This window comes from Pseudoalteromonas sp. S4492 (genome assembly GCF_005886115.1).
In the GTDB taxonomy this organism is placed as follows: Bacteria; Pseudomonadota; Gammaproteobacteria; order Enterobacterales; family Alteromonadaceae; genus Pseudoalteromonas; species Pseudoalteromonas gelatinilytica.
On record NZ_PNCP01000011.1, the window covers coordinates 56847 to 114517 of the forward strand.

General features: G+C 42.5%; 58 protein-coding genes (2 of these 58 cut by a window edge). 15 read left to right on the forward strand and 43 right to left on the reverse strand.

Features of this window, described 5'->3' with window-relative positions:
- Together CWC28_RS04025 and CWC28_RS04030 are read left to right on the forward strand one after the other, a co-directional pair.
- Window positions 1-125, forward strand: the 3' portion of a protein-coding gene (locus CWC28_RS04025; protein WP_063702413.1) for a CBS domain-containing protein. The gene continues 457 nt to the left of window position 1, outside the view; 125 of the gene's 582 nt are visible here — the last part of the coding sequence; its start codon lies off the left edge, out of view; its stop codon occupies window positions 123-125.
- Between the two features lie 135 nt (window positions 126-260).
- On the forward strand, window positions 261-2576 hold the full coding sequence (locus CWC28_RS04030) for a Tex family protein (protein WP_063702415.1): 2316 nt from the start codon (window positions 261-263) through the stop codon (window positions 2574-2576).
- A 143-nt stretch (window positions 2577-2719) separates the two neighbouring features.
- On the opposite strand, the gene CWC28_RS04035 is transcribed toward CWC28_RS04030, so the two are convergent.
- The 5 genes from CWC28_RS04035 to bioH form a co-directional block, all read right to left on the reverse strand.
- Window positions 2720-7750, reverse strand: coding sequence for a S8 family serine peptidase (locus CWC28_RS04035; RefSeq protein WP_138624758.1), 5031 nt, complete (start codon window positions 7748-7750; stop codon window positions 2720-2722).
- A 282-nt stretch (window positions 7751-8032) separates the two neighbouring features.
- The gene (locus tag CWC28_RS04040) at window positions 8033-8764 is read right to left on the reverse strand and encodes an outer membrane beta-barrel protein (RefSeq protein WP_138624759.1); all 732 of its coding nucleotides are present in this window, start codon (window positions 8762-8764) and stop codon (window positions 8033-8035) included.
- Between the two features lie 218 nt (window positions 8765-8982).
- Window positions 8983-9849: a putative metalloprotease CJM1_0395 family protein gene (locus CWC28_RS04045; protein WP_063702421.1), complete on the reverse strand. Its 867-nt coding sequence runs from the start codon at window positions 9847-9849 to the stop codon at window positions 8983-8985.
- A gap of 5 nt (window positions 9850-9854) precedes the next feature.
- Window positions 9855-10163, reverse strand: a complete 309-nt coding sequence (locus tag CWC28_RS04050) for a hypothetical protein (RefSeq protein ID WP_054554434.1) — start codon at window positions 10161-10163, stop codon at window positions 9855-9857.
- Between the two features lie 101 nt (window positions 10164-10264).
- Complete coding sequence (gene bioH / locus CWC28_RS04055; RefSeq protein ID WP_105174373.1) at window positions 10265-11002, reverse strand: pimeloyl-ACP methyl ester esterase BioH; 738 nt, start codon at window positions 11000-11002, stop codon at window positions 10265-10267.
- A gap of 58 nt (window positions 11003-11060) precedes the next feature.
- On the opposite strand from bioH, the gene CWC28_RS04060 reads away from it, so the two are divergent.
- Entirely contained in the window at window positions 11061-11777 is a 717-nt protein-coding gene (locus CWC28_RS04060) for a ComF family protein (RefSeq protein WP_138624760.1), read from the forward strand.
- Between the two features lie 6 nt (window positions 11778-11783).
- On the opposite strand, the gene CWC28_RS04065 is transcribed toward CWC28_RS04060, so the two are convergent.
- Window positions 11784-14336, reverse strand: a complete 2553-nt coding sequence (locus CWC28_RS04065; protein ID WP_138624761.1) for a M14 metallopeptidase family protein — start codon at window positions 14334-14336, stop codon at window positions 11784-11786.
- Window positions 14337-14480: 144 nt separating this feature from the next.
- Between CWC28_RS04065 and nfuA the strand changes: the two genes are divergently transcribed.
- Entirely contained in the window at window positions 14481-15056 is a 576-nt protein-coding gene (nfuA, locus tag CWC28_RS04070; protein WP_063702428.1) for a Fe-S biogenesis protein NfuA, read from the forward strand.
- A gap of 12 nt (window positions 15057-15068) precedes the next feature.
- Window positions 15069-15338, forward strand: coding sequence for a hypothetical protein (locus CWC28_RS04075; RefSeq protein ID WP_063702430.1), 270 nt, complete (start codon window positions 15069-15071; stop codon window positions 15336-15338).
- A 15-nt stretch (window positions 15339-15353) separates the two neighbouring features.
- Here CWC28_RS04075 and dinF read toward each other — a convergent pair whose 3' ends face one another.
- The gene (gene dinF, locus CWC28_RS04080) at window positions 15354-16688 is read right to left on the reverse strand and encodes an MATE family efflux transporter DinF (protein WP_082874012.1); all 1335 of its coding nucleotides are present in this window, start codon (window positions 16686-16688) and stop codon (window positions 15354-15356) included.
- On the opposite strand from dinF, the gene CWC28_RS04085 reads away from it, so the two are divergent.
- Window positions 16665-17696, forward strand: coding sequence for a polysaccharide deacetylase family protein (locus CWC28_RS04085; protein WP_063702432.1), 1032 nt, complete (start codon window positions 16665-16667; stop codon window positions 17694-17696). The two genes, dinF and CWC28_RS04085, sit on opposite strands and share 24 nt — an antisense overlap.
- Here the strand turns inward: CWC28_RS04085 and CWC28_RS04090 are convergent.
- The 13 genes from CWC28_RS04090 to CWC28_RS04150 form a co-directional block, all read right to left on the reverse strand.
- A complete protein-coding gene (locus tag CWC28_RS04090) occupies window positions 17683-18717 on the reverse strand; it encodes a protein-glutamate methylesterase/protein-glutamine glutaminase (RefSeq protein WP_063702434.1) in 1035 nt (344 codons plus the stop codon). The genes CWC28_RS04085 and CWC28_RS04090 overlap by 14 nt on opposite strands.
- An 8-nt stretch (window positions 18718-18725) precedes the next feature.
- Window positions 18726-19343, reverse strand: coding sequence for a chemoreceptor glutamine deamidase CheD (gene cheD, locus CWC28_RS04095; RefSeq protein ID WP_063702436.1), 618 nt, complete (start codon window positions 19341-19343; stop codon window positions 18726-18728).
- Window positions 19340-20158: a CheR family methyltransferase gene (locus CWC28_RS04100; protein WP_063702438.1), complete on the reverse strand. Its 819-nt coding sequence runs from the start codon at window positions 20156-20158 to the stop codon at window positions 19340-19342. Before CWC28_RS04100 ends, cheD begins: the two co-directional genes overlap by 4 nt.
- Window positions 20159-20222: 64 nt before the next feature.
- Window positions 20223-22550, reverse strand: coding sequence for a methyl-accepting chemotaxis protein (locus tag CWC28_RS04105; RefSeq protein WP_063702440.1), 2328 nt, complete (start codon window positions 22548-22550; stop codon window positions 20223-20225).
- Window positions 22551-22579: 29 nt separating this feature from the next.
- Window positions 22580-23065, reverse strand: coding sequence for a chemotaxis protein CheW (locus CWC28_RS04110; protein ID WP_063702442.1), 486 nt, complete (start codon window positions 23063-23065; stop codon window positions 22580-22582).
- Entirely contained in the window at window positions 23062-25143 is a 2082-nt protein-coding gene (locus CWC28_RS04115) for a chemotaxis protein CheA (protein ID WP_063702444.1), read from the reverse strand. The genes CWC28_RS04110 and CWC28_RS04115 overlap by 4 nt, the downstream gene beginning before the upstream one ends.
- Window positions 25144-25158: 15 nt before the next feature.
- Entirely contained in the window at window positions 25159-25521 is a 363-nt protein-coding gene (locus CWC28_RS04120; protein WP_063702446.1) for a response regulator, read from the reverse strand.
- Between the two features lie 9 nt (window positions 25522-25530).
- Complete coding sequence (locus CWC28_RS04125) at window positions 25531-25803, reverse strand: STAS domain-containing protein (RefSeq protein ID WP_063702448.1); 273 nt, start codon at window positions 25801-25803, stop codon at window positions 25531-25533.
- Between the two features lie 169 nt (window positions 25804-25972).
- Window positions 25973-26590, reverse strand: a complete 618-nt coding sequence (locus CWC28_RS04130) for an SCO family protein (RefSeq protein WP_063702450.1) — start codon at window positions 26588-26590, stop codon at window positions 25973-25975.
- Window positions 26587-27495 (reverse strand): heme o synthase, encoded by a 909-nt coding sequence (gene cyoE, locus CWC28_RS04135; RefSeq protein ID WP_063702452.1) that lies wholly within the window; start codon window positions 27493-27495, stop codon window positions 26587-26589. Before cyoE ends, CWC28_RS04130 begins: the two co-directional genes overlap by 4 nt.
- A gap of 9 nt (window positions 27496-27504) precedes the next feature.
- A complete protein-coding gene (locus CWC28_RS04140) occupies window positions 27505-28494 on the reverse strand; it encodes a COX15/CtaA family protein (RefSeq protein ID WP_063702454.1) in 990 nt (329 codons plus the stop codon).
- A gap of 20 nt (window positions 28495-28514) precedes the next feature.
- Window positions 28515-29009: a redox-active disulfide-containing membrane protein gene (locus CWC28_RS04145; RefSeq protein WP_063702456.1), complete on the reverse strand. Its 495-nt coding sequence runs from the start codon at window positions 29007-29009 to the stop codon at window positions 28515-28517.
- Complete coding sequence (locus CWC28_RS04150; protein ID WP_063702458.1) at window positions 28990-29739, reverse strand: SURF1 family protein; 750 nt, start codon at window positions 29737-29739, stop codon at window positions 28990-28992. The genes CWC28_RS04145 and CWC28_RS04150 overlap by 20 nt, the downstream gene beginning before the upstream one ends.
- A 14-nt stretch (window positions 29740-29753) precedes the next feature.
- On the opposite strand from CWC28_RS04150, the gene CWC28_RS22700 reads away from it, so the two are divergent.
- On the forward strand, window positions 29754-30065 hold the full coding sequence (locus CWC28_RS22700; protein WP_082874013.1) for a DUF2909 domain-containing protein: 312 nt from the start codon (window positions 29754-29756) through the stop codon (window positions 30063-30065).
- On the opposite strand, the gene CWC28_RS04160 is transcribed toward CWC28_RS22700, so the two are convergent.
- From CWC28_RS04160 to lexA, 5 genes are all read right to left on the reverse strand, one after another.
- Window positions 29965-30840, reverse strand: a complete 876-nt coding sequence (locus tag CWC28_RS04160; protein WP_105174378.1) for a cytochrome c oxidase subunit 3 — start codon at window positions 30838-30840, stop codon at window positions 29965-29967. The genes CWC28_RS22700 and CWC28_RS04160 overlap by 101 nt on opposite strands.
- A 37-nt stretch (window positions 30841-30877) precedes the next feature.
- Window positions 30878-31408, reverse strand: a complete 531-nt coding sequence (locus CWC28_RS04165; RefSeq protein WP_063702462.1) for a cytochrome c oxidase assembly protein — start codon at window positions 31406-31408, stop codon at window positions 30878-30880.
- Window positions 31408-33003: a cytochrome c oxidase subunit I gene (ctaD, locus tag CWC28_RS04170; RefSeq protein ID WP_063702465.1), complete on the reverse strand. Its 1596-nt coding sequence runs from the start codon at window positions 33001-33003 to the stop codon at window positions 31408-31410. Before ctaD ends, CWC28_RS04165 begins: the two co-directional genes overlap by 1 nt.
- Window positions 33003-34145, reverse strand: coding sequence for a cytochrome c oxidase subunit II (gene coxB, locus CWC28_RS04175; RefSeq protein ID WP_063702467.1), 1143 nt, complete (start codon window positions 34143-34145; stop codon window positions 33003-33005). The genes ctaD and coxB overlap by 1 nt, the downstream gene beginning before the upstream one ends.
- A 441-nt stretch (window positions 34146-34586) precedes the next feature.
- Complete coding sequence (lexA, locus tag CWC28_RS04180) at window positions 34587-35204, reverse strand: transcriptional repressor LexA (RefSeq protein ID WP_063702469.1); 618 nt, start codon at window positions 35202-35204, stop codon at window positions 34587-34589.
- A gap of 160 nt (window positions 35205-35364) precedes the next feature.
- Here lexA and CWC28_RS04185 point away from each other — a divergent pair, with 160 nt between their 5' ends.
- Complete coding sequence (locus CWC28_RS04185) at window positions 35365-35802, forward strand: PaaI family thioesterase (RefSeq protein WP_063702471.1); 438 nt, start codon at window positions 35365-35367, stop codon at window positions 35800-35802.
- Window positions 35803-35809: 7 nt separating this feature from the next.
- Here CWC28_RS04185 and CWC28_RS04190 read toward each other — a convergent pair whose 3' ends face one another.
- Window positions 35810-36190 carry a hypothetical protein gene (locus CWC28_RS04190; protein WP_054554459.1) on the reverse strand — a complete coding sequence of 127 codons (381 nt, stop codon included), beginning with the start codon at window positions 36188-36190 and terminating at the stop codon, window positions 35810-35812.
- A 158-nt stretch (window positions 36191-36348) separates the two neighbouring features.
- On the opposite strand from CWC28_RS04190, the gene CWC28_RS04195 reads away from it, so the two are divergent.
- Entirely contained in the window at window positions 36349-37074 is a 726-nt protein-coding gene (locus CWC28_RS04195; protein WP_105174379.1) for a hypothetical protein, read from the forward strand.
- Here the strand turns inward: CWC28_RS04195 and CWC28_RS04200 are convergent.
- Window positions 37049-37402, reverse strand: coding sequence for a VOC family protein (locus CWC28_RS04200; protein ID WP_063702476.1), 354 nt, complete (start codon window positions 37400-37402; stop codon window positions 37049-37051). The two genes, CWC28_RS04195 and CWC28_RS04200, sit on opposite strands and share 26 nt — an antisense overlap.
- 110 nt (window positions 37403-37512) lie before the next feature.
- On the opposite strand from CWC28_RS04200, the gene CWC28_RS04205 reads away from it, so the two are divergent.
- The 3 genes from CWC28_RS04205 (at window position 37513) to CWC28_RS04215 (ending at window position 40262) form a co-directional block, all read left to right on the forward strand.
- Entirely contained in the window at window positions 37513-38172 is a 660-nt protein-coding gene (locus CWC28_RS04205) for an endonuclease (protein WP_138624762.1), read from the forward strand.
- A gap of 100 nt (window positions 38173-38272) precedes the next feature.
- Complete coding sequence (locus CWC28_RS04210; protein ID WP_138624763.1) at window positions 38273-39895, forward strand: S41 family peptidase; 1623 nt, start codon at window positions 38273-38275, stop codon at window positions 39893-39895.
- Entirely contained in the window at window positions 39888-40262 is a 375-nt protein-coding gene (locus CWC28_RS04215; RefSeq protein ID WP_063702480.1) for a hypothetical protein, read from the forward strand. The genes CWC28_RS04210 and CWC28_RS04215 overlap by 8 nt, the downstream gene beginning before the upstream one ends.
- 33 nt (window positions 40263-40295) lie before the next feature.
- On the opposite strand, the gene hmpA is transcribed toward CWC28_RS04215, so the two are convergent.
- Window positions 40296-41459, reverse strand: a complete 1164-nt coding sequence (hmpA, locus tag CWC28_RS04220; protein ID WP_063702482.1) for an NO-inducible flavohemoprotein — start codon at window positions 41457-41459, stop codon at window positions 40296-40298.
- A gap of 20 nt (window positions 41460-41479) precedes the next feature.
- Window positions 41480-42712 (reverse strand): NnrS family protein, encoded by a 1233-nt coding sequence (locus CWC28_RS04225; RefSeq protein ID WP_138624764.1) that lies wholly within the window; start codon window positions 42710-42712, stop codon window positions 41480-41482.
- Between the two features lie 156 nt (window positions 42713-42868).
- Between CWC28_RS04225 and norR the strand changes: the two genes are divergently transcribed.
- Complete coding sequence (gene norR / locus CWC28_RS04230) at window positions 42869-44431, forward strand: nitric oxide reductase transcriptional regulator NorR (RefSeq protein WP_138624765.1); 1563 nt, start codon at window positions 42869-42871, stop codon at window positions 44429-44431.
- On the opposite strand, the gene CWC28_RS04235 is transcribed toward norR, so the two are convergent.
- On the reverse strand, window positions 44428-45321 hold the full coding sequence (locus CWC28_RS04235) for a LysR family transcriptional regulator (RefSeq protein WP_105181944.1): 894 nt from the start codon (window positions 45319-45321) through the stop codon (window positions 44428-44430). The genes norR and CWC28_RS04235 overlap by 4 nt on opposite strands.
- A gap of 116 nt (window positions 45322-45437) precedes the next feature.
- Here CWC28_RS04235 and CWC28_RS04240 point away from each other — a divergent pair, with 116 nt between their 5' ends.
- Window positions 45438-46007, forward strand: a complete 570-nt coding sequence (locus CWC28_RS04240; protein ID WP_054554467.1) for an NADPH-dependent FMN reductase — start codon at window positions 45438-45440, stop codon at window positions 46005-46007.
- A gap of 268 nt (window positions 46008-46275) precedes the next feature.
- Here the strand turns inward: CWC28_RS04240 and CWC28_RS04250 are convergent, their stop codons facing one another.
- The gene (locus CWC28_RS04250) at window positions 46276-46722 is read right to left on the reverse strand and encodes a tellurite resistance TerB family protein (RefSeq protein ID WP_054554468.1); all 447 of its coding nucleotides are present in this window, start codon (window positions 46720-46722) and stop codon (window positions 46276-46278) included.
- Window positions 46723-46849: 127 nt separating this feature from the next.
- On the opposite strand from CWC28_RS04250, the gene CWC28_RS04255 reads away from it, so the two are divergent.
- Complete coding sequence (locus tag CWC28_RS04255; protein ID WP_063702492.1) at window positions 46850-47215, forward strand: hypothetical protein; 366 nt, start codon at window positions 46850-46852, stop codon at window positions 47213-47215.
- Between the two features lie 2 nt (window positions 47216-47217).
- On the opposite strand, the gene CWC28_RS04260 is transcribed toward CWC28_RS04255, so the two are convergent.
- The 12 genes from CWC28_RS04260 to CWC28_RS04315 all read right to left on the reverse strand — a co-directional run.
- On the reverse strand, window positions 47218-47811 hold the full coding sequence (locus CWC28_RS04260; protein WP_054562892.1) for a hypothetical protein: 594 nt from the start codon (window positions 47809-47811) through the stop codon (window positions 47218-47220).
- Window positions 47812-47901: 90 nt separating this feature from the next.
- A complete protein-coding gene (locus CWC28_RS04265) occupies window positions 47902-48828 on the reverse strand; it encodes an SRPBCC family protein (RefSeq protein ID WP_349304080.1) in 927 nt (308 codons plus the stop codon).
- Between the two features lie 169 nt (window positions 48829-48997).
- Window positions 48998-49597, reverse strand: a complete 600-nt coding sequence (gene leuD / locus CWC28_RS04270) for a 3-isopropylmalate dehydratase small subunit (protein WP_054562894.1) — start codon at window positions 49595-49597, stop codon at window positions 48998-49000.
- Entirely contained in the window at window positions 49597-50997 is a 1401-nt protein-coding gene (gene leuC, locus CWC28_RS04275; protein ID WP_138624767.1) for a 3-isopropylmalate dehydratase large subunit, read from the reverse strand. The genes leuD and leuC overlap by 1 nt, the downstream gene beginning before the upstream one ends.
- 58 nt (window positions 50998-51055) lie before the next feature.
- Complete coding sequence (gene leuB, locus CWC28_RS04280) at window positions 51056-52132, reverse strand: 3-isopropylmalate dehydrogenase (protein WP_063702500.1); 1077 nt, start codon at window positions 52130-52132, stop codon at window positions 51056-51058.
- Window positions 52129-53676, reverse strand: a complete 1548-nt coding sequence (gene leuA, locus CWC28_RS04285; RefSeq protein ID WP_063702502.1) for a 2-isopropylmalate synthase — start codon at window positions 53674-53676, stop codon at window positions 52129-52131. The genes leuB and leuA overlap by 4 nt, the downstream gene beginning before the upstream one ends.
- A gap of 451 nt (window positions 53677-54127) precedes the next feature.
- Entirely contained in the window at window positions 54128-54646 is a 519-nt protein-coding gene (locus tag CWC28_RS04290) for a DUF2931 family protein (RefSeq protein WP_105174391.1), read from the reverse strand.
- A gap of 17 nt (window positions 54647-54663) precedes the next feature.
- On the reverse strand, window positions 54664-55092 hold the full coding sequence (locus CWC28_RS04295) for a DUF2931 family protein (protein ID WP_171038283.1): 429 nt from the start codon (window positions 55090-55092) through the stop codon (window positions 54664-54666).
- A 92-nt stretch (window positions 55093-55184) separates the two neighbouring features.
- Window positions 55185-55718 (reverse strand): DUF2931 family protein, encoded by a 534-nt coding sequence (locus CWC28_RS04300; RefSeq protein ID WP_240494359.1) that lies wholly within the window; start codon window positions 55716-55718, stop codon window positions 55185-55187.
- Between the two features lie 2 nt (window positions 55719-55720).
- Window positions 55721-56233 (reverse strand): hypothetical protein, encoded by a 513-nt coding sequence (locus tag CWC28_RS04305; protein ID WP_063702508.1) that lies wholly within the window; start codon window positions 56231-56233, stop codon window positions 55721-55723.
- 9 nt (window positions 56234-56242) lie between these two features.
- Window positions 56243-56755 carry a hypothetical protein gene (locus CWC28_RS04310; protein WP_063702510.1) on the reverse strand — a complete coding sequence of 171 codons (513 nt, stop codon included), beginning with the start codon at window positions 56753-56755 and terminating at the stop codon, window positions 56243-56245.
- Window positions 56740-57671 carry the 3' portion of a T6SS phospholipase effector Tle1-like catalytic domain-containing protein gene (locus CWC28_RS04315; RefSeq protein ID WP_105174385.1) on the reverse strand. It continues 781 nt past the right edge of the window, so only the last 932 of its 1713 coding nucleotides appear in the window; the start codon falls outside the window, past its right edge — the gene reads right to left on this strand; the stop codon is at window positions 56740-56742. Before CWC28_RS04315 ends, CWC28_RS04310 begins: the two co-directional genes overlap by 16 nt.

The following is a 57671-nucleotide window of genomic DNA, read 5'->3' on the forward strand; positions in this document are numbered from 1 at the left end:
AACAAGAAATTTGTGGTTTGATTTCAGCCCGTGAAATCGCTAAAAAATTACATATCCCTGTTAATATCAACCCAATCGCTAATGGCTTTAGCGAAGTATTACAACAGGTAGATCACCCACACTAAGCGTTAAAAACTGCATTGTGTAAGACTATTTTTGCAGGCCTTAAAAGCAGTGCTTTTAAGGCCTTCTTATTGTGATATTATTCAGGCAATTAATCTTCAGTTTTACTGATTTTCTATTTTTAAAAAGGTTTATGCATGAGCAATATCTCTGCACGCTTAGCGACCGAGCTAAATGCCCAGCAATCACAAGTTGTTGCTGCAATCAAATTACTTGATGAAGGTGCCACAGTCCCTTTTATCGCCCGTTATCGTAAAGAAGTGACTGGTGGTCTAGACGACACCCAATTACGTTTACTTGAGCAGCGTCTATCTTATTTACGTGAATTAGAAGAACGCCGCAGCTTTATCCTTGCTACTATCGAAGAGCAAGGTAAGTTAACTGCCGAGCTAAGTGCTGACATTAATAGTGCTGACAGTAAAACTGAGCTTGAAGACTTATATCTGCCTTTCAAACCAAAACGCCGTACGAAAGGACAAGTAGCCATTGAAGCAGGTATTGAACCGCTTGCTGATGCACTATTTAACGACCCTAGCCTCGACCCAGAACAACACGCGACTGATTACATTAACGCAGAGGCAGGCTTTGCTGATACAAAAGCGGTACTCGATGGCGCTAAATTTATTTTGATGGAGCGTTTTGCAGAAGACGCCAAACTACTTGCTAAATTCCGCAGCCACATTGCTCAGCATGGTCAAATTGAAAGCACTGTAATCGCTGGCCAAGAAAATGAAGGGGCTAAGTACCGCGACTACTTTGAGCATCAAGAACCACTGAAAAAAGTACCATCACACCGTGCACTTGCTATGCTGCGTGCTCGTAATGAAGGCGTATTACAACTTAGTATCAACCCTGAGCCAAGTGCTGAAAATCCGGCACAAGTGTGTGCACAAATGATTGCCGATCATTACCGCTTAGATGTTAGCAACTCGGCAGCAAGCAGTTGGTTAATGGGCGTAGTGCAATGGGCATGGAAAATTAAGTTAAGTCTGCATCTTGAGAATGAATTTTTAGGTGCAATGCGTGAAAAAGCAGAAACCGGCGCCATTGATGTTTTTGCGAAGAACTTAAAAGATTTATTAATGGCTGCACCTGCAGGTCCACGCACTACGTTAGGCCTTGATCCTGGTTTACGTACTGGTTGTAAAATTGCCGTTGTTGACAGCACAGGTAAGCTATTAACAACACAAACTATTTTCCCGCATGCACCGCAAAACCACTGGGAAAAATCACTTCGTACTTTAGAACAACTATGCCGCCAGCATAAAGTTGAGCTAATCGCTATTGGTAATGGTACGGCTTCACGTGAATCTGACAAGTTAGTTGCAGAGCTGATCAAAGCGAACAGTGAGCTTAAGCTAAATAAAATTATGGTTAGTGAAGCCGGTGCATCTGTTTATTCAGCGTCTGAGTTTGCAGCTAATGAATTCCCAAACCTTGATGTTTCACTACGTGGCGCAGTATCTATTGCGCGTCGCCTTCAAGATCCACTTGCTGAGCTGGTAAAAATTGAGCCTAAATCAATCGGTGTAGGTCAGTATCAGCACGATGTATCGCAAAGCCAACTTGGTCAAACGCTAACATCAGTCGTTGAAGACTGTGTAAACTCAGTGGGTGTAGACTTAAATATGGCGTCGGTACCACTATTGACTCGCGTATCTGGCTTAAACAAAACATTAGCGCAAAATATTGTTAGCTACCGTGATGCAAATGGCTCATTTAGCAAACGCTCTGAACTTAAAAAAGTTGAACGCTTAGGTCCAAAAGCCTTTGAACAAGCGGCCGGTTTCTTACGTATCAGCACAGGCTCAGATCCTCTCGATAACTCGTCAGTTCACCCTGAAGCCTACCCTGTTGTTAAGCGTATCTGCGAGAAGAACAGCTTAGATGTAAATAGCCTAATTGGTAATTCTGACATTCTAAACAAGCTCGTTGCGAACGATTACACAGACGAAAAGTTTGGTTTACCAACCGTTACCGATATTATCAAAGAGCTTGATAAGCCGGGTCGTGACCCGCGCCCTGAGTTTAAAACAGCTGAGTTTAAGGCCGGTGTTGAAACCATTAACGACCTAAAACCAGGTATGATTTTAGAAGGTGTCGTGTCTAACGTTGCTAACTTTGGTGCCTTCGTTGATGTGGGCGTACACCAAGACGGGTTAGTGCATATTTCTGCAATTACTAACAAGTTTATCTCTGATCCGCGTGAAGTGGTTAAAGCTGGCGATATTGTTAAAGTAAAAGTCGTTGAGGTAGATGCTGCGCGTAAACGTATTAGCTTTACCATGCGTTTAGACGATGATGTTGATACCAGCAACAAAGCCGCACCCGCTAGCAAACCTAAGCCGGCTGCTATAGCGAAAAGTGCACCTAAGCAAAAACGCGAATTTGGCAATGTTGCCATGGGTAATGCCTTTGCAGATGCATTTGCCAATGCAAAAGTGAAAAAATAATACCAGTTCACTTAATCAAACTGGTATCAATCGATAATAAAAAACCGCGTGAGTGTAAACTTACGCGGTTTTTTATTTGTATAACAACTTACTTAATCAAATACGTTGCTATGAAAGGCTCATGAGCTGAGCCTTTATCGCTATTACTTACGACGACGAAGTGCAAGTAATGGCAGTAGTAACACTATAAAGTGACCTAATGAGCCGCTTGAAGAGCTCTTAGCTTTCGCTTCAGTTTCTGGTGTTACTTGTGAAGCGTATTCACAGCTACCATCATCTTCATTCGCTGTCGCATCATAGTTAGATGCTGCAGTATCAGTACAACCAAGCTCTACACCATCAGATTCAACCATAAGTAAGAACTCTTTACTTACTTTGTCTGCTGGGTTTGCTTTATCTTGCACTGTGACAGTCACCATTGTTTCACCATGGAAATGTGCATCAGGGATTAGGTTAAACGACATTCCGTCAATTTCAGCCGTTACATTCTCACCCGTTACCACTAATTCATTTGGCGACTGATCTGCATCAACAACCATCACATCAACACCATCGATACGGCCATTTTCAGCTACCGTCATATCAGCAATGTCGCTCATTTTCAGGTTGCTTTGCACACCGATAGAGTGCATTAACGACCCACCTTCTTGGCTACCAAGTTGGTAATCAAGAGTGATATTTTGCACTGAACCTTTCGCATCAGGCATAACCGTAGCAGTAAAGTTAAACTCAACTTCACTTTGCTCTGGGCCGACATAATCAAAACAGATCACTAAGTCATCTTGTAAGATCTTGCCAAGGTCGTCATAACCAATCACATTGCTTAATGCACCCTCTTTAAAGCCAGCCGTTGTTGAATAAACACTATCGCCACCTTCAATAAAGATGGTTCCTTCGTCAACACCAGCGCCTAGGTTATCGTAAGCAAAGATAGCTTCGAACATACCTTCATGGTCATCAATACCACTACGCAAAATCACTTCGTAGTCGAACGTGTCACCGGTATTTTTATCAGTCACATTATCGAATTCCATGAATACGAGATCACCTAAGTCAGGACGCTCTTCTTTGTATTGAGAAGCAATCGTTAGGCCTGTTGGATCAGTCGGATGGCGAAGGTTTTCGATTTCAAACGAACCACGCCAGAATGGTGCCAATGCTTCAACTAAGAAACCAGGACCACGGTGCGCACTCATCATCCACCAGATAGGTGTGAACTGCATTGCTCCTGTTGGGTGTAAACGTACTTCGTTATTATTTACTTGATTGTAAATTTCAAACTTCGCACCATTTTTATAGAATAACCAATCGATTGGAACATCAAAGAACACATTTGAACCACCTTCATACCAAGCAGCTTCAGGTTGAATGCGGAAATCACCCCATAAATCGATATATCCTCCTGTCGAGAATTCATCAATCATTGGCGTTTTACACATTTCGTTAGTGATGTTGTTGGTTACCACATAATCACGTTGTACGTTACGTGTTGCGTCTTGTGTACCTTGAATTGTCAGGGTATTGCCTTCAACGATTAACGAAGCAGCCACCGACTCATTATTTGAAGTTAGTGTTTGTGGCCAAACTTGCATGCCCTCAGGAATCGTCAATGACAATGAATAGTCACGCGCTTTTGATTCATAGTTGGCTTTAAGTTTTACATTAACGTTAACTAGGTCCATAGCGCGAGCCGTGTCTTGGTCAACATTTAGTGTGAGTGCTTCGGCATCACGCTTTAAGTTAACCGATGTAAAACCGAGGGTGCCTTCAGCACCTTCAGCATTACCTAATGCAAAGCCGCCATAGTAAACATCATTCGGTTGCGCTTCAGGTAGGTCCCAATTTACCGCAATTTCATAGTTACCATTGCCGCTGTGCTGCTGTGGCGCTGATACACTGAATTCACCGGTATTTTGCTCTTTAACAATGGCGTAGTGCGTCACTGTTTGGTAACCAACATCACGTAAACCTGCTAGAGCTGCAGTCGCAAACCAGTATTTACCAGGCTTAGGGTCAATAATGTTACAGTAGTTATCTTCAACACTACTTGAAGAATAACAAATCATCTCTTCATTTAGCGCTTTGATCAGTGCAGTAGAATCTTCCGCAATCTCTTCATCAGACACCATGAATGAGCCGCTTTCATTAGCATCATAACCCACAACCAAGTGTGCTTTTTTCATTTGCCAGCGAGGCTCAGCAAGATCTTCTAAATCAGTCGTTTGTTCGGTAGATGCAACTTTAACCATTAAGCGTTTTGTACCTTCTGGTACTTCAAACGATTGAATATCCCACGCTTTTTCAACGCGGTCTTTCGTCACGTAAGGTGCAACACCTAAGATATTTGCAGTAACTTCAGTTGGTTTTACAAGACCATAATAAGTCGGCGTAAACTCACTGTAGCTATCGGTATTAACAACGATTGATTCTGATGCACTGGCACGTGCCATATCGATATCAACCATGGTTGGTAGCTCATCAATAACATTCTTAGCAACCAATGTGAAATGAGCGTCTGGTAAGTCGCCGTCAGTGTTCTTAAATAGCACTTTGCCGTTGAACCAAGCATCTTTATTTAAGATGTTATCCCAAGGCGCACCCTCTTCAACGGGATCAAGTTTAGACTCGATGATATTTGGCAACTTCATAGTAACCATTACATCTTGTGTCTCCCCTGCTTTCAGCGTGAAGTTACTTGGTGTTACGCTAACTTCTACACCAAAGCTTTCGTCTTCACCCTCAACAGCCCAACCATAAGCAGTTGCATCCCAAGTACCATCTTTTGTTGCCTTTACAGTACGCATCCATGAACATTCAAGCTCACAGTCTTTGTTCACTAAAGAAGGTAAATTCAACCACTCAACTAAACCACCGTTACGAGGGTTAGCATTATGGTAGTTTTCAATAGTCTCATCCATGATAAGACCTGCATTTGCAGCTTGTGCTACGTCAATTGCACCGCCACCAGCCATGAAGTTGTAATATGGGTCAATTAAAGTCACGCCGTTAGAAATACGCACTTTATTTGCCGTCATCATTAGTGCTGATTGAATTTCTGCTGGCGTCCAATCTGGGTGCATTTGCATCAATAGCGTCATTGCGCCGGTAACATGTGGCGTAGCCATTGAGGTACCACTCATGAAAGTCCAATCTGATGCACTTGGGTAAGCTGTAAATGGTTGGTCATCAGCATTCGCAGCATAAATATCAACACCCGGTGCAGTCACGTCCGGAACAAGGTTATTGATGTAATAACTTGGCCCCATAGAACTAAAGATAGCAAGCTGATTACCCGCTTCTGCATCAAATGAATAGTTATTTTCTGGCTCGCCAATCGTCGCAATAGCAGCACCACCAGGATTAGCATTCACCCAGTTACGAATTGTGTAACGAGCACTTGCTGGTAAGTGAATACCCGGGATCACGTAGTTATCAGCAACAATACTCTCTGCCGAACTAATGTTTTGTAAAATGAAGCCACCTGCTCCACCTGCAGCAACGTTCTTGGCTTTATCAACACGCGCAATGTCACCACGTAAACATACTACAATTTGGTCAGCCGTAAACGTGCCTGCAGGGAAAGGTGCGTTACAGCTTGCAGCATCGTAACCATCACTTTCATTAGGGTCGTCGTATTTTTCAGCAAGAACAACTTCGCCAGTAATACCGCCAGAGAAACTCTTACCTGTGTACTCACCAGCATAAGGCGTGCGAGTGCCTTGGAAGTTATTAATGGTTTTAACACCTAAATCCATCACGCGGTCATGGGTTGATGCACCAACAGTGGTTACCCAAGGTGATGTATGATCCGCTGAAATATAATAAGGACCCGAGTTACCCGCTGCCGCTGCCACTGAAATGCCCGCTTCGCGCGCACTTAAGAAAGCCATTTCCATTGGGTCTTCCCATGGGAAGCTTTCGCTACCACCAATTGAGAAGTTAATAGCATCGACACCATCTTCAATCGCATCTTCAAATGCAGATAAAATTGCTGATTCAGGACAGCCTGAGTATAGATCGCCAGAACGGCCAGCATAACAAACTTGGTACGAAATGATATGCGCACGCGGTGCCACACCGCTGGTGCTTTCAAACGTGAATGGTAAGTTTTCACCATCACTGACTTTCTCACCTGTTGCAGCTTGAAGTGGCGTGTTTTCTATGTAGTTACCCGCCGTGGTACTCGCTGTGTGAGAGCCGTGACCATTGTAATCTTCACCATTTTCAGCACGACGATCAGCTCGGGCAAATTGATAATCCGCATTCATCGCTGTGACTTCTGGATAAGAGCGAACACCAATCAGCTTGTCATTACATAGCTCAGGTTCTTCTTCACAGTCACCTAAAAAGTTACCGGCACCTAATGGATTTTTTTTGCTGTACTCTTCGTCGCTTGCAAATGCCGGGTGGTCTGTATTGATACCAGTATCAATAATACCGACAACCATACCTTCACCTTTAACACCAACCGATGAAGCAGGTGTTGAACCCTGCCATAATTGGTCTGCGCCAATAAACTCAGGACCGCGGTCTGTGCGTAATTCAAAAATACGGTTAGGAGTAATACGCTTTACGCCTGATTGCGTCGCAAGAAGCTCTGCATCAGCTTGTGTCATTTCAACAACAACCGCGTTATTTGCAAGGGTAAATTGCTTTTTAATCGCAATATTGGCACCCATTGCACGCGCCTTACTTAATACTGTTGATTGACGCTGTTTTAAAAAGCTTTGATACGCGCGCACGCTTTGCGAAGCTGTATCAATGCGCTCTTTTACCATTAAAGAACGTGACTCTGTAATGGCTGTAGCGCCGAAGCCTTGAATATCACCTTGATAACTTGCTACAGGTTCATCATGCATTTGTACAATGTATGTTTGAATACCTGTCACCCCATCTTGAGGTTGAAAAACATGTTCCGGCTGCTGACTTTGGTAATGCTGATTTAAGCGCTGAGCACTCCCCTTTAATAAGCTTGGATGATCTTCGATTTGTTTTTCTTGTTGATAATTCGCGATATCTTCCGCTGTAAATGTTGGCTGATAAAAGCCTTTATCTGACACTTTGTTAAAGCCTGGCTCTGCCGCAGCATAGCCTGTAGCACCGACGTACAATGCTGTAAGTACGGCAACTGAGCTTTTCTTCAAGTGTGTGATTTTCTTATTGCAAGGTTGCATATGATTCCCACTGATTTAATTCTAAACAGCTCATAAATTACTTGAGCTGACACACTAAATTATTTAGCAGGCAAACATATACAGAGGGGGTTTTGCATGGTCAAACCGAGTCGTACACAGTTAGGATACAAAATTAACAGCAAATAAACATAAGAGTGTTAATAACAAACGCTTTGCGGGATATTTATACAAAATGTAGCATTTTGTAGAGAATGCGATTACAGAAACAAAAAATGGGGAAGGGAAAGCAGCTAGAGAAAAACTTCTCTAGCCGCTAACTAGTTAGAAATTGTAACGAACTGCCAGTGAGATATCTGAGTAATCATTTGCATCACGATAGCTTGCGCTGACAAGCCAAGCTGACGTGAAGGCATAGTTTGCACCTACATGAAATACTGCATTATTTTCGCTCTCTTCATCATGTAAACGCTCGTAGCCAACGCCTCCATTGATCTCAAATGAATCAGTTAATAAGTGCCTGATTTGTACGTTAGCAGATAAAATATCTGCAGTTTCTGAATCTGAGTAGCTATCTGAGTAACTTTCAAGTACATAATCTTGATATGTTTCTTCCACTGAAAAACTTGAATCCACCTCAAATTTAAGCTGACCAATTTTTGCTGAGAAATCAAGGTTAGTGCGATCAGAAAGAGAGTAGATATAGCCTAGGCCTAGCTCAAAGCGAGTAATATCAAGGTCGACTTTGCCTAAATATGAAATTTGAGATTCACCAATCAAATTGCCAAATGAATCATAGACGTTATAGCCATCGTAGTAGCTTGATTCTTTATCGTCATCCGAAGCTGTTGAGTAGTGTCCTAATACAAACCAATTCTCAGCAAATTGCTTACTAAAATTAATACCAATACCTGAAAGAGAAAAATCGTTTAGCTCATCAATTTCTGTCTTTTTATATCCGGCTTCAACATAGTCATAGCTTAATGGTGAAGTGTTTTCAGCCATTACTGTTGTCGAGGCAAGTGATAATGCGCAAGCAAGAAGAGTGTATTTCATTGTTTAATCATCCTAATTATAAATCGGGCACAATTTACCAAAGCGAAGACAAACCCACAATAGAAACAACATTCGTTTTTGTAGGCTAAATGTAAGAAACTGTTATAAAAGTTCGATTAAACATTTAATAAATTGAGCTATTTTGAGGCAATAAAACCTCGTTAAGGACAGGTTTAATCCCACTAAATGATGAATTATTAATGTGAATTAGTATGGGCTTAAATAAAAGCAGAGAACTGATTTTGATTAGCTGGAGAGGTTGCTGCTTGATAAAAATTAGCAATACGTGTGGCGCGCTCATCGACTTCTACATCACGCTTTGCTGTTTTTGTTTCGCTACTTTGAGCTACGCTATCTTCAGCATACTCATTATGAATTTTAAATGTTGATTTGCCTGAATCAGCATCGTCATCATCAGATTGATTGGCAAGCTCAGCCTGCGCTGCAACGAGCTTTTGTGTGGCATCTGCGGCAATAGAACGATCTGCACCTGATGGTTCTTCAGGGGCGAGCGCTGCTGCACGCACTGTTTTCATTTTTTCGATTGTGGCTTGCGGGTCACCGTTGATTTCAGCAACATCAATTTGTACCTCGCCGCCCACAGCATAGTTTGTACCATCAGGGCCGCGCTGATACTCATAGCTTGGTGAGCCAGCATATTGCCCCCCGACTGTTGCATGCGCTTGTTCATGAATACGCACTTCGGTATCGCGGGCTTTTAGCTCTTTAATTTGCTCAGCGTCTTGTTGCTCTTGCTCAGCAACCTTTTGCTCTTTTTGCTGTTCTTGCTTAGCTTCTTGTTGCTCTTGTTCTGATTGCTCAGGCTCGCCTTGTTCGCTACCTTGTTGGCGCTCTTCAATCACTTTGTCTTCAGCAAGACGACCTTTAGCATCATAAGTACCCGCATCAGTACCTGGTTGTTTTGCTTTATCACCATCACTAAGCGTTTTATTTTCAGCGTTACTTGGCTTTGCAGCAGCAGGTGGCGGGATCACTTCACGTAACTGATTATCACGGCGAGCACTTTCGGTGTGCACATTCGCCGTGTTGATATTAATCGAAGGAAACGGAGTGACGATATTCATAAGTACTAAACTTTAATATCTATTAATGTACCGAGCACTTCATCAGCAGTCTGAATCGTGTTGATATTAGCTTTGGCATTAAACTCTTCAACTTTTAAATTAACAAGCGACTCATCAATTGGGGCAGGTTGTGAAACTGGCGGAGTTACAGCTTCATTTGGAGTTGCCGCTTGTAATTGGCGTTGTTGAGCTAACTGGGCATCATCTTGCTGATCAATTGAGGCACGGCTAATCTCAGCGCTCGCCTTTTCGATACCTTGGCTTGCACGGTTATAACCTTCTACCGCATTATTAAAAACAGAACTGATTGGCATAACACCCTCCAACAGTGAGATCTACCCGTCAAGTATCGCTCATAAAACGAGCAAAATAAAGCTAAATCCCACGATTTTTCTGGCCTCTCAGAGAGGCTGGCTTAACACATTGATTTCAGTGCTGATATAAATGCCGCTTTATGAGAAATAAAAGGCGCATGTGACGCCTTATCTAAAACCTCATATTCAAACTGAGGCTGTAAGGCATGCATTTTTTCAATCGCACGATAAGGAACTAATGAATCTAAGCGCCCAAAAATACCTCTTACTGGCACGGTAAGTTTCGCGAAAAGCTCACGTAAATCATCTTGCTGTAAAATATCTAAACCTGCACTTAGAGCTTGCTCTTGTGGTGCTGGGTATTGGTTTAAAAGTGCTTTAAGTTGCTTAATATCATCCCGCGCTGATTCACTGCCCATTGCTTGTATCGCCAAAAACCGTTCTATCGTTTTTTCTCTGTGGCTAACCAGCTGATCTTTAAATGCGTTCAATACGTCAGGTTTGATACCCGGCCATTCGTCGGTTTGGGCAAAAAATGGGGTTGAGGCGACCAACACAACCTTTGCTACTTTGTCAGGCCAATGTGCTGCAATATACAAGGCAAAAAGCCCCCCTAACGACCAGCCAACAAGAATAGACTGATCATTGAGCTGTGTACTTAGTTGCTCAGCTGCAGCATGCAAAGTGTAAGGTGTGGGAATTGACTGCGCATTACCAAAACCAGGTAAATCAAGGCAACGGACTTCACCATCATGAAAAAACTCAAGCTCAGGTTTGATCACTTGCCAAACCCCTTGGTTCATTCCCCAGCCATGTAATAACACCATATCATTTTGCATATTTTGTATTTCCCAACCACACTTAGCGCTCATAATAGCGTTTAAAGGAATGAATGCAATGTCTCGCTTCTCTCATGCCTTAAAACTAGGACTTGAGGCACTATTCCCCAACTTTTGCATTAGCTGCCAAAATCACATACAAGCTAATCAAGCTTTGTGTCAGCATTGTTTAGATGACCTTAATTTATTTGACCTTACACGCCACCCAAACCTGTTACACAGGCCAGATATCTGTGATGCATTTCCTGATAGCCAATTTGATCATTTAATTGCCTGTGCGTGGTATCAAGCACCTTTTAAACTTTGGCTCAAGCAATTGAAATTTAACGACCAGCAGTTTTTTCGTGTGGCACTTACACAAGTGATAGACAAACAGTTGCAAATAGCTCGTCAGGTTAATGTAACTTGGCCCGATCTTTTTATTGTGCTGCCACTTCATAATCAGCGCTTTTTAGCACGCGGCTTTAATCAGGTCAGTCAAACTTGGTTACCTGTTTTAAAAAGCCAGCAATGTAGTGTTAGCGCTGCTCTTTTCAAGCAAAAAGCAACCAAAGCGCAATCACAGTTAAGTAAAGCGAAAAGAGTTAAAAACCTACAAAATGCGTTTGTTTGTCAGGAAGATTTAACGGGAAAAACGGTGGCAATTATTGATGATGTGATGACCTCTGGCGCAACCATAAATGCTGCGACAGAAGCCATAAAAAATGCAGGAGCTAAGCAAGTATGGGCTATGCTCACTTGCCTAACAGGATTAGGTAACCTGCATTATGATTAATTATTATTATTTATCACCAGAGGCATGAAACGCATTACCAAAAAATAAGGCATTGCTCAGTAATCGGCTCGTGCCATACCAGTAACCACGGAACACTGGGTTATCAGTCATACCTATCACGCTGCCTTTGCCATATGAATGCGCAATGAGACCTGCCGCACCGGCGACTTGCTCTACGTTTACGTCATCAGTAAAGCCAGCTAAAAGCGGTTTATCTGTGTAAGTAAGTACGTTAACAAATGGGGCATCTGACTTCTCAAGTAGCCAAGTGCTATTCTTAAACACAGGTAATGTATTACGATTCAGCGAATAGGTAAGTGGATGAGATAAATCCACTGAGGTATTAAAAATAGCCCCTGCAATACGCTGACGGCCTGCTAAGTCATCTTTATCGGCATAGCTAAGCCCTGTTGTATCAAAGGCACTGGCTACATCACGGCGAGATAAGTAATTAGCTTTTAGTAGCTGCTGATCAGCTAAGAACTTCGCCCCCCCTTTGTGCCCCCAAATAACGCCGCCTTTACGAACCCACGACTTAATAGCCACTTTCGTTGCATCATCAAGACGGTTGTAATTACCGTGCGCAAGAATGATATGACTATAGTTTTCAAGGTCGATACCATCTAAGCGGTTCATTTCGATAATGCTTGGCGCTGTACCAACAAAGCGATCTAAGTAGTACCATACCTCACCAAGCTCATACTGGCTGGTACCTTCACCACCCACGAGTAACACTTTTGGTGCTTTTACTACGGCCATTGAACGAGAACCTAAATCGGCACCTTTCACCGTTAAGCCTGAGCTAATGGGTGTAATTTCAATACCAAATTCATTTTGTGCTTGGTTTAAATAACTCACCCAGTTGCTGTCAGTTTGCAGACCCGCAGGAAGCAAAATACTGCCAGCTGCAAAAGCAATCTCACCTGATGGTGTTTTTGCTGTGAGTGGGCTTAACGCCACGCGCGCTTTTACACCTTGTTCGAGTAAACTATTTAGCATTTTTGGCGCGAGATAATCATCCCACTTAAATGCGTACGCATAGCTTTGCGGTAATGCTGCAAAGCTTGATTTAACACTTTGCTGCCAAGGAATTTTGGCAAGATTTAAGCCCCAATTGCTGCTTACTTTTGCAAATTCTAGATTGAAGGCATGAGCTAGTGTCCAGCCCGATACATCATAAAACGTGTTATCAACAAAGCGCTGTTGCTCACTGAAAATCGCTTTAATTAAACGAAATTGTGGCTGTGCTAATGGCACATAATAGCTCTGTTCAGAAAAGCTTTGACCGTTTACTTTTAACGGCTCTTCTAACATGTATGCATTGATTTGATGTTGTCTAAGTAAATCAAGGAAGTATTGCATGCGGCTGTGATCCGCGCCGCCTTTAATAACATAACCTTTAAAGTCTTCATCACCAGCAAGATCAACTGCTTTGTTGTAAAATTTTGCTTGATAATCAAGTAAGTCTGTACGGTTATCAATCGCCGCTTGGAACGTTGATAGGCTAGTTAATAACTGATTTTTAATCGTAAACGGGAAGCTTAGCGGTCCGTTGATCGTTTCTTGTAAGTGACCACGCGAGCTCGCTTGTTCAAATAAGATGCCTACACCACCATTTACGTCTGGGTAAGTTGAGCCCTTACCATAGTAAAAGTCATCGAAGCTTTCTTCAGTAAAATAAAGCGCATTGTGCTCATCAAGTGTTTTCGCATGATAGTTTGCAATTGCTTTGGTTAGCGTGACATTTTCTTCAGGTGTGATTGGGTGCTTGCGAGTTGGGATCCCCGGCTGGAAGAAAAACGTGCTATTAGGGCCCATTTCATGGAAGTCTGTTAGGATATTTGGCTTCCATTGATGAAATTGAGCAATACGTGCGCGTGATTCAGGGTGCTGTAACAACAACCAGTCACGGTTTAAGTCAAACAAATAATGGTTAGTACGGCTGCTCGGCCAACTTTCAATATGCTCGCGAGTTTCTGGATCTGACGATAACTTCATACCACGGTTGCTGTTAGCCCAATTAGCAAAACGCGCTAACCCGTCTGGGTTTAGTGATGGGTCGAGTAAAATAACCGTATTATTAAGTAAGGCATCGATTTCTGGTCCCTGTGCTGCTGCAAGGTAATAAGCAACGAGTAATGATGCATTGCTGCCTGATGATTCATTACCATGCACACTATAGCCCATCCATACAACCGCAGGCTGTTTGCTTGAGTCACTCGCCCCACCATTTAAGCGAGCTAAGTGCGCCTTGCGAATTTGCTCCACTTGACCCAGCTTATCTGGCGCTGTGATAGTTAACATCACCAGTGGGCGCTGCTCATGAGTACGACCAATCACTTTAAAGTTCATTCGGTCGCTTTTTTCGGCCAAAATTTGCATATATTGCACAAGCTGATCGTGACGTACATGCCACTCACCGACTTCGTAACCTAACACCTGTTCAGGGGTTGGAATACTTGGGTCAAATTTCACATCTTGTTCAAAGTAATAAGAAAGAGGTTTTGCTAATGCGCTAACGCTCACTAGCATGGTTAATATTGTTATTATTAAACGCATAGATAGCACCCGTAATTATTTGATGTTTTAACGCTACCATTCGATAAAATAGATGCAACTTTTTACGCTCAACACTGGCGACAACACGATGAGCGGAGTATGATAGGCAGTATCCGAGTAATTTAGTCAAGTATAGTCCGTTTTATGATCTCTATTTCTGAATCTGCACAATCTCATTTTGCTAAACTTTTAGCAGACCAAGCTGAACAAACGAACATCCGTGTGTTTGTAGTAAACCCAGGTACTTCGCAGGCTGAGTGTGGTGTTTCTTACTGCCCAGAAGACGCCGTTGAAGCGACTGATATTCGTCTACCATTTAATGGTTTTGATGCCATTGTTGATGCAGAAAGCGCCCCTTTCTTAGAAGAAGCTGAAATCGATTTTGTAACAGACAAAATGGGTACTCAGTTAACGCTTAAAGCGCCAAACGCAAAAGCACGCAAATTAAGCGACGATGCATCACTACAAGAGCGTGTACAACACATGCTTGAAACAGAAGTGAACCCACAGCTTGCAAACCACGGCGGCCAAGTTAGCCTAGTAGAAATTACAGCTGACGGTATCGCGGTACTGCAATTTGGTGGTGGTTGTAACGGTTGTTCAATGATTGATGTCACGCTTAAAGAAGGCATCGAAAAAGAAATGATCGCCAAGTTTGATGAAATCAATGGTGTAAGAGACATTACTGATCACCAATCTGGTGAGCACTCTTACTACTAACGGTATCTAAGCATGCTTAAAAAGTGGGTATTTCGCTTAGGTAGCGACCCCAAATTAAGCTTAAAACGCTTTCTTCGCGGCCTAGCACTGTTTGTGCTGGCCGTGATTTTTATTGCCATAGGTTACTATGGGCCTGCACTATTTCAGTTAATTGGCCTGATTATTTTAGCTCTCGCTTTATTCTTGGCAGGTTGGGGCTATTTAGGTATTTTTGCCAACCGTTTTGCACAGGTTTTAGAGCGCTCATCCCCAAAAGATCACGACCCCGATCTTTGGAAATAAATCTTCAGCGATAATTTACTCTAATAATTGCTGGTTGTTGACGATTCTACGGTAGCGAAACCACAGCGTTAATCCACGCATCAGCATAAAGCTCGTCATCGCAAACCATAAACCATGATTTTGCCAACTACTCACTAGCCAAAACAGCCCAAAAAAGCCCACCACAGCACTAAATAGCATGGTGTTACGCATGTCTTTAGCACGGGTTAAACCGACAAATACGCCATCAAATAAGAAACAACCCATCGCCGCAATAGGCAATATAATCACCCAAGGCAAGTAAACCGTTGCAAGGCTAATAACTTCGGGCACATCGGTCAGTAAGCGAATAATTGCCTCGCCAAATAATAAAAATATAAGGCTATAAAACAGCGCAAATAACCCACCCCAAAACAGGCTTAATTTCACCCATAACTGTATGTGTTGGCTACTGTGTTCACCTTTGGCCTTTCCAACCTTTGCCTCACTCGCATAAGCAATACCATCAAGTGCAAAGCTCACCAACATTAAAAAGTTTAGCAATACCGCATTAGCCGCTAAGGTTGTTTCACCGATACGCGCGCCATAAAAAGTCATAAAGCTAAAACACAGTTGGAGTGCCAGTGAGCGAATAAAAATGTCGCGATTTAAGCTCACTAAATCAAGCAACTTAGCAACACTCAACCAGGCTTTCACGGCAAGGTTAACACCTTGTTTTTTCGCAAGTTGAGTAACGAGCATAAGTGCAAAACCGAGGGCGATATAATCAGCAATTAAAGACGCCCACGCAGCTCCAGCCACACCCCAATCAAGAAACACCACAAAATAAATATCGAGTACAATATTGGTTATATTGGTGATAAGTAATAAATAAAACGGCCCTCGACCATAATGCACCCCCAACATCCAACCAAGTAAAACCAAATTACATAAAGCAGCAGGTGCACTAAAAATACGAATCGAAAAATAGCTATTTGCTTGTTCTAAAACAGCTTCATTGGCATTTGATAAATATGCCATTAAGGATTGAATAGGTATACTCAGCGCAATTAAGAGCAGCGCAACCGCTGTCGCTAGTAACAAGCTGCGCTTTAATAGCTCGGCAAGTAAGGTGTGATCGTGTTTACCATAAGCCTGTGCAACCAAGCCTGTGGTACTCATGCGCAAAAAGCCCGCTAGCCAAAATAATAACGAGATAACTGCTGAACCGAGCGCTATACCAGCCAAATAGTGAGCGCTTCCTAAGTGGCCGATTACAGCAGTATCAACTAAACCTAACATTGGCACGGTAATATTTGATAAAATCATCGGACCGGCTAATAACAGTAAACTTTTATGGTGTGCCTTATGACGTTTAAGAAAATGTTTCATGTAGTATTTGCAGTCCTGTTAGGTTTATCTTTGCGTGCCCATGGCGCAGTCATTCTACAGTATCATCACGTCAGTGAAACCCTTCCAGCGGTAACCAGCGTCAGCAGCGAAACATTCACTGAGCACATGCAATATTTACACGATCACAAGTTTACGGTTATTCCATTAAACGAGCTTATTGCCTCACTACAAGCAGGCCAACCGCTAACAGATAAAACGGTCGCAATTACCTTCGACGATGGCTACAAAAACAATTATGAAGAAGCAGCGCCTATCTTAGAAAAGTTTGGCTACCCGTATACTATTTTCGTAAATCCTGAGCTTATTGATGAAGGCAAAAGCTATGTGATGACGTGGCAGCAATTAAAAGAGCTAGCAAATAAAGGGGCGTTAATTAGCAACCACACGCAAATTCATAATTACTTGCATCGCAAACAGCCGGGCGAGAGTGAAGAAGCATGGCTTGCTCGTACTAAGGAAGACATTTTATCTGCCCAGCAGCGCATTAAAGAAGAAATTGGCCATGATTACAAATACCTTGCTTACCCTTATGGCGAATTTAATAATGCATTGCAGCAGTTAGTTAAATCACTTGGATATGTTGGCATCGGACAGCATTCAGGTGCTGTAGGTATCCACTCTGACTTTACTCGATTACCACGCTTTCCGGCATCAGGGTTTTACTCAAAGCTTGATACGCTTGCTACTAAACTCGACTCTCAAGCCTTCACTATCAAACAGCTTACCTACTCAGACAGCGTGACAGACGAAAACCCACCTAGTTTAACGATGCAATTTGATATGCAGGACTTCCATAAAAGTCAGTTTGCTTGTTATGTCTCAGGCATTGGTCAAGCTGATTTAACCTGGCTTAGTAAAGATACGGTGAAGATCACCTCACCTGAAAAACTGAAAAAAGGCCGCTCTCGCTTTAACTGCACGGCCCCTTCTATTGCGATGAAAGGCAGTTATTACTGGTTCTCACAACCTTGGGTTATTGTACCTTAACCGCTTGTTTTAGCATTTGTGCTGTCACTTTATCAAGGCGAACCACTTCATTAGCCGCATTGAGTTCTACTGCGGCTTTTGGCATTCCCCACACCACCGACGATAATTCATCTTGCGCGATGGTGTAAGCTCCTGCTTGATTTAATGCCAATAAGCCTTGTGCGCCATCACTGCCCATACCGGTCAATAACGCCGCTACTGTCGCTTTAGGGCAAGCAACAACGAGGGAGTTAAATAGCACATCGACTGCTGGGCGATGGCGATTAACCAACTCACTCGAATCAAGCTGGCAAAACAGGCCTCCGGCTTTTTTCACCACACTTAAATGCTGATCCCCCGGTGCAATATACGCCCATCCCGGTTGCAGCTTATCGCCATGTTCAGCTTCTTTAACGTTTATTTTGCACGTTCTATCCATGCGCATCGCAAACGAGGTACTAAAAACCGGCGGAATATGCTGAGTAATCACAATCGGTGGGCAATTTTCTGGCATGCGCACGAGTACTTCTTTAATTGCCTCGGTGCCACCCGTCGAAGCCCCAATGGCTAGTACGCTATTGGCCTTAAATTGCAATGTAGCTAAGGCGCTGTCGTCTTCAACTTTTAATTCTTTAAAGGCGCGTATTCTGGCACCTGCGGCAGTGCGAACTTTTTGATGAAGTAAATGCGCATAGCGTTGCAGGTTTTCTGTGACATTGATGGTTGGCTTAGCAATAAAATCAACAGCACCAATTTCAAGGGCTTCCAATGTGATGGGTGAGCCTTTTTGAGTCAGTGTTGAAATCATTACCACTGGCATAGGTCGCAGGCGCATCAAGTTTTTTAAAAAGCTTAATCCATCCATTTTTGGCATTTCGATATCCAGTGTTAAGACATCGGGATTAAGGCGCTTAATTAAATCTCGGGCTTGATAAGGGTCTTCTGCCGCACCAACGACTTGAATGTCTTGCGCTTGCTCGAGAACTTCCTTGAGTAAACCACGGATCAAAGCAGAATCATCAACTATGAGTACTTTGATCATATGCTCTCCTAAAATAATTCAATATCCGTTTCTGCATCTTGCTGCTCAATATCGTGTAAGTATTTAATTTCACGTTTTTCGAGTTTATCAGAGTGCAATTCACGCATTTTTTTGACCTGAGCCTTGCCTGTTTGCGGATCAAACATCACCTTACGTGGCCAAGGTCCGCCAACATCATGGGATACTAAATCTAAACCCTCTTCAAGTACATAGGCATTTGCAAAACGAATGTTGCCAACACCAATATCTGTCATTGAACGGATAATCTTCCCTCCGCCAAACAGTTTCACTTTGAGATTGCGTCTAGAAGCACCATTTTTTAGGATTTCATTGATCAAGTATTCCATTGCCCAGTTACCATAACGGCAATTAAGGCTATGTGCGTTGCTAGGATCAACGCCTTTTTCTGCTGGCAGCATAAAGTGATTCATACCACCAATGCCTAAACCTTCATCGTAAATGCACGCAGCAATACATGAACCTAGCACCGTTGTAATTAGTTCATCAGACTTGGAAACATAAAACTCACCCGGCAATACTTTGGCAACCACTTTGTGGCGCTTGCCATCCCAAAACCGCTTAACGTGATCAAAACCGGGAAGTACAGGTTTAAAATGACTACTCATAGACCACCTTTTTGATAGATAGTTTGGCCTAAATTCTTAAACTCTTTGTGATCCTTACCGAGGGTTTCTGAATGCCCTAAAAATAAGTGACCAGACTCGGTCAGTATGTCGTAATAACGTTTAAACAAAGTATCTTTTGTCGGTTTATCAAAATAGATCACTACATTGCGGCAAAAAATAACATCAAATGGCCCTTGCATTGGCCAGTTCTGTAATAAGTTTAGACGTTTAAAGAAAATATTCTTTTGCAGCTCAGGTTTTACTTTATACAACTGACCATCGTGACTTTTTAAAAACCAGCGTTTCAGATGACTTTGGTCTAAACCATTCACATTGGCAGCGGTATAGGTGCCGCCTTGTGCTTTAGCAAGTACATTTGAATCTAAGTCGGTCGCTAAAATTTTCACATCCCAATCAGATGGAAATAAACCGCTTAAGGTCATGGCAATGGTATAAGGCTCTTCGCCCGTTGAGCAACCGGCAGACCACACCCGCACGCGCTTTTGCTTGGCATTACTAACCAATAGCTTTGGCACTATGGTATTTTTTAGATAACTAAAATGATGTGGCTCGCGAAAAAAAGAAGTCAAGTTAGTGGTGATAGCATTGATAAACTCACTAAACTCTTGCTCTTTGTGCTCTTCAAGAAAGTCTAAATATTCTTTAAAGTTCTTCAGTTTATGGTGGCGTATTCGCCTTGCTAAACGCGAGTAAACCATCTCGCGTTTATGCTCAGCTAAAACAATGCCGCAAGCATCGTATACTTGTGAGGAAATAGCTTTAAAGTCACTATCCGTTAGTAGAAACTCTTTCATGTGCCTGACCCTGCAGCTTTAGCATTAGATGCAATTAACTAGTTAGAATTAAATTGGGAAGAGTTTAAAACTCTTCCCACTCATCACTAGGGTCAACAAAGTTATTGCCTTTTGGTGCTGAGCGCACTGGTGAGCTCGGCTTTTTAGCTGCTGGCGCCGAACTTGCGCGGCTAGTAATATCCATCTCGTTATTTGACAACGAGAAGAAGTTTAACAAGCGACGCATATCATTAGCTTGCTCAGCCATTGATTCGCCTGCAGCAGAGGCTTCTTCAACCAAAGCAGCATTTTGCTGGGTCATTTCATCCATTTGAGCAATGGCTTTATTAACCTGCTCAATACCAGAGCTTTGCTCTTCAGAAGCTTGGGCAATATCAGAAATCATTGCTGTTACTTTTTGTACAGCAGTGACAATCTCTTGTAATGTTGAACCTGATTCATTAACTAGTAATGTACCATCTTCAACTTTGCCAACACTGTCTCGGATCAATTCTTTGATTTCTTTTGCTGCGGCTGCTGAACGTTGCGCTAAGTTACGAACCTCACCTGCAACAACTGCGAATCCACGACCTTGCTCACCAGCTCGTGCAGCTTCGACTGCCGCATTCAGCGCAAGTAGATTTGTTTGGAAGGCAATTTCATCAATAACACTGATGATGTCTGCAATCTTCTTACTTGATTCATTAATTGCCGACATACTGGTTACAGCGCGATTTACAACTTCACCACCTTTTTGTGCTTTAGTACGTGTTTCTTCAGCTAGTTCATTCACTTCTTTTGCGTTATCAGCATTTTGACGAACCGTACTGGTCATCTCTTCCATGCTTGATGCTGTTTCTTCAAGTGATGAAGCCTGCTCTTCAGTACGTTGACTTAAATCAGCATTACCTTGTGAGATTTCTTCTGCACCACTGGCCACCAACGTTGCTGAGGTATTAATACGATTAATCACTTCAGTAAGCTTATCAGCCGTGGCATTTGCATCACGTTTTAGCTTATCGAATGAACCTTGATAGTCTTGCTCAATACGTTTTGATAAGTCACCGTTCGCCATAGCATCAAGCATATTGCCTGTGTCTTTTACTGCATCATCAACGATGCTGACAAGGCTATTTAAGCCCTGCGCTAGACGTAAGAAGAAACCTTGTTTACCCGCTTCTTCAACACGGGCTTCTAAGTCACCACTCCCCGCAGCAGCAACAAGGCCAGCAATTTCTTTTTCAATCGCCACTTCAGCCGTTCTGTCTTCCCATTCAACGACCGTACCAATACGTTCGTTCTCAGGGGTAAAAATAGGGTTTGCGACCAAACCAAAAGTACGACCGCCAACTTGAATTTCAGTGCTGTAAGTACTGCTTAGCTTAGCAAGCATATTGCGTTGATGAGCTGGATTCTTGTGGAATACATCGATATTTTGACCCACTAGATTATTACTGTTGAAGTTAGGTAAATCTTTGCGTAGATCACTTTCAGCAATCTTCATCATATTCAGAACCGCTTCGTTCATGTAAATGATGTTGTTCTCAGCGTCAGCAATCATGGTATTGGTTGCCACACGGTCTAACGCGCGTCGAACACGAAGATTTTCTTCTGCTTCACGTTTTTCCGCTTCAGCTTTATTTACGCTATCAGTAATATCTTGCCACTCAACAATAGTACCTAATCGCTTACCAGATGCGCTCACCCAAGGTGTCGCAATCAAGCTAAAAATAAGCCCTGCCAAACGCAATGTGGTTTTGTATGGTTCAGATAATGTTTTTAGTAATTCACGTTGATGCGATGGCTGTTTATGAAAATCATCAACGCACGTGCCCACTAAATTTGCCACAGAAAAGCTAGGTAGCACTTTTTGTAGCGTTGATTCACGAGCTTGCAGCATTTGCTTTACTTGCTCATTAACGAAAATAATTTTTAAATCGTTATCGGCAATCATCACATTTGCTTGGCATACGCGCAGCGCATTTGATAAATCAGCATCACGTTTTGACTGACGTTCAAGTTCTTTTTGAGGTGTGATGTCTGTAGCAAATTTGATAACTTTAGTGACATTACCATTGCTATCAATAATTGGGTTATAGGTGCCTTGGATCCAAACTTGTTTGCCATTTTTACCGACACGCTTGAATTCATCAGTGAAGAACTCTCCGCTGCGTAATCGCTGCCAAAACTGTTGATATTCTGGGCTTTGCGACTCTTTTTCAGCAACAAACATAGAGTGGTGTTGCCCTTGAATTTCTTCGAGTCGGTAACCCATGGTGTTTAAGAAATTAGCATTGGCAGTAATGATCTGCCCCGACGGTTGAAACTCAATCATCGCTTGTGACTTTTTAAGCGCCGCAATAACTAAATCATTTTCCGACTCAACATTTTTAGGACTGCTAAACCATCCCATACCCTTCACCTTCTTGTTAATCTACCCAGTTAAATGTCCATTGTTTTTTGTAGGTCAAGTAATGCGACCATTTTCTCACCCACATTGACTAAACCCGCAACAAATTGCGCGTTGTCTGAGTCAGACAAATGTGGCACCGCCTTCGCTTCATGCTCAGCAATGCTATAGACATCCGAGACGGCATCAACTGCGATGCCCATAATTTTACATGCGTTTTCAAGTTTTACTTTTAGTACGATGACAACGGTTAACGGTCCGTATTCGATGGCTGAAATACCAAAACGAAGTCTTAAATCAATAATCGGCACTATGGTGCCGCGCAGATTGATAACCCCTTTGACGAAATCCGGTGAGTTAGGGATCACCGTAATTTCTTCCCAACTGCGAATTTCTTGCACCGTTAAAATATCAACACCGTACTCTTCTTCAGCCATGAAGAAGGTTAAAAACTGTTTTACATCTTGATCTTGTTCAAGATTGAGCTTGTGATGCAGGTCGTCGTGCTGTGCAATCATGACGCCTCCAAATTTGCTTTTGATTCAATAATCAATTCCTGGCTCCCAGGCTTTCTAAGTCCAGATAATTTGATCAAACCGCTAATATCTACAATCAATGAGACACGACCATCACCTAAAATTGTCGCCCCTGAGACACCATCAACTTTTTGATAATTGGCCTCTAAGCTTTTGATTACTACTTGCTGTTGCGACAATAAGTCATCAACTAATAAACCTACTTTTTGATTGTCACTTTCAACGACAACCAACAAGGTTTTATCAAGCGTTTCAATCGCCCCTTTATGATTGAAAATATTGTAAAGCCTTAAGATAGGGATATATTCATCACGTAAGCGCAGCACATCTAAGTCTTTGCCCACTCGACTCACTTTACTAATATCGATTTGCAATGACTCAATTATCGAAATCAGCGGAATGATATAAGTGTGCTCAGCAATCCGGACTAATTGCCCATCTAAGATAGCCAGCGTTAGCGGGAGACGAATGGTAAATGTCGAACCCACGCCTGGTGCAGAAGCCACTTCAACAGAGCCGCTTAGTGCTTCGATATTGCGCCTTACAACATCCATACCAACGCCACGACCCGATAAGTCGCTTACTTGATCGGCTGTAGAAAATCCTGGTAAGAAAATAAGCTCATTGATTTCGTTATCAGACAAATCATCGGTTTCTGAAATTAGGCCGTTTTTAATCGCCTTTTCACGGATCTTAGTGGTATTCAGGCCCTGACCGTCATCCATAATCTCGATAACAATATTGCCGCCTTGATGGAACGCATTCAAAGTCACAGTACCAACCGGGTTTTTACCCGCTGCAACGCGTTTATCAACGGTTTCTAAGCCATGGTCTAGGGAATTTCTCACTAGATGCACCATAGGATCAGACAGTTTCTCCATCACGGTTTTATCTAATTCGGTTTGTTCACCAAGTAACTTTAGCTCGACTTGTTTATCAAGCTTTTGTGAGATATCGCGTACTAAGCGTGGAAAGCGACTAAACACAAAGCTGATTGGCAACATACGGATACGCATGACATTTTCTTGTAAGTCACGGGTATTATGTGCCAGTTGTGCTAAGCCTTCTTGTAACGAGGCGATAGTTGCTTCAGTGATCTCTTGCTCACCCAATTGACTTAACATCGCTTGGGTGATCACTAATTCACCTACCATGTTGATCAATGAATCAACTTTGTCGATACCAACCCTAATTGAAGTTGATTCGGCATTTGCCGTGGCAGCTTTAACTGGCGCTGGCTTTTTAGGATCTATCGCAGCTTTAACTACAGCAGGCTCAGCCTCTTGCGCTGGCGCAGCCTCTTCAGCAACAGTTTCAACAGCTACATCCTCTTCATCACCAAACAAACCACCGCATAGGGTGATAGTGATATCAGCGTCATCTTCAACCCATTCGAAAATTTCTTCGATGCAGCTTTGTTCTTTATCTGTGGTTAAGAAAAAGCGCCACGACAGAAAACAATCTTCAGGGGCAAGGTTCGTAATATCTGGCACATCATCTTGAAAGGCTTGTGTTTCAAGTTCTCCCAATTCTGCTAATTCACTGATCATGTACAGTGGTTCATTACCGGTTTTAAATAAATGGTGGTGTGGTTTGAAATCGATTTGGTAGGTATTAAAACTGCTTTCGCGAACAGTTTCTGGTGCTTGCTCTGGTGCTTTACTTGCAGCACGCATACCGAGAATTTCTTCGAACTTAACGCGCAGTTCATCCGCTTCTGTTAGGTCAGGTTGCTGCTCAGCTTGTAAAGCTCTAAGCAGCGCACGTAAACAGTCGACTGATTTTAGGAGTAAATTAACATGCTCAGCAGTAAGATCGCGGGAGCCTTCACGGATTTGATCTAACAGCGTTTCGAGAACATGAGTAAAATCTGCAACAGAACTAAAACCAAAAGTACCGCTACCCCCTTTAATTGAATGCGCGGCGCGAAAAATTGTATTTATGGTCTCTAAGTCTTCTTCGCCTGGCACTAAGTTTAATAACTCAGCCTCCATAGCATCGAGTCCTTCGAAGCTTTCTTCAAAGAATACTTCAAAAAATTGGCTTAGATCTATACTCATGCCCCGCTCCTATTATTAGCGAATCACTTTTTTCAATACCGCTAACAATTGCTCAGGATTAAATGGCTTAACAATCCAGCCCGTAGCCCCAGCAGCTTTACCTTCAGACTTTTTATCTAATCCTGATTCGGTGGTCAGCATTAGTAAAGGTGTGAACTTATAATTAGGTAAGCTACGTAATTCACGAATAAGGGTAATGCCATCCATTACCGGCATATTCACATCAGAAATAACAGCATCAAAGCTTTGTTGTTTTGCAATATTTAATGCTTCACTGCCGTCTTTCGCTTCTGTCACATCAAAACCTGCTTTTTTAAGCGTAAAACCAACCATTTGGCGCATAGATGCAGAATCATCTACTGCTAAAATTCTTTTCATAAAAACCTCTTAATTGGCATTCTCAAGCACAAGATAATGGCTCAAGCCCAAACTATTAATTGCCTGTTGCAACGGCTTGCTTTCGCCAACCCAAATAATTTTGTGTTGCACCGAAAGCAAATGCTTCTGTAATGCACATAAAAGCTGAATTGATGCTGTGTCAGCACGGGTCACTTCACTGATATCCAGACAGATATCATCATTTGCTGACAACTCTTGGAGCAAATCTTGATGGAGTGTTTCGACCTGAGTAATAGCTAATTCAGTAGGGAGCTTTAACATTACTTATACTTTCCCTGCTTTAAACAATTCATAACAAAAGCTTAGACTGACTAAATAAAAATGCCATAATTTGAATCAAAAAATAGTAAAATTTTTTAGTAGCTTAGCCATTTATATCAAAAAAGGAAGCATTTCTTTTATTGAAAATGAGTCCTCTTACCAAGAAAAATTACTTAGTGTAATAATCTGCTATTTTTTTGAACTCTTCAGTCAAAGTTGTGGCATTGATTAATGGCACACTGCCTTGTTTAAATTCAGGCTTAAAAATCGCACGAACCGCACCTTCGCCATCAACCATAACCACAGATGCACTGTGATCAACGGCATATTCCTGCTCATCACTGTCGTTAATCGCATAAATTAAGCCAAGCTCTCTAACAAATGGAAAAAGCTGTTTATGTGGACCTGATACCGCAAGAAACGCTGGGTTAAAGTAATCAATGTAAGCTTTTCGCTTTTCGGTTGTATCACGCTTTGGATCTACTGCAACAAACCACACTTGCACTTTATAGTCTTGGCTCAGCTGCTTTTGCACCGCAGTTAGCTTAGCCAACGTCATCGGGCAAATATCTGGACAACTGGTGTAGCCTAAAAAGACTAAATTCCAATGCCCCATAAATTGGCTGTTATCAGCAGGCTCACCATGTTGATCGGTTAACAAAAACGGGCTAATCGGCTTTGCTTGCTCATAAACCAGCGCCTCAACTTCAGGAGCGGTATTACTTTTGCCACATCCTGCTGCAAACAACACCGCACTAAAACATAAAAAAGCGACGATTCGCGTCATAAAACTAACCATTTATCAATGAATAAGGCGATAAAGAGTAGCATTAAATGCACGATTGAAAAACGAAATAAATCCATTGCAGTATCATCTTTTGGGGCAATTTTTAGTTTTAACGCTTTATAAATAAATATCGCATTTAAAACACTCGCACCAAGCAAGTAAATCAGCCCTGACATGCCAATTAAATAAGGCAGCACACACACTAGGGCAAGTAAAATGCTATAGCCAACGACGCAAGTTTTACAAAACTCAATACCATGAGTAACAGGCAACATTGGAATTTTGGCACGCTCGTAATCACTTTTACGCGCTATCGCTAAAGCCCAAAAATGCGGCGGGGTCCAAGTAAATATAATCATCACTAACAGCCAAGGAGCGGCAGCCATGTGGCCTGTTTCAGACACCCACCCTAACAGCGGCGGCATCGCACCCGCTAAGCCCCCAATCACAATATTTTGTGGAGTAGCACGCTTTAAAAACGACGTGTATATAAAAGCATAGCCGACGAGTGCAAATAAAGTCAGAATTGCCGTGAGTGTATTAGCCCACACCATAAGCATAATGAAACCTAGCACGCCAATAACAGCTGCAAAGCTCAATGCATGCTGTTTACTGAGCCGACCTTTAGCCACAGGACGGTGTCGAGTACGTGCCATTTTGCTGTCGATTTCACTATCTACTACATGATTGATCACGGCAGCAGCGGCCGATAACAAACCAATACCCAACAAACTTGCAAGCTGCACAAACACGCCTCGTCCTACATCAGGCGCCAAAGCTAATCCAACCCATGCCGTTAGCACGAGCATCGCCACCACTTTAAATTTACTGATCGCTAAATAATCTTTCAGTAATTCTGAACTTTGGCTCAAAAAAGACTTTTCTGTACTTAATAATAGTGCCATCACAGCCTCCTAGGTTCTTACTTTTAAGTGGAAGCATAGTCGTACCATGCTAAGCAGTAATAGTGCTGCCATTAAATTATGTGCAAGCGCAACACCTAACGGGAAATGCCAATGCACAACGGCAAGGCCTAAACAAATTTGGCATAGCAAAGCGACTAAGACCGTTACCGTGCAGTGCTTAATTTTTCGTGAGTAACATCGTGAATAAATGCGCCACATGATTAACGCTAATACTACACAGGTAACCAGTGCCCAAATACGGTGTAGAAGATGAATAGACATACGCGCTTGCTGCGATAACACACCATATTCATAGGTACTATGCTCAAGCGGTAATTGAAACACGCTCTTTAAAGAAAACGGTTGCCCGTAGCTACACAGCGGTAAACCATTACAGTGTGGAGCGGCATAATTTGCAGCAAGCCAACCACCCAAGGCGATTTGCAGCACAAGTACCACCAACCCCACCAGAGCTAAACGATAATAGGGCTTTGCACCGCTATCACGACTTGCAATAGGCTCTGTAGTGAGGCGTAAATACAGCAGAAACACCAAAGATAAAATACTAAAGCCGCCAAGCAAGTGCCCCATAACAACCAAGGGCTGAAGGTTCATGGTTACTGTCCACATACCTAGAGCAGCCTGAAACACAACCAACAATAAAAGTGCTAAAGGCAGTTTAACCGGTGTTGCTGGGTATTGGCGTTTTAACCAGGCAAAAACAAACAAAGCTAAAATAAGTAAACCGAGGGCACCGGCAAAATAGCGATGGATCATTTCTTTCCACGCTTTTGCGGCTTCAAACATCATATCAGGGTAGTTTTGTTCAACATGTAATAAAGCACTTTCATGTTTTGGTACAGTCAAAAAACCGTAGCAACCTGGCCAATCAGGACAACCAAGCCCTGCATCACTGAGACGAGTGTAAGCACCAAGCCCCACAACCAGAATTGAGAAGAAACACGTAATTAAGACAAGGTATTTATAATTTTTATACATCTTTATCCCCTTACTGAGGTTTAGCTCGAACGCGCATAGTTAAGTAATTTTTTTAAATCTTTCAGTAAGCCTTTTTGAATGAGTCTGTTTTGTTCGGGCTCAGCAGTGTAAGGGTAATGCAGCACCACCAATCCCATGTGATCAACCAAGTATAAGTCTCCCGCTTTCAGTTCAGGATTTGCCGCTAAAAGACGCCAACTTGCTGATACTTGCTGTTGATTTGTCAGTACAGCAACATCCACTTTTTGCTGATTTTTACCTAACGCGACATACAAGTTATCGAGACTCGCTAGCTGGCTTTCACACACAGCTCGGCACTCTTTGGGGTAGTTGAGCGCTATAGTCCATTGTTTGGGCTCACCGTGTTGCCAATCTGCTAATTTCACTTCTTCACTTAAAAGCTCACCGTAATTACTTGAACCACTCGGTAACCAGTCGAGTTTTAGTGCTGCATATGCCAGTGCCAGCGGCACAAAACAACAAAGTGCAAATAAACTAAGTGGGTTTATTTTCATAACCTCTCCTTCTCATCGCAAAATAAGCAATTACGACACACGCTAAACCAATTAACAGCCATTGCACGGCATAGGCGTAGTGTTTATCAGGCCCCATCACGACACTTTTATAATGCGGGGTTGCGATACCATCTGCTTCATTACGATAACCAATAAAACCTTGTACTGGCTCTGCCAACTGAGCACTAAAAATCGCTAAATCAATACCTTGAATACGCTTTGGCCAGCCTTGTTCTGCACCAATTTGATCTGCTAGCGTAAAGCCTTTTAAGTTGCCTTGCTTTAATTGCACAGTAGCAGCAAACGTGGCTGTGCTTGGCCATGCAACTACAGGTAACTGGTTTCGATCTTGAGGGGCTTTAAGCCAGCCAAAATTAACGATTAATGGTGCTTTTTCACCTGCAATTGTTACCGCTGCCAGTAAGTCATAGCCCACTTGCCCTTGATAAATTTGATTATCTAGCAACCAGTAATGCTGTTTATTTACTTCCCCAGAAACCTTTACTTGCAAGCCCGTTTTATTCAAATCTGCTGGCAAGCTTTGCAGTGCTTGCCAGTTCATAACTCCTTGCTCTTTAGAAACGGCTAACTGACTTAATTGCTGCTGCTTTTGTTCGCCTCGCTGGTATTGCCAAACACTGAGTCGTAAACAAATAAGCACTGCAAGTACCACAACGCAAATTGCGATAATTGAGCTAAGCTTTTGTTTACGCCACAAAATCAACTGCATTTGGAAGACCTAACATGATTAAAATCATCATTGTGTTGTTATTGTTATATATCGTGTTCAACCTATTCAGAGCCTTGTTTGTGATGATTTCATCAAAAGAGCACTCAAAGCCCATGTCTCATTATTTAGGTCGTCGAGTGCTGTTTTCGGGTGTTGTACTGATCATCATCATTGCAGCCTTAAAACTGGGTTTAATTCAAACCAATCCGTCACCCATTCACAAAGCTACAGCACGTACACAAATACAAATAAACACAGCCACACCACATCTACAAAGTGCCAATACCAAGCAGCTGCCTGAAAAGCAAAGTGCTTATCACTCGTGAAGTGGCCTTTAAAAATTCGCAGTAATACAACTAACAGTATGATGGTACCCAAGGTCACGTGCATTCCGTGGAAACCGGTTAACAAGAAGAAGGTATTACCATAAACCCCCGCATCTAAGGTCAAACCTAGATCTTGATAGGCATGCATATATTCATAGGCTTGCAGGCCTAAGAAAATGGCTCCCAGAACGACCGTCATCGATAAAAATACCTTTAGAGCGCCGCGCTTATTGTTTTCCATAGCAACATGGGCAAAATGAATTGTGACCGATGAGGTAAGTAGAATCAGCGTATTGATCAGGGGTAGACCTTGCCAGCCCATAGCCTGTGTGGTCTCGCCCGCTGGCGTAGTTAATAGCGGCCACACTGCGTCGAAGGTAGGCCATAGCACTTCGTTGGTCATGGCATTATTGCCAGCGCCACCAAGCCAAGGCACTGAAATCATACGGGCATAAAAGAGAGCGCCAAAAAACGCCATGAAAAACATCACTTCAGAAAAAATAAACCAGCTCATACCCTGTCTAAATGAACGGTCCATTTGTGCTGAGTAAAGCCCTTGGTGAGACTCTTCAATAACATTTTTAAACCAGCTAAATAGCATATAAAACAAGATAGCTAGGCCCAGATATAAAACATACTGCGCACCACTGGCCTCACTGCTTGCTTGCATCACAGTTAAACCGGCACCAACAGCAATTAAAAACATTGCGATGGCGCCAACTATTGGCCAAGGGCTTTGTGCTGGAACATAATATTTTTCGTAATTTTGATTCATTTTGTTTGCTCCCAATTAGCAATTAGCTTGGCGGCTTTTAATCGTTTTTAGCCACAATCTGCCCGCTAATATCAAACATGGTGTACGACAATGTCAGTTCCTCAACATCGTCGGGTAATTCAGTATCAACATAAAACAGCAAGGTAAATTCAACTTCTTCACCTGCCTTTAAAGGTTGTTGATCAAAACAAAAACAGGCAATTTTATGTAAGTACTTGGCCGCTTTTCCCGGTGATACTGATGGAATTGCTTGCATGACTTTGTCTTCATTACTGGTGTTTTTTGCTGAGAACTTAACTTCTCGCATTGCGCCTGGTTGCACCGATACGCTGTACTGCTCAGACTGCACCTTAAATGGAGCGCCACTTTGAGCATGCGTCGTAAAACTGACATCAACTTGGCGTTGTGTATTTATTGTTTCACTTGCGCTCGCTTGCTCAAGAGATGGCTTACCGTTTAATCCTGTAACATCGCAAAACACGTCATAAAGCGGCACCAGAGCGAAAGCAAATGCGAACATGAGTAAGCATGTGATCAGCAATTTCTTTAGCAAAGGTGCATGGTTCATTACTTGATCTCCGGCGGTGTTTCAAAGGTATGATAAGGCGCAGGAGAATCAACCTCCCATTCCAGACCTTCGGCACCTTCCCATACTTTGGCAGGTGCTTTTTCGCCCCCTCTGGCGCACTTGAATACCACCAGCACAAACAACAGTTGCGATAGCCCAAATGCAAAGCCACCAATACTGATAATGGCGTTAAAATCAGCAAACTGCAGAGCATAGTCAGGGATACGACGTGGCATACCCGCAAGGCCAACAAAATGCATAGGGAAGAACAATACGTTGACACTAATTAGCGATAGCCAGAAATGCCATTTCGCTAGTGTTTCGTTGTACATGTTGCCTGTCCATTTTGGTAGCCAGTAATAAGCTCCCGCCATAATTGAGAACACGGCGCCTGTTACTAACACATAATGGAAATGTGCCACCACAAAGTAGGTATCGTGATACTGGAAGTCAGCCGGAGTAATCGCGAGCATCAAGCCAGAGAAACCACCCAAAGTGAACAACACGATAAAGGCGATGGCAAACATCATCGGAATTTCAAAACTAATTGAGCCGCGCCACATAGTAGCCACCCAATTAAACACCTTAACCCCTGTGGGTACCGAAATGAGCATAGTTGCGTACATGAAGAACAGCTCACCGGCTACAGGCATCCCGGTAGTAAACATATGGTGTGCCCACACAATAAAACTCAAAAGAGCAATCGATGAGGTTGCATACACCATAGAAGCGTAGCCAAATAACTTTTTGCGTGAAAAGGTTGGCACAATAGTCGAAATAATACCAAAGGCCGGCAAAATCATGATGTACACTTCAGGGTGACCGAAGAACCAGAAGATATGCTGGAACATCACGGGGTCGCCCCCTCCCGCGGCATCAAAAAAGCTCGTTGCAAAGTATTTATCGGTCAACACCATTGTGACCGCCCCTGCTAAAACAGGCATTACAGCAATTAACAAAAATGCGGTGATTAACCAAGTCCAGACAAACAGTGGCAGTTTCATCCACGTCATACCGGGCGCTCTTAGATTGACGATAGTCACGATAACGTTAATCGCCCCCATAATTGAGCTGATACCCATGATATGTACGGCAAATACAAATAGTGCAGTGTTATCGTTACTGTAAGTGGTGGAAAGTGGTGCGTAGAATGTCCAGCCAAATGCAGGACCGCCCCCCGGCATGAGTAAAGAAGCTAGCAGGATTAAAAATGCGAAAGGTAATATCCAAAAGCTCCAGTTGTTCATGCGCGGCAGCGCCATATCAGGTGCACCAATCATCATAGGCACCATCCAGTTAGCAAGCCCAGTAAATGCGGGCATAACAGCACCAAACACCATGATCAAACCATGTACCGTGGTCATTTGGTTAAAAAAGTGCGGATCGACTAACTGTAATCCTGGCTGAAATAATTCAGCGCGGATCACCATAGCCATCGCTCCACCAATCAAGAACATGGTAAGAGAAAAGATCAGGTATAAACTCCCAATGTCTTTATGATTGGTGGTGTAAAGCCAACGCTTAAACCCTTTCGCAGGATGATGATGGTCGTGATGCGCATGCCCTGTTGCTTGCTCATTAATAACGTTACTCATTATTTCGCCTCCGCTGCTGCATCAATCGCGGCTTGAATTTGACTCGGTTGGATCACATCGCCTGTATCATTACCCCATGCATTTCGCTTATAGGTAATAACCGCAGCAAGTTGCTTAATTGAAAGCTGCTTATCAAACGCTTGCATCGCCGTACCAGGGCGGCCATGTAACACAACATCAATGTGGTCTTTCACATCACCTAACACGATTGGGCTGCCTTTCAACGCAGGAAACACGCCTGGCAACCCCATACCTGTTGGCTGATGACAAGCGGCACAACTAGCCATGTAGACTTGCTCACCCAAGGTCATGAGCTCTTCTTTTGGTAATGTTTGATCGAGTAAAGCTGCATCAGCGGCTGCTGCATTGGCTTTTTCTTGTTTGGCATCAGCAAGCCAATTAGCAAACTCATCTTCAGGAAGGGCTTTCACTACAACGGGCATAAAGCCATGATCTTTACCGCATAACTCTGCGCATTGACCACGATACACACCCGGCTCGTTAATACGAGTCCACGCTTCATTAATAAACCCTGGGTTTGCGTCCTTTTTAACCGCAAAGTCAGGCACCCACCACGAATGAATCACATCGTCAGAGGTCATTAAAAAGCGAACTTTTTTATTGATAGGCAGTACCAAGGGTTTATCAACTTCAAGCAAATAATGCTCAGTTTTTTCTGCTTGGTTGTCTATTTGATCTTTCGGTGTAGCTAGAATTGAGTAGTAGGCAATATCTTCACCCATGTACTCGTAATGCCATTTCCATTGCGAGCCAGTCACTTTAATTGTGATATCGGCTTTAGAGGCATCTTCCATAGCAATGAGGGTTTTTGTTGCAGGCACAGCCATCGCGATTAGTATAACAAACGGAATGGCAGTCCAAAGTATTTCAACTTTTGTACTTTCATGAAATTGGGCTGGCTTAGCCCCTTTAGATTTACGGTGGTGTATTAAAGCCCAAAACATCACCGCAAAAACGATGATGCCAATCACACAACAGATAATAAATATCGTCATGTGTAACTCATAAACATTATTACTTATATCAGTCACCCCTTTACGCATATTGAATTGGCTGTTTGCCAATGCAAATTGCACAGGTGCGAGTAATATAAGCCACAAGGCGTAACGCAGTTTACCCATGTGACGGCTCCTTTAAATGCTATTGCAAGACGCAAAGCGAAAAGGCGTTACAGCAAGGTGCCCATTCGTATTTTTATTGTTTAGAGCGAATTCGTATCATCACGACGCAATGAAATGATACAAGCCCGTTGTATAACTCCCTGACACGTTTAGGTGTGTCAATTTCGTAAATAGGTGTTAATACAATGTACTAACCAATTAGTTAAAAAATGAGCAATAAGCAAGTTTTAGTGATAATAAATGTTTATTTTGGTGCAAAAATAACAACTATAATCAGCGCGTTATTTAATGTTTAGGCGTACAAACAAAATACAAAAAGAGAGGGAAACTGCGCCATATAAGGCTTTAAATGATGAGTAAGGATTCACAAATCCTAATTAAGTAGCAAAATTTCGATGGTGCACCAAATTAAGTCAATTTAATGCACCAAGTTGGGAACACTTACATCCAGTCAGCGTTTCGAATAACCCCTACCGCTAATCCTTCGATATTGAACGATTCGTGCTCTAGGTCAACTTCAATAGGTGAAAACTCTTCGTTCTCAGCGTGTAAAAATACTTTTCGGCCAGCTTTTTCTAAACGCTTAACAGTCACGTCTTCATCAACTCGTGCAACAACAACTTGGCCATTTTCAGCAACTTGTGTTCTATGTACTGCAAGTAAATCACCGTCCATGATGCCAATGTCTTTCATACTCATGCCATTTACACGCAGTAAGAAATCAGCGGCAGGCTTAAATAACGACGGATCAACTTGGCAATGGCTTTCAACATGCTCTTGGGCCAAAATAGGTTCGCCCGCTGCAACACGGCCAATTAAAGGTAAACCTAATTGCTCTGGTTCATCTTCTTCGATTAATTGAATACCACGACTCGCCCCAGGCTTCATTTTGATCATGCCTTTTTTTGCCAGTGCTTTTAGGTGCTCTTCAGCGGCATTGGCACTTTTAAAACCCAATGTTTGAGCTATTTCAGCACGCGTTGGTGGCATGCCTGTATCTTTAATAAAGACTTTAATGAGTTCTAAAATTTGCGATTGGCGTTTAGTTAATGGGCGCATACAACTGGTTTTCCATACAGTACATTTAACTGTGAGTATATACAGTTATCTGAAAATCGCAAATTTAATTAACACTGTCATATTGCTACAAAACTTACATTGAACCTCACTCTAAGATGCCATAAGGTATTAGCTTTAATTAGCAGGCTAAGGAAACACAATGAGCATTTGGCACCACCCAATCACGCTAGAGCTATGTAAAGAATTGGAGCAAGGGATCACCGGGCAAGGCACTTTAATGAAAACCATGGGCATTGAAGTGACAGAAATTGGCGATGACTATTTAGTGGCGACGATGCCTGCCATCCCAGAACATCATAACCCTATGGGCATGGTACATGGCGGAGCAAACGTTGTGTTAGCCGAGACAGTGGCAAGCTATGCAGCCAACTTTGTGGTTGATTTCAATAAATTCTACGCTGTTGGCCAAGAGATTAATGCCAACCATATGAAAGCATCACGTAAGGGAGTTTTAACTGCAACGGCTAGACCGCTGCATTTAGGAAAGCGCACCTCTGTTTGGGATATTAAAATTACCAATGCCGCAGGAGAGCTATGCTGCGTATCAAGAATGACCGCAGCGGTAGTAGAGCGCTAAATTCGACCTATTTTTCAACAGGATAAATAGTAATTTCAATCCCTGCGCCAATTGCTGAGATACGTAACAAGGTATCGGCATGCAGGGGTTGATTAAAGCATTTTGGCGAATTACCTGATTCAAAACCTATATCAAATGTTCGTTTTGAGCACGATAACCACTGTTTTAATGCATTGCGCGAGCAAGACTCAATAAGCTCGCAAAGCTGGTTAATCGCTTTATCTGGAGAGCTGATATCTGCGGTTGCTTCAATCCGTGCTAGTTGGCGGTATTCATCTTGGTCATAATGTAAAACCATGGCGTTTTTCTTCAAATCAGCAACAAGCGCACTAATATCGTGCTTTGATTCAAGCTCCAGATCTACATTTAAAAATTGAATTTCCGACATACTCTCGTTTTTACCCTCTATTGATATCGACTGAAACTTTAACTCAGTTTTGTATATATACCAAATCTAGAATACAGTTAATGCGACATTATGCCGCATTGGCAATACAGTTAAACAACTTAAAATAGCACCCATACAACAATAATAACGGGGTAATAATGAATAAACGCATGTTCAAGTATGCTCGTAAAGGGCATAAATGGCTTGGCTACTTGCTCGCTTTACAGATCTTCTTTTGGCTCTTAGGTGGGCTGGTAATGAGCTCATTACCGCTTGAAAAAGTGCATGGCAAACATTTGGCTAATCGCAGTTTAAGTAGCCCATTTATAGTGTCAGACTACCCTACTTCGATTGATAAAATAACCGCGCAATTTGAGCAAATCGAAGGTATTAAATATAGCCATTTTTTAAACACCCCGATTATAGAAGTCACCACCCCTCTCGGTGTCTTCAATTTTGATGGTAGAACGGGTGATAAAATGCCTACTCCAAATGAAGCTCAAATCATTGAAAATGCACAAGCTCATCTGCTTATTGATGCTAACATGACTCAAGCTCAGCTATTACCAAATGGGCCAAGAGAAGTCGGTCACAAAGCCAATGTTTGGCAAGTAAGCTTTGATGATTGGCTAACAACCACCTTATATCTAGATAGCCTAACCGGTAAGGTTATTACTGTGCGCAGCACCCTGTGGCGCATTTTCGACTTTTTCTGGATGCTGCACATTATGGATTATGATGAGCGAGAAAACTTTAACAATCCATTGCTTATCAGCTTCTCAGCCACCAGCGTGCTGTTTTGTATAACTGGGATTATTTTGTTACTGCAAAACATTCGTTTAAAGCGTAAAAAACCAGCTATACGTGCTGGTCAATCAAAATAGGATTGCCGTCTGGGTCGGTGATAATAAAACTCGCGTCACCGGCCTTTTGTATCTCTAACCCCTGTTGCTGAAAACGTGTCGCTAATTGCTCAAAGGTTGCAAACTCAGTCAGCGCCTCAGCGTTTTGATCCCATCCGGGGTTAAATGTCAGCATGGTTTTATCAAACATACCTTGGAACAAACCAATTAAATGTTCACCGTTTTTCATGATCAACCAATGTTGCTCAATCTCCCCAGCAAACTCTTTAAAACCTAGCTTTTCATAAAACTGCTTTGAAGCATGGATATCTTTTACATTTAAACTCACAGAAAAGGCACCTAATAACATAGTTGTAATTCCTTTAATAAAAACGGCCTAACAACTATAGCTGAGTTGAAATACTTTTCCTTTTTAGAATAGTCACTCTAAAATAACCGTTCCTGTAGTTCACTCATGTGATGGATATGCGTTTAATTTCTTTTGCTGTACTGTGCTTTTTAATCAACTTTTCTGCTTCTGCTGAGCAATTTTCTAGCTTTTCGAGCGCCAAAAAACACCTTATAAAATCGCTGCCTGAAAATAGCAAAAGCTTATATTGTGGCTGCGATATAAAGCGACAAGGTAAAAAGCTGGTACCCGATCCAGATTCATGTGGCTATATTCCACGCAATGCCATCACCCGAGCCGGTAACGAAAATGCCCGAGCAAAAAGAATAGAATGGGAGCATATTGTGCCAGCCTGGGAATTTGGCCATCAATTACAATGCTGGCAAGATGGCGGTCGTAAAAACTGCGTAAAGGTCAGTGAAAAATTTCGTCAAATGGAGGCCGACATAAATAACCTCGCCCCCGCAATTGGCGAGATAAATGCAGACCGTTCAAACTTTCGCTATGGGATGGTGACAACATCAAGTGCAAGTTACGGTGCTTGCCCAGTAAAAATCGATTTTAAACAACGTGTATTTGAGCCGCCAATTTATGCAAGAAAGCAAATAGCCGATACCTATTTCTATATGCAAAAAACCTATGGCTTAAAGATATCTGACAAACAACGCAAACTGTTTGAATCATGGCAAAAGCTTGAAATAGCTGAAATAAGCAACCGTAAGTCCCTGTAATTATTTGCACATTTTTTTACATGCAGGGTTAAACAACTGGTTGCTTTAAAAGTAAGTAATTGTTAGTTTTTAAACAATTCATACAAGAAAGGAAGCACCCATGTTTAAAAATACCAATCTCGCTTTAGCTATCTTTTTAGCTGTTTCTGGCGTATCACTATCTGGCTGCGGCGGCGGTGGCTCATCGAGCAATACCGATACCACGAATCCACCACCAACAACTTCTGAACCCACTTGGACAGCTGGCACCTTTGCCGCATCAAGTGAATTTAAAGATCAGTGCGCCGTGCCGCGTACTGGTAATGATCCGTATAACGATAATCAACCTTACCCAGATACCGCTGGCTCTGAGTTTACTGAGAAGATGTGGCTACGTTCATGGAGTGATGAAACCTATCTTTGGTACGATGAAATAGAAGATAACGACCCAGATAACTTCAGCTCTGTCGCCGCTTATTTTGATCAGTTAAAGACCTTCGAAACAACAGACTCAGGAGCTTATAAAGACAATTTTCACTTTAGTGTGCCAACTGAAGACTATTTTCAAGAGTCTCAATCAGGCGTAGTTTCAGGCTATGGAATCAACTGGGCTTTAATTAGTGGCACACCTCCTCGTGACTTACGAGTTGCTTATTTAGAAGATGACTCCCCTGCCGCTAATGCAGGCTTACAACGAGGCGATCGCGTTATTTTAGTTGATGGTGTCAGTATTGATACAAATACGGAATCAGGTATTGATACATTAAATGAAGCTTTATTTGGGCCAACCGCTGGCGATACACATACCTTCAAGGTAATTAGTAATGATGAGACAGAAAAAACATTCTCTTTAGTGGCTGGTAATATCACCCAAACACCGGTACAGAATGTCGATACCATTACCACAGAAGGTGGCACTAAAGTGGGCTACATGCAGTTTAACAGCCATATAAGTATTGCTCAGCCTGAGCTGATAAGTGCTGTGAATAAGTTCAAAGCCGACAACATTGACGAGCTTGTCATCGACCTTAGATACAATGGCGGTGGCTTATTAGCGCTTTCATCACAACTTGCCTATATGATCGCTGGGCCTGCCAATACGAGTGACTATTTTTACTATCAGATCATTGAAAATGACAAACAGACCGAGAGCGATCCATACCCGTTTGTTGATGTTGAAATCGATTATTCTACTTTCGAGGGAACGAATAACACGCTCCCTGACTTAAACTTATCGAAAGTCTATGTACTCAGTACAGCAAACACTTGTTCTGCATCAGAAGCCCTGATCAATGGCTTAAATGGTATTGATGCTGAAGTTATTTTAATTGGCGGGACAACGTGTGGTAAACCATATGGTTTTACCCCAACACATAACTGTGCGACGACTTACTATACAATTCAGTTTACTGGTACCAATTACAAGGGCTTTGGTGAATACTCAGACGGCTTAGTACCGACTCCTACACCGCAATTTGCTGCCGATGTAAAAGGCTGTGAGCTTGATGACGACTTTAATCACCAGTTAGGTGATAGTGACGAAACACTATTGAGTGCAGCACTTTATCATATCGAAAATGATAGTTGTCCAGTGGTAGCGCAAAGTGTCACAGCTAAGCAAGCGACAACCTCAACTTATAAAGCTGATGAAACAGGTATTGCACTTAAAGCCAATACCACACTTTACAAAAATAATATGGATTTAACCCGTCCACTGCTAGCTAAGGAAGGTGATAATGAATAAAGCACTTTTATTAACCTGCACCTTACTGGCAAGCATAGCTGGCTGTAAAAGTACTCAAGCGGAGCAACCGCAAAATGCCACGCTTGTTCGGGTAAACCCGGGAGTGATTACTGAGCTACAGCAGGCTATTCAATCAGCTAAAGGCGGTGCACTGGTCACCTTAGCCGATGATGTGTTTACTAAGAGCGCAGAGTTACTGATTGATCACGGCACCAACAAAGGACCTGATGGTCTGCCAATTATGGGCGCCCATTCAATTCCTTCTGAGAAGTTTGTGTTGCAAAAAGCAGGTGAGCAATGCCTGCTTTACTACCCCAAAAAAGAGCTCCGTATTCCACTTCCTAATGTAGAGTGCGAAGTTAACTAACAAAAAGGCGCAGCTCAAGCTGCGCCTTTTACATCATAGGCTTTGGTGAGGGCCAAATACCTCATAATGAATACGCTCACTTGCAACCCCAATACTTAGCAGTTGCTCTTTTATCATTGCCATAAAGGCGATTGGGCCACACAGGTAAAAGTCACCTTTACTAATTGGTAAGCTGTCAGCAATGTCGTTTACATCCATCAAGCCCGCAAAATCACCCCCTTTGCCATCTTTAAACCAGGTAACACAATGTAATGAAGCGTGCGCGTTTTGTTGCTTTATTAAGTACTCTTTAAAGGCAAACTGCGTCTCACTGTCGCAAGCATGTAGGTAATGGATTGACTGGTTAGGGTGATTACTTAATAGTGTTTCTAGCATCGCCATCATTGGGGTTTGACCAACTCCCGCTGAAATCAATACAACAGGCGAGTCAATTTCGCGAAGCACAAAGTCGCCTGCGGGTGGGTAAATTTCTACCTCTTCCCCCTCAGTTAAGCTGTGTAGGTAGTTAGATACCAAGCCTTCTTTTTTCACGCTAATACGGTAATTACAACCATTACTTTGCTGCGATAAAGAGTATTGCCTCACTTGCGTTAAATCACTGTTTGCAGGCGTTACTTTAATCCCTAAATATTGGCCAGGTAAATACGCCACTACAGGTTTTGCATCAGCAGGCGTTAATGTGAAACTACAAATTTGCGATGATTCCATACGTTTTTCTGTAATAGTGAAAGTACGGGTACCAAACCATCCTCCCGGCGCCTTTTTGGTTTTTTGATATAACGACATCTCCTCGTTGATACACACATCCGCTAATAATGAATAGGCTTCACGCCATGCATACTCGACCTCAGGGGTAAATTGTTCTGGCAATAACTCTTTTAAAGTCGCAATCAAATGTCCACCAACAATGGGATAATGCTCTGGCAAAATATGGTAACTGGTGTGTTTATGATTAATGCGCGCAAGCGCACCTTTTAACACTGCCAAGTTATCAATATTTGCCGCGTAAGCAGCTAAGGCATTAAACAGCGCAAATTGCTGAGAGCCCGATTGCTGATGTGTCATATTAAAAATATTTTTAAGCTCAGGGTTGTAGCTAAACATACGATCATAAAAATACTCAGTCACTTGAGGGCCTGCTTGTGCAAGTAAAGGCAAAGTACTTTTAACAATCTGGATCGTTTTTTCAGATAACATAGTTTTTCCTATTGGAGAGATTAACCGCGGCGACCATCAACACGACGATTCACTAAGGTGGGCGCACAATGAAATAAAAATAAGCTAAAGCCAGCAACCCACAGCAACGCACTTAACTGCCATGCAAGGTGATGACCTAAATAAACGGGAAGTAACGAGCGTACAATGGCAGCTAACGCAATGAGTATAAATGCCAAACTAATGTACGCAGGGGCTTGTAATGCACGCCCTGTATGACCGTGAGAGACACGAACCATCATGGCGATGATCATCACACCTATGGTGCCAACAGTGATCAGATGAAGCGCGTCTTTGAATAAGATAATAGGGCTGAAATAACTCAGCGCGATGAGTATTAAACCAACCGATAAAGCCCAATAAGCCACGTGTAATGACCATAGCAAAGGTACTTTTAAAATCCCTTTATGCCACCACAAAACACACCGAGCCCCATGTAAACAAGCAAGCCAAGCAAAGATCCAACCAGTACTCATTGCACTAAAAAATAGCTGACTCATAAAGAACCACGCAATGGCGAAAAATGAGCTAACAACGACTAATTTATCGAGTTTGGGGGTGCTAACTTGTTCACTTAAATTAAGACCGCGTGCGGTAAAAAATGGCACAACTCGCCCAGCCACAACACCAACTAGCAGTGTCATGATAAGTACAGCGGTATCAACAACCCCCAGTGCCAGCGACATTTTATTAAGTACAACTAAGCTCAAAAAAATCACATTGAGCGCACAGAGCAAAGATGCGATGACAACAAATAAGTAGTTATGGCTGCTTTTTGCCTGTATTAGCATGTCAGCTAGAATAATAATTCCAGCTAGCCACCAAACGAGTTGTAGCGCACTAACAATATAAAGGTTTAGCTGCTCGACCCCTGCAATCTCAATAAAAAAACTAAGCCTTGCAGCAAGCCAAATCATGCTAAGCAAACAAAGCTTAATACCACTTACACTCGCCACACCTGTCCATGTTTGTGCGGCGGTTAGCAAAAAGCCCATGGCAACCACGCCTGCAAAGCCAAACAGCATTTCATGAGCATGCCAAAGCGTTGCGGGCATTGTTAGGTGCCACTGTGCATAGCCCGCCAAAATTAAAAACCAGTAACTCATAGCAAATACAGCTAAGGCACCTGCCGCCAAGAAAAAAGGCCGAAATGCTAATGCCCATAACGGCCACTGGCTGAGTTGATAAAATTTGATCTTAGTTGGCATAGGTTCAGTTAAATTAATGACTTTCATTCGTGCTCTCAGCGTTTAATTTCCCTAGCTATTGCACAGTTCAAGCCAAAAATAAAAACCATTAAATATCAATGCATTAAATTTAAACACTTGATAAGCAAGTCAAAATGACACACCATTAAAAACATCAATAAAACACATTCAGGTCAAATTGACATGACGTTCAAAAAATCCCTTCTTGATGTTGCACTTGCACTTACCAAAGCAAGCAGTGTTGATCATAATTTCAGCTACTTGTTGAGTTGCATTAATGATTGGCTTGAATGTGATGCAGTTGCCTTATTATTGAAACAAGGCGATGTGTTAAAGCCCATAGCCCTACATGGATTGTCGGACGATACGTTAGGAAGACGCTTTAAAATAGCGGAGCATCCGCGCTTATTTGAAATATGCCGTGGCAGTGAACCGCTAAAATTTGCCAAAGATTGTGGCCTACCCGATCCCTACGATGGTTTATTACAAAGCCAACATGGAGACTTTCCTGTTCATGCCTGCATGGGCGTGCCGCTGCTGAGCAGCAAAGACAACAACGAACTATTGGGTGTTTTGACCTTTGATAGTTTAGATGAACATGCCTTTGACGCTTTAGCAATGAACGAGCTCAATCAACTAAAACAGCTAGCTGCAGGCTATGTTGAGCATGCCCTAACCTTGCAGCATTTTATGCAACACGCACAGCACAGCCATCAAGTTGCACAGCAGCTTAACCTTGAGGCACTAACACGAGAAGGTGTCGAAATTATTGGTAATAGCCAAGCAATGCAGACCCTTAAAAATGATATCCAGCTCGTAGCTGCCTCAGAATTTAGTGTATTAATACAAGGTGATACAGGCGTCGGTAAAGAACTCGTTGCGCGCAATATCCATTTAAACTCAAAACGCCGTGACATGCCGTTGATCCACTTAAACTGCGCATCGTTACCAGAGAACTTAGCCGAAAGTGAATTTTTTGGTCACAGTAAAGGCGCATTTACTGGCGCACATACTGCGCGTCAAGGTAAGTTTCAACTCGCCGATGGCGGCACGCTATTTTTAGATGAAATCGGCGAACTTCCGCTTGCCATGCAAAGTAAGTTATTGCGCGTTTTACAAAGTGGTGAAGTACAAACGGTGGGGGAAGATCAAAGCCGTTATGTTGATGTCAGAGTGATTGCAGCAACCAATCGCGATTTAAAACAAGAAGTCGCTGCGGGGCGCTTTCGTGCAGATCTTTATCACCGATTAAGCGTTTACCCATTGCATGTTGCACCACTAAAAGAGCGCGATAACGATGTTATTTTATTGGCAGGTTTTTTTATTGAGCAAACATCTAAAAAACTGGCAATTAAGCAACTTAAACTTAGTAGCGATACACAGTTACTGCTGCGTCAATATGATTGGCCAGGCAATGTGAGAGAGCTTGAACATGTGATCAGTCGCGCAGCACTCAAAGCCAAACAACAGCAATGGCAACAAAGCATTGTCACAATCGAGCCTGAGCATTGTGATATTGCTAAAACGGCCGTTGCTGCACCAAGCCCTGTTGCAGTTAACGAACAAAAAACCACTCGCTTATCGCTGAAAGAGGCTACTGATGCTTTTAGTTATCAATTGATTATGCAACAACTTGAACTACACAACCTAAACTGGGCAGCCACAGCACGCAGCTTAAGTGTTGATAGAGCCAACCTTGTGCGCCTAGCCAAACGGCTAGGCATTAGTGTTAAAAAGTCTGTTTAAGCTTTTAAATCTTTAAAATACGCTTTTAAAAGCTGACTAAATGCTTGTACTTTGGCTGTGCGATGCACCAAGTGATGCGTCACCAGCCAAAGATCTGTTGGCCAGTTTAGCTCTTTTGGAAGCACTGGCAGCAGATCGGGGTATTGGCTTGCCACCTCATGCTGTAAACCACCAATTCCTAAGCCTCTCACAATCGCCCGTGTAGCTTCTGATGTTTCAGACACCCGCAACTTAATTTGCGAAGGTTCAATATGTTGATCAACCCATGCAAAATAAGGCACTTTACCGTTGTAGCCAGCCACCCCAGAAACAAAACTATGCTGCTGCAACTGCTCAATGTTTTTTGGCATGCCATACTTTTCAATATAACTTTTAGAGGCATAAAACCCTGACGAAAGTTCAGCTAAATGCTGGGCAATATAGTCGCCTTCATCAGGCCGAGGGCCCGCTCGAACGGCAATATGCGCTTGACCGTGATCAAGGCGTAAACGGTTTTGATCAAGAATAACTTCGAGTTGCACTTGCGGGTGCAGGTTTTGAAACTGCTCGCAGACATCACTAAGCACATCAATAAAACCACTGACCGTGGTTAATAATAAACTGCCTCGCAGTTGGCTATCAGCGGCAATAATATCGTTGTGAAGTTTTTCAAGTTCAGCGTTAATCGATTTTGCAGTCGCAAACAACTTAGCGCCAATTTCTGTCACTGTATAGCCACGGGCATGACGGTGGAATAACCGCGCATCAAGGTTATCTTCTAAATTGTTGATTCTTCTAAGCACTGTGCTGTGATGAACACCTAACGATTCGGCAGCAGCGGTTAACGTGCCGAGTCTTGCCACTTCAAAAGCAACTTTTACATCTTGCCAATCATCAAATTGAATCGCCATAACGGCTCCTTGTGTGCATATACGCACATAAGTTTTGCGTTTATTTGGCTTTTCTGCAAGCTGTTTTTTGCTACAGTGAATATATCAACAGTGAAGCTTAAAAAAAGGAAGCCATCATGACAGCACCTAAAATTATTGCCCTAGCAGGCAGCCTACGTAAAGACAGCTTTAATCAAAAATTGATTAATGAAGCTGCGCGCTTCGCCCTCGAAAGTGGTGCTGAAGTAGAAGTGATTAAATTAAGCGATTTAAACTTACCTTTATTTGACGAAGATATTGAAGCGCAAGGTACACCTGCTGGCGCACAATTATTGAAAGATAAGCTTCGCGCAGCTGACGGTATTTTATTAGCAAGCCCAGAATATAATGGCTCAATTACAGCACCACTTAAAAACGCAATCGATTGGGCATCTCGTACAGAGCAAGGTGCAGTGCCTGCTTTTCGAAATAAAGTTACTGCTCTTTATGCATCATCACCGGGTGGTTTAGGTGGCTTACGTGGTTTAAATCACGTACGTGATATTTTATCGGGTATTGGTAGCTTAGTACTTGCAGATCAACTAGCAGTGCCTGCTATCCACACTAAATTAGATGAACAAGGCCGCATCAGCGATGCTGATACAGCCGATAAAGTTGCCAGCCTTGCCCAGCAACTTGTGAGCGTAGCGAGCAAATTAAATAAGTAATATAAGGGCGTGTTGACCTTTTATGATTAATTTTGCAGCAGTGTGTTTGGTATTTAGGCAAGGCACAGCCTATGTAGTGTGGTTGTTCCACATAAATAGGCGATAACGCAGTATCAATGCCAAACACGCGCTGCCCTTCGGGTTCTTCCTAGGGACGATTAACTCTTTGTTGCTCGATTTTTACTTAGCCCACTAGGTTACAAATCTCGCGCCGCGATAAAATCGCCCCTAGAGTGAACAAATTTTAATCCACAAAGGTCAACACGCCCTAGCTTAGCTTTGTCGCTGCTAGCTTAGCAGCGATAAAATCTTCATGGGTTACATACAATAAACTTGCGACACGGCGAATAACCATTTCTTCATGCTTATCTAAATTGCCATCTGCGTAGGCTAAACGCCACAACAGCTCGATGATATCAATACGCTGCTCGGCGCTGCACTGGGCATTAATTTGCTTTGAAAACTGAAAATAATCTATTGCATCATCTAGGCTTTGCGATGCACTTGCAACTAACTCTTGAACCTCTTCCTCGTTAAGCGAGAAATACTTCTTTAAGGTCTCATTCAGGGTCTGTTGCTCATCATCTTGTAACTCATTATCTGCACGCATAACCTCAATCAATAACGCAGCAACGGCGGTTTTTAGGTCATGCTCAGTAATGCTAGATTGGGTATCATTCAGCGCTGAAAACAGCTGTTTTATTTTATTGAGCATCACATTTTCCCTTTTTGGGTGTTAGACTACGTATAAGACATTACGTTACCTTAGTTTGACTATGGATGCTAATTCAGGTTCAACATCATTATGAAACAAGGTTTTAATCACATGGAGTTAAGTGTTTATGAGTGAAGTGAGAAGTACACAAGCACTATTAATCAGCGCCGTTTTAATGTTAGCGGGGTGCAGTAATGCGCAGGCAGCAAAAGGCGAAACCGAAAAACTCTATGACTTTGACGAAAAAGTCCATTACTACCAAACTAAATTGGCTGACGGCCGCTACCATCTCGAAATTCAGTCTGATGACTACAAGCACTTTCGCAATCAAAGCGTATTTTTACTGCGCCATGCAAACCGCTTATGTAGAGACAAACCATTTATGCTAAGAGTGACTGATGGGGTGCAGGAGTACGAACGTTTTCCAACTAAACCACGCGCCTATCAGCCACCTTTAACGGTTGTTCTACAGTGTGAAGACGAAGCTAAATAGTACTAGTCTTCATATCCCCACGGCGCGCTTGGCGGCGTGATAGGTTTTGTTAAGTCAAAATCAACGCGAAACTCACGTCCTTCACGCACTAAGCGATACGTAAATTGCTTTGGATAAATATACATTTGCCACGTGTTACCCATTGATTGGGGAATACCTTGGCTCACAAACAATTCTTTTGAGTATTGATCAGCCGGGAACGACTGCGCGTTAGCAAAACCCGCATCAAGGGTATGGCCACCATACATGGTTGATTTATCATCACTGCCATCTTTATGGCGATGATCATGCTTTAAACTAAGTCCACTGCCTGTTTTTGTGATGATCCAAGTACGAGATGCATCATCCCCCACATGAAATGGCACTTGTAACTCACGCTCGTTACAACGACGTACATGCATTACTAACTTTTTGCCCGCAAACGAACTCGGACCAGCAGCGTTATCAACGCTCACTTTACCTTCGTAAGCTTTACCGCAATGGGCAGCAATATTATCAAAAAAGCCATCATGGCTTGGAATTGACACTAACGGTGCAGGTCGTGCAGCCGCTACTGATGATGCAGCTACGAGCATCGATGCCACTAAATATTTCATGGTGTGTTCCCTAAATAAAATTTCAGTCTAGGCTAATGGTTTAAAGGCCATAAAGAAAACAATTACGATAAGCTGCTAGACAGCGAGTGGTCATCCTGTTTTTACAACTAATTTGTTGTCATTTTCAGCGCGATCTTTCATTAGCTTGAGAAGTGCTCGGTGAAAATCCTGAAAGATTACTTCCCCCCATACTCGCGAATAAATGCCAAAGTTAGTGTTATCAAGTACCGTCGTTTTAAGGCTTAACAGCGTTTGATTATTACCACTTGCAACTAACTCATAACCACCATGCAGTGGCGAAAAATATTCCCCACCTAATTTCACATGCTGATCAAGTGCATGATCAGGAATTAACTCTGGGTCAATCTCAAAGTTATAAAGCATTTTCTCATTCGGCAGCCACTCGGTTATCACTTCTTTAAATACAACATTTTTCTGCCACTGGCTGGTTCTAATTGCACCTACCCCAACACCACTCATATCAGCTCGAATTGGCCTAGGAATACCAATTAATTGCGAAAATGAACTTGGATATTCGCCCTCATGAATTTGGCTAACATTAGCTAATTGTTGCCACACAACATCAACAGGCGCATTGATAACAATTGTATTTTTAACTTCGTAAGTTTTCGATAAGTGTAAAAAGTTGAGCTCTAAAGGAGAAAAGATTAAAGGCAACAAAGCTACCGACATCACCGCTTTGTTGCTTTTCTTTTCCCAAAGGCGGTGGCATAGCCCTGCTAACATACCGCCAATACTAGCAAAGACCATAAATGCAGGGAGAGCCATTGCAACGCAGATACTCCCTTCTAATAGCGTTACTACACTGACAAATAAGAACACAAAAATAGGCTGCCAAGCTATCACCGCCATTCTTCCATATGTCATCGGCGACAGTTGATTATATTCAAAATGTACCCGTATAAACCCAATAGCAACAGGCACTAAAAACATAAACGAAATAGTAACAAGGCTACCGAAATTAAACGTTTCGCTAATTTCAAGAAAGATGCGCATGCTGATGCCGTAAAGCACCCCCATCAAGATGCCGATAGATTTAGGAGAAAGAGGCCACATAGTTATTTGTTGTTTTCGTTATTTTACAAACCAAATTAGCAACTTTCTTTTTTAGAAACAAATAAAAACGCGGCCTTGGCCGCGTTTAGGTTCACATGGAAAAAACAGGTTATTGCCAAGGGCGTTCTGCTGCAAGTTGCTGCTCAAAGGCATCAATTTGGCTGTTAAGTGTTTCAGTCACACCGATAAAGTCTAAGCCGCTTAATAAACGCTCTTTAATGTCATGGCGAATATCAAAGTGAATAGTGTCAAACTTATCGCTACGAAGTTGTTGGTTTTCTAAATCAACTTCGATATGAATATCATCATGCTGTTCACTCAGCACAAATAATTGCTCAAGTGTTTCTGCAGGTAATGCGATAGCAAGCATTTGGTTATTGCCACAGTTATTAAAGAAAATATCTGCAAAGCTTTCCGCTAAGATCACTTCAAAACCATATTGCTTTAATGCCCATGGCGCGTGCTCACGCGATGAACCACAACCAAAATTGTCGCGAGTTAAAAGAATTTGCGCACCTTGGTAACAAGGGCGGTTCAAAATAAACTCAGGGTTTGGCTCGCCGTTATCTAAATAACGCCAATCGTAGAAAAGCGCCGCATCAAAGCCATCACGGCTGGTCGACGTTAAAAACTGCTTTGGAATAATTTGGTCAGTATCAACATTGTTTTTATCTAACGGGGCCATTAAGCCACTAAAAAATACGCTCATTAGGCTTCTCCTCTGATATCAACAAAACGACCATGAATTGCCGCTGCCGCAGCCATTGCTGGGCTCACTAAGTGAGTGCGTCCACCACGACCTTGGCGTCCTTCAAAGTTACGATTTGATGTCGACGCACAGCGTTTGCCGGCTTCTAATCTGTCGTCATTCATTGCTAAGCACATTGAACAACCTGGCTCACGCCATTCAAAGCCAGCTGCTTTGAAGATATCTGCAAGACCTTCGTCTTCGGCTTGTTTTTTTACAAGGCCAGAACCAGGAACAATCAGCGCTTCAACACCCGTTGCAACCTGCTTACCTTCAACAATTTGCGCAGCAGCACGTAAATCTTCAATTCGGCTATTTGTACATGAGCCAATAAATACGGTATCTACAGTCGCAGAAGACAATTTATCACCGGCTTTTAAACCCATATATTTTAGTGCACTACGAATCGCATCAGCTTTGATTAAATCTGGTTCTTGCTCAGGATCAGGAATACATTCATCTACGCCAATCACTTGCTCAGGGCTGGTACCCCAAGTAATTTGCGGTTGAATATCAGCGGCCTCTAATTCAACAACATGATCAAACTCTGCGCCTTCATCAGTTTTTAGTGTTTGCCAGTAGGCAACGGCACTATCAAAGTCAGCACCTTGTGGTGCAAATGGGCGACCTTTTAAATAATCATAAGTTGTTTGATCTGGTGCGATTAAACCCGCTTTTGCGCCCATTTCAATACTCATATTACAAAGCGTCATACGCGCTTCCATAGACAGCGCTTCGATCCCTTCGCCACAAAACTCAGCAACATAGCCAGTACCACCCGCAGTGCCTAATTTACCGATCACCGCCATGATTAAATCTTTTGCAGTAACAGTTGGGCGCAGGCGACCATTAATTTGAATTTTTAATGACTTGGCTTTTTTCTGCTGTAGCGTTTGAGTGGCTAGAACATGCTCAACTTCTGAAGTACCAATACCGTGCGCTAGTGCGCCAAATGCACCGTGGGTAGAGGTATGGCTGTCACCACACACTATGGTTGTGCCCGGTAAGGTAATACCCTGTTCAGGCCCCATTACATGCACAATACCTTGATTAATCGAATTTAAATCATAAAGTTGAATACCAAACTCTTTACAGTTTGCATCCAGTGCCATTAATTGATTTTTCGACACTTCACTCGCAGCATCTAATGAGCGACTTTTTGTTGAAACGTTATGGTCCATGGTCGCAAAGGTTTTTTCTGGGCAACGTACTTTGCGGTTTTTCTCACGTAAACCCGCAAAGGCTTGCGGCGATGTAACTTCATGAACTAGGTGACGGTCGATATAAAGTAAATCGGTTTGATCATTTATGCTGGCGACTACATGAGCTTGCCAAATTTTATCGTATAAGGTTTGGGCCACTTGCTATTCCCTCATTTTAGTTACGCTGAGTGACGAGCTCAGCGCAAACAATTTTTAATTAAATACGTGCCACAATTGCCGCAGCAACATCACTAGTGGTGTACCCTGCATTTGGGTAGATATCTGGCGTACCAACACCTGCTTCAACCGCTTCTGCTACCGCTTTTTCAATCGTACGAGCCGCTTCATCTTGCCCTAGAGAATAACGCAGCATAAGCGCAGCACTTAAAATTTGTGCGATAGGGTTTGCAACCCCTTTGCCAGCGATATCTGGTGCTGAGCCACCAGCAGGTTCATATAAACCAAAGCCAGACTGATTTAAACTCGCTGATGGTAATAAGCCCATAGAGCCGGTGATCATCGCGCACTCATCAGACAGAATGTCGCCAAATAAGTTATCGCAAAGTAATACATCAAACTGACTTGGCTGTTTAACTAATTGCATTGCCGCGTTATCAACATAAATGTAGTCAAGGCTCACTTCTGGGTAGTCTTTACTCACTTCAGTGACCACTTCACGCCAAAGTACACTTGACGCTAATACATTCGCTTTATCAACCGAAGTAACATGATTACTACGCAACTTAGCAGCTTCAAATGCAAAGCGTGCGATGCGCTCAATTTCTTTACGTGAATATGTTTGGGTATCGAAAGCAACTTCTTGTTCCCCTTCGCCACTGCGGCCTTTTTCACCGAAATAAATACCACCGGTTAGCTCACGAACACATAAGATATCAAAGCCTTGTGCACTGATATCTGCACGTAGCGGTGATGCAGCACTTAGTGCTGGTAATAATTGTGCTGGGCGTAAATTACAGAACAAACCAAAATGCTTACGTAGTGGCAATAGTGAAGCTCGCTCAGGTTGCTCATTCGGTGGTAAGTTTTCCCACTTAGGGCCGCCTACCGAGCCAAATAAAATCGCATCGGCATTTTCGCAGGCACTCAGTGTGCTTTGCGGCAGTGCCTGACCAAATTCATCAATGGCTGCACCACCAATTGCGTGGTGATGACGAGTCAAAGTAAAACCAAATTTTTCGCTCACAGCATCCAAGACGGTTTCTGCTGCTGCCATAACTTCTGGACCAATCCCGTCGCCTGCTAATACTGCGATACTGTAATTCGATTGACTCATCCTGCTTTCCTCTGTTGTTTTAAATCAGACACTTTTTGTGCACGATAAATTAAGTTATAAACGCGGATCATAGCGCGTACCGACGCTTCAACCACATCCGCTGCAATGCCCGCGCCGTGATATGGGCGACCATCGTATTTAGCGATAATATTCACTTGTCCTAGTGAGCTGGCACCTTGGCCTGTTGCTTCTAGGTTGTATTCAATCATTTCGACCGACATACCCGTTAAGCGCTCAATTGCTAAGAATGATGCTTCTACAGGACCATTACCCGTTGCTGCCTCTTGCTTAGACTCGCCATCAATTGTCATGCCGATTGTTGAGCTCGCCACTGATTGTGAGTTAGACGTAGAGTTAACAAACTCAAGTTGATACTTTTCGTCTTTATCTTTGATTTGATTAAAGTAAATCATCGCTTCTAAGTCGTAGTCATACACAGTGCCTTTTTGGTCTGCTAATGCTAAGAAACTCTCATATAAGCTATCCATATCGTAATCAGATTTTTGATAGCCTAACTCTTCTAAACGATGCTCAATAACATGACGACCTGAACGCGAAGTCATGTTTAATTGGTTATTAGGTACACCGACACTTTCTGGCGACATTATTTCGTAAGTGTTTTGGGCTTTTAATACGCCGTCTTGGTGGATCCCTGAACTGTGTGCAAAGGCATTTTCACCAACAATTGCTTTGTTTGGTTGTACTGGCATATTACAAATCTTCGCGACTTGACGCGAAGCACGGTAAATTTCTTCACTGCGAATATCGGTATGCACTTTTAAGTGGTCTTCACGCATCTTCATGATCATCGCCACTTCTTCAAGCGAACAGTTACCTGCGCGCTCACCAATGCCATTTATTGTACATTCGATTTGGCGAGCACCGGCTTGTACTGCAGCGATTGAGTTAGCAACCGCTAAACCTAAATCGTTATGGCAATGCACGCTTAAACGCGCCTTGTCGATATTTGGTACATTGTTCATTAAGTGGTGGATCATCGCAGCGTATTCGTCTGGCGTTACATAGCCTACGGTGTCAGGTAAGTTGATAGTTGATGCACCGGCATCAATAGCACTTTCAACGATACGGCATAAATCCCAATGCGGTGTACGACCTGCATCTTCACACGAAAACTCAACGTCATCGGTGTAGTTACGCGCAAGTTTAATCGACTTAACAGCCATCGCTGTTGCATCGTCTAAGCTCATACGTAATTTGTGCTCAAGGTGTAATGGGCTGGTTGCAATAAATGTATGAATACGGCCCTGCTCTGCCGGGCGAAGTGCTTCACCACATGCTTCAATATCTTTTGCTACAGCACGTGCTAAGCCACAAATAATCGGCCCTTTCACTTCAGTCGCAATGCGCTGTACAGAGCGAAAATCTGCCGGGCTAGATACCGGAAAACCCACTTCCATTACATCCACATTTAAGCGGCTAATGGTATGCGCAAGTTGAATTTTGTCGTCTTCGGTTAGGCTTGCTTTTAATGCTTGCTCACCATCACGTAACGTTGTGTCAAAAATCCAAACCTTATCTTTCATAAACTGTCCTCGTTCCCAATGACCCATTAGCGAGATAAAAAAAACCCCGCGGTTGCGGGGTTTTTTAATGTTCTACAAATGCAAATACACTAAGCCCCGCTCACTGATTTAAGCAGTAAGAGGTTTAGTTTTAATGTAATTGAATGTGTAATTTGCATCTTAATTTACTAAATGTGTGTTCAGTGGCTGTATTTTTAACATTCAAAAAACCTGCTTGCAAGCATAATTTTTCCACAAAATCGATTTTTAAATCGCCTTACTGAAATTAAAAATCCATAAAAGCACACTTTAAAGGTTAATTAAACCCAACTAAATGCATTGAACGTTTAAAGTTTCGGAAGGTAAAGCTTCTATTGCTTAGATTAACTTTTAAATGTGATAGTTATCACATACACATAAAGTAACAGTATGAGGAAAAAATCTAATTATTTAGTGAGGTAATCTAAAAACATCATTGATTCTCACGCCATTGCGCTTGCCCTGAGCCAAGTTCATGTAATACACGGCCAATTCTATTCCTTTCAGAGCGCGCATTAGTTAACCAAACCTTAATCTCGCCAGTTTCTCCCATACCAATAATCAAGTAGGGGGTTATATTTTTTTCTATCTCTTCTGTGCTTACCCATGAATATGCAGGTAAGTTTTTAGCTAATTTATATCCTGCTTTATCTATGGCCACTTCACCGTAGTAAATTCTATTTTCTGATTTATCGAGCCACTCAACCGCCACTTTTTCGGGGAATTTTTGCCCATAAACACCGGCCATTGCACCTGCCGTAGCTCGGCAACACGACATTGCACCTGCAGGGACACTCCACCGCCCATCAAATTCTATTAATGTCGCAAAAATATCATTACCTTCATCAGTTGAGCCAGATACGACCATGTAATCTATTTTTCCCGTTGTCGAGCAACCTACCAGTAACAAAGCACATGCAATTGAGATAAGTGGTTTTATAAACTTGTCCATCGTTGCCAAGTGCATTTTTATTTATTCTCACGCCATTGCGCTTGCCCTGAGCCTAGTTCATGTAATACTCGCCCTGTGAACCCTGCTGAAGGTGTATTTGATATCCACACTTTTATTTCACCTGTCTCACCCATGCCAATAATTAGATAGGGAAAAATCTCGTCCTCAACTTCACCTGTGTAATAACTAAAATTAGGTAAGTTTTTAGCTAATTTATACCCTGCCTTATCTATGGCCACTTCACCGTAATAAATTCTATTTTCTGATTTATCAAGCCACTCAACTACCACTTTTTCTGGGAATTTTTGGTCATATACACCACTTGTTTTGCCTGCACTTTCCCAACAACAACCGAGGCTTCCCATAGGAATCCCCCAATTATCATCAAAAGTAATTGCCTGCACCCAAATTTGGTTACCTTTTTCTGTTGCACCTCCTGCAACCATGTAATCTATTTTCCCGTTGACGAGCAACCGGCTAAAAGCAAAGCACATACAATTGAGATGAGTGGTTTTATAAACTTGTCCATAGTCGGTTTTTATTTATTCTCGCGCCATTGCGCTTGCCCAGAGCCAAGTTCATGTAATACACGACCAACCCTATTCATTTCTGAGCTTGTATTTGATAACCAAACCTTAATCTCGCCAGTTTCTCCCATACCAATAATCAAGTAAGGGGTTATATTTGTTTCTATCTCTCCTGTGCTTACCCATGTATAAGCAGGTAAGGTTTTAGCTAATTTATACCCAGCCTTATCTATGGCTACTTCACCGTAATAAATTCTATTTTCTGATTTATCGAGCCACTCAACTACCACTTTTTCTGGGAATTTTTGGTCGTATACACCACTTGTTTTGCCTGCACTTTCCCAACAACAACCGAGGCTTCCCATAGGAACCCCCCAACTATCATCAAAAGTAATTGCCTGCACCCAAATTTGGTTACCTTTTTGTGTCGCACCTCCTGCAACCATGTAATCTATTTTTCCCGTTGACGAACAACCGGCCAAAAACAAAGCACATGCAATTGAGATGAGTGGTTTTATAAACTTGTCCATAGTAACTAAATGCATTTTTAATTATTCTCGCGCCATTGCGCTTGCCCTGAGCCAAGTTCATGTAATACACGGCCTGTGAACCCTGCTGAAGGTGTATTTGATATCCACACTTTTATTTCACCGGTCTCACCCATACCAATAATTAAATAAGGTTTTACATCGTTAAAAACTTTACCTGTGTGCGCAGTGAATGGGGGTAAGTTTTTAGCTAATTTATATCCCGCCTTATCTATGGCCACTTCACCGTAATAAATTCTATTTTCTGATTTATCGAGCCATTCAACCGCCACTTTTTCCGGGAATTTTTGGTCGTACAAACTGACTGTACCACCAGCCTCAGCATAACAACACTCAATTGCTCCTGATGGTATGCCCCATGTATCATCAAATACCACTGAGCGCCCCCAAATAGCATTCCCATTCTCAGTGCCTACGCCTGCTACCATGTAATCTATTTTTCCCGTTGACGAGCAACCGGCTAAAAACAAAGCACATGCAATTGAGATGAGTGGTTTTATAAACTTGTCCATAGTCGGTTTTTATTTATTCTCGCGCCATTGCGCTTGCCCAGAGCCAAGTTCATGTAATACACGGCCTGTGAATCCTGCTGAAGGTGTATTTGATATCCACACTTTTATTTCACCTGTCTCACCCATGCCAATAATTAGGTAGGGAAAAATCTCGTCCTCAACTTCACCTGTGTAATAACTAAAATTAGGTAAGTTTTTAGCTAATTTATACCCCACCTTATCTATGGCCACTTCACCGTAGTAAATTCTATTTTCTGATTTATCGAGCCATTCAACTTCAACTTTTTCCGGGAATTTTTGCTCATAAACTCCGGCCATTGCACCTGCCGTAGCTCGGCAACACGACATTGCACCTGCAGGGACACTCCACCGCTCATCAAATTTTACTAATGTAGCAAAAATATCATTACCTTCATCAGTTGAGCCAGATACGACCATATAATCTATTTTTCCCGTTGACGAGCAACCGGCTAAAAACAAAGCATATACAATTGAGATGAGTGGTTTTATAAACTTGTCCATAGTCGGTATCCATTTATTAGTTGTGATTGCCATTGTGAGCTTGTTTCAGCTTGACTTGGCTGGTTATAAAAAAGCTCGCGCTGTTGGTTTTTGGTGGTAAATTCTGCTTCTTCTTCGGGGCCGTGAGCTATCGCATCAATCGTTGCCGCGTATTTAACACTATGGTGAATGTAGTCTTTGTATAAAGCATGCCAGGCATCACTTTGCGGGCCAAAACTGCGCGCTGTATCTACAAGCGATTTAAGCTCGCTTGGTAAAACATAAGGAAAAGCCTGACCATCGGCTTGCTTGCGGTTGGCAAGCTCTGCTAGGTTTTGCAACGGCACCCCTTGATTTACAGCCGTTTCGTGCATTAGCGCTAAACTATAATGCGGTAGAATATTACTTAATTTACGGCGCCAATACGGCCTGTAGCTGGTGTAAATTGTATTTTCTGATTTATTCCAAATTCGCTTTGGTTGTCGGTTTATTCTTGGCCGGCTTGCTTTAAATTGAATATTAATTGTTGGCCAATAATATTTTTGTTCAAGTGACTGTTTAAGCTGTACGAGTTCTTTGTCGTGCTCTGGCTCACCGGCTTGGCCCGCAATATACTGCCGAGGGTAAAGAATGCTCGTTTCAACGGGGCCATAACCGCCACCTATATCTGAGTGCACGCCAGGCAGCTCAATTTCTTTGTGGTTTTCTGATAGCTGCTTATTACTATTGAGTAATGAGCTAAGAGGGAATTTATCGCGCTTTTCATCAAACGCAGCTAAGTGCATCACATACCCGGCACTGCTGCTCGCTAAATTTAAATTAACGGGGTAGTCAAGTTCGTCATCGGCGTAAAACTCACTGTGGTTGTTATCGCCATCGCCGCCAATAGATGCAACACTATCAAATAAGCCCACAAAACGAATAACAGGCTTAATGC

Excerpts from the sequence above, each read along its gene's own strand:
- cyoE (WP_063702452.1), bottom strand. The coding sequence starts at position 27,495 with ATGGCACTATTATTAAGTACAGAAAAGTCTTTTTTGAGCCAAAGTTCA.
- CWC28_RS04090 (WP_063702434.1), bottom strand. The coding sequence starts at position 18,717 with ATGATCAAAGTACTCATAGTTGATGATTCTGCTTTGATCCGTGGTTTA.
- CWC28_RS04060 (WP_138624760.1), top strand. The coding sequence starts at position 11,061 with ATGTCTCGCTTCTCTCATGCCTTAAAACTAGGACTTGAGGCACTATTC.
- CWC28_RS04215 (WP_063702480.1), top strand. The coding sequence starts at position 39,888 with ATGAATAAAGCACTTTTATTAACCTGCACCTTACTGGCAAGCATAGCT.
- CWC28_RS04290 (WP_105174391.1), bottom strand. The coding sequence starts at position 54,646 with ATGGACAAGTTTATAAAACCACTTATCTCAATTGCATGTGCTTTGTTA.
- CWC28_RS04305 (WP_063702508.1), bottom strand. The coding sequence starts at position 56,233 with ATGGACAAGTTTATAAAACCACTCATCTCAATTGCATGTGCTTTGTTT.
- lexA (WP_063702469.1), bottom strand. The coding sequence starts at position 35,204 with ATGCGCCCATTAACTAAACGCCAATCGCAAATTTTAGAACTCATTAAA.
- CWC28_RS04045 (WP_063702421.1), bottom strand. The coding sequence starts at position 9,849 with ATGAATATCGTCACTCCGTTTCCTTCGATTAATATCAACACGGCGAAT.
- CWC28_RS04255 (WP_063702492.1), top strand. The coding sequence starts at position 46,850 with ATGAGTGAAGTGAGAAGTACACAAGCACTATTAATCAGCGCCGTTTTA.
- ctaD (WP_063702465.1), bottom strand. The coding sequence starts at position 33,003 with ATGAGTAACGTTATTAATGAGCAAGCAACAGGGCATGCGCATCACGAC.
- CWC28_RS04185 (WP_063702471.1), top strand. The coding sequence starts at position 35,365 with ATGAGCATTTGGCACCACCCAATCACGCTAGAGCTATGTAAAGAATTG.
- bioH (WP_105174373.1), bottom strand. The coding sequence starts at position 11,002 with ATGCAAAATGATATGGTGTTATTACATGGCTGGGGAATGAACCAAGGG.
- CWC28_RS04265 (WP_349304080.1), bottom strand. The coding sequence starts at position 48,828 with ATGCGCATCTTTCTTGAAATTAGCGAAACGTTTAATTTCGGTAGCCTT.
- CWC28_RS04085 (WP_063702432.1), top strand. The coding sequence starts at position 16,665 with ATGACGTTTAAGAAAATGTTTCATGTAGTATTTGCAGTCCTGTTAGGT.
- CWC28_RS04110 (WP_063702442.1), bottom strand. The coding sequence starts at position 23,065 with ATGATTGCACAGCACGACGACCTGCATCACAAGCTCAATCTTGAACAA.
- CWC28_RS04210 (WP_138624763.1), top strand. The coding sequence starts at position 38,273 with ATGTTTAAAAATACCAATCTCGCTTTAGCTATCTTTTTAGCTGTTTCT.
- CWC28_RS04235 (WP_105181944.1), bottom strand. The coding sequence starts at position 45,321 with ATGGCGATTCAATTTGATGATTGGCAAGATGTAAAAGTTGCTTTTGAA.
- CWC28_RS04250 (WP_054554468.1), bottom strand. The coding sequence starts at position 46,722 with ATGCTCAATAAAATAAAACAGCTGTTTTCAGCGCTGAATGATACCCAA.
- CWC28_RS04190 (WP_054554459.1), bottom strand. The coding sequence starts at position 36,190 with ATGTCGGAAATTCAATTTTTAAATGTAGATCTGGAGCTTGAATCAAAG.
- CWC28_RS04140 (WP_063702454.1), bottom strand. The coding sequence starts at position 28,494 with ATGTATAAAAATTATAAATACCTTGTCTTAATTACGTGTTTCTTCTCA.
- CWC28_RS04100 (WP_063702438.1), bottom strand. The coding sequence starts at position 20,158 with ATGAAAGAGTTTCTACTAACGGATAGTGACTTTAAAGCTATTTCCTCA.
- CWC28_RS04260 (WP_054562892.1), bottom strand. The coding sequence starts at position 47,811 with ATGAAATATTTAGTGGCATCGATGCTCGTAGCTGCATCATCAGTAGCG.
- CWC28_RS04150 (WP_063702458.1), bottom strand. The coding sequence starts at position 29,739 with ATGCAGTTGATTTTGTGGCGTAAACAAAAGCTTAGCTCAATTATCGCA.
- CWC28_RS04030 (WP_063702415.1), top strand. The coding sequence starts at position 261 with ATGAGCAATATCTCTGCACGCTTAGCGACCGAGCTAAATGCCCAGCAA.
- CWC28_RS04225 (WP_138624764.1), bottom strand. The coding sequence starts at position 42,712 with ATGAAAGTCATTAATTTAACTGAACCTATGCCAACTAAGATCAAATTT.
- hmpA (WP_063702482.1), bottom strand. The coding sequence starts at position 41,459 with ATGTTATCTGAAAAAACGATCCAGATTGTTAAAAGTACTTTGCCTTTA.
- leuD (WP_054562894.1), bottom strand. The coding sequence starts at position 49,597 with ATGAGCGTATTTTTTAGTGGCTTAATGGCCCCGTTAGATAAAAACAAT.
- CWC28_RS04120 (WP_063702446.1), bottom strand. The coding sequence starts at position 25,521 with ATGAAAAGAATTTTAGCAGTAGATGATTCTGCATCTATGCGCCAAATG.
- CWC28_RS04310 (WP_063702510.1), bottom strand. The coding sequence starts at position 56,755 with ATGGACAAGTTTATAAAACCACTCATCTCAATTGTATATGCTTTGTTT.
- CWC28_RS04065 (WP_138624761.1), bottom strand. The coding sequence starts at position 14,336 with ATGCGTTTAATAATAACAATATTAACCATGCTAGTGAGCGTTAGCGCA.
- CWC28_RS04075 (WP_063702430.1), top strand. The coding sequence starts at position 15,069 with ATGCTTAAAAAGTGGGTATTTCGCTTAGGTAGCGACCCCAAATTAAGC.
- CWC28_RS04205 (WP_138624762.1), top strand. The coding sequence starts at position 37,513 with ATGGATATGCGTTTAATTTCTTTTGCTGTACTGTGCTTTTTAATCAAC.
- leuB (WP_063702500.1), bottom strand. The coding sequence starts at position 52,132 with ATGAGTCAATCGAATTACAGTATCGCAGTATTAGCAGGCGACGGGATT.
- CWC28_RS04165 (WP_063702462.1), bottom strand. The coding sequence starts at position 31,408 with ATGAACCATGCACCTTTGCTAAAGAAATTGCTGATCACATGCTTACTC.
- dinF (WP_082874012.1), bottom strand. The coding sequence starts at position 16,688 with ATGAAACATTTTCTTAAACGTCATAAGGCACACCATAAAAGTTTACTG.
- CWC28_RS04200 (WP_063702476.1), bottom strand. The coding sequence starts at position 37,402 with ATGTTATTAGGTGCCTTTTCTGTGAGTTTAAATGTAAAAGATATCCAT.
- CWC28_RS04040 (WP_138624759.1), bottom strand. The coding sequence starts at position 8,764 with ATGAAATACACTCTTCTTGCTTGCGCATTATCACTTGCCTCGACAACA.
- coxB (WP_063702467.1), bottom strand. The coding sequence starts at position 34,145 with ATGGGTAAACTGCGTTACGCCTTGTGGCTTATATTACTCGCACCTGTG.
- leuA (WP_063702502.1), bottom strand. The coding sequence starts at position 53,676 with ATGAAAGATAAGGTTTGGATTTTTGACACAACGTTACGTGATGGTGAG.
- CWC28_RS04195 (WP_105174379.1), top strand. The coding sequence starts at position 36,349 with ATGAATAAACGCATGTTCAAGTATGCTCGTAAAGGGCATAAATGGCTT.
- norR (WP_138624765.1), top strand. The coding sequence starts at position 42,869 with ATGACGTTCAAAAAATCCCTTCTTGATGTTGCACTTGCACTTACCAAA.
- CWC28_RS04240 (WP_054554467.1), top strand. The coding sequence starts at position 45,438 with ATGACAGCACCTAAAATTATTGCCCTAGCAGGCAGCCTACGTAAAGAC.
- CWC28_RS22700 (WP_082874013.1), top strand. The coding sequence starts at position 29,754 with ATGATTAAAATCATCATTGTGTTGTTATTGTTATATATCGTGTTCAAC.
- CWC28_RS04160 (WP_105174378.1), bottom strand. The coding sequence starts at position 30,840 with ATGAATCAAAATTACGAAAAATATTATGTTCCAGCACAAAGCCCTTGG.
- CWC28_RS04035 (WP_138624758.1), bottom strand. The coding sequence starts at position 7,750 with ATGCAACCTTGCAATAAGAAAATCACACACTTGAAGAAAAGCTCAGTT.
- CWC28_RS04050 (WP_054554434.1), bottom strand. The coding sequence starts at position 10,163 with ATGCCAATCAGTTCTGTTTTTAATAATGCGGTAGAAGGTTATAACCGT.
- CWC28_RS04295 (WP_171038283.1), bottom strand. The coding sequence starts at position 55,092 with ATGGTTGCAGGAGGTGCAACAGAAAAAGGTAACCAAATTTGGGTGCAG.
- CWC28_RS04125 (WP_063702448.1), bottom strand. The coding sequence starts at position 25,803 with ATGTTAAAGCTCCCTACTGAATTAGCTATTACTCAGGTCGAAACACTC.
- CWC28_RS04115 (WP_063702444.1), bottom strand. The coding sequence starts at position 25,143 with ATGAGTATAGATCTAAGCCAATTTTTTGAAGTATTCTTTGAAGAAAGC.
- CWC28_RS04300 (WP_240494359.1), bottom strand. The coding sequence starts at position 55,718 with ATGCATTTAGTTACTATGGACAAGTTTATAAAACCACTCATCTCAATT.
- cheD (WP_063702436.1), bottom strand. The coding sequence starts at position 19,343 with ATGAGTAGTCATTTTAAACCTGTACTTCCCGGTTTTGATCACGTTAAG.
- CWC28_RS04145 (WP_063702456.1), bottom strand. The coding sequence starts at position 29,009 with ATGAAAATAAACCCACTTAGTTTATTTGCACTTTGTTGTTTTGTGCCG.
- CWC28_RS04105 (WP_063702440.1), bottom strand. The coding sequence starts at position 22,550 with ATGGGATGGTTTAGCAGTCCTAAAAATGTTGAGTCGGAAAATGATTTA.
- CWC28_RS04130 (WP_063702450.1), bottom strand. The coding sequence starts at position 26,590 with ATGACGCGAATCGTCGCTTTTTTATGTTTTAGTGCGGTGTTGTTTGCA.
- nfuA (WP_063702428.1), top strand. The coding sequence starts at position 14,481 with ATGATCTCTATTTCTGAATCTGCACAATCTCATTTTGCTAAACTTTTA.